56 protein-coding genes and 4 tRNA genes (1 of these 60 running past the window's edge) are annotated in these 57,671 nt (G+C 47.4%); 19 read left to right on the plus strand and 41 right to left on the minus strand.

Features of this window, described 5'->3' with window-relative positions; genetic code table 11:
* The 5 genes from BS19_RS13370 to BS19_RS13390 all read right to left on the minus strand — a co-directional run.
* Nucleotides 1-496 (minus strand): GTP-binding protein (locus BS19_RS13370; protein ID WP_038175879.1); only part of this gene is annotated, 496 nt, incomplete at its 3' end.
* Nucleotides 497-632: 136 nt separating this feature from the next.
* A tRNA-Thr gene (locus BS19_RS13375) sits at nucleotides 633-708 on the minus strand.
* A gap of 13 nt (nucleotides 709-721) precedes the next feature.
* Nucleotides 722-796, minus strand: a tRNA-Gly gene (locus BS19_RS13380).
* 35 nt (nucleotides 797-831) lie between these two features.
* Nucleotides 832-916, minus strand: a tRNA-Tyr gene (locus BS19_RS13385).
* A gap of 34 nt (nucleotides 917-950) precedes the next feature.
* Nucleotides 951-1,026 (minus strand) — tRNA-Thr (locus BS19_RS13390).
* A gap of 205 nt (nucleotides 1,027-1,231) precedes the next feature.
* Between BS19_RS13390 and coaA the strand changes: the two genes are divergently transcribed.
* A complete protein-coding gene (gene coaA, locus BS19_RS13395) occupies nucleotides 1,232-2,155 on the plus strand; it encodes a type I pantothenate kinase (RefSeq protein WP_038175880.1) in 924 nt (307 codons plus the stop codon).
* Nucleotides 2,156-2,286: 131 nt separating this feature from the next.
* On the opposite strand, the gene BS19_RS13400 is transcribed toward coaA, so the two are convergent.
* Nucleotides 2,287-2,712, minus strand: coding sequence for a DUF805 domain-containing protein (locus tag BS19_RS13400; protein WP_038175881.1), 426 nt, complete (start codon nucleotides 2,710-2,712; stop codon nucleotides 2,287-2,289).
* A gap of 38 nt (nucleotides 2,713-2,750) precedes the next feature.
* Nucleotides 2,751-3,098, minus strand: coding sequence for a 5-carboxymethyl-2-hydroxymuconate Delta-isomerase (locus BS19_RS13405; RefSeq protein WP_038175883.1), 348 nt, complete (start codon nucleotides 3,096-3,098; stop codon nucleotides 2,751-2,753).
* Between the two features lie 271 nt (nucleotides 3,099-3,369).
* Here BS19_RS13405 and tpiA point away from each other — a divergent pair, with 271 nt between their 5' ends.
* Together tpiA and BS19_RS13415 are read left to right on the plus strand one after the other, a co-directional pair.
* The gene (gene tpiA, locus BS19_RS13410; RefSeq protein WP_038175885.1) at nucleotides 3,370-4,140 is read left to right on the plus strand and encodes a triose-phosphate isomerase; all 771 of its coding nucleotides are present in this window, start codon (nucleotides 3,370-3,372) and stop codon (nucleotides 4,138-4,140) included.
* Nucleotides 4,141-4,323: 183 nt separating this feature from the next.
* The gene (locus BS19_RS13415; protein ID WP_157631176.1) at nucleotides 4,324-5,664 is read left to right on the plus strand and encodes an MATE family efflux transporter; all 1,341 of its coding nucleotides are present in this window, start codon (nucleotides 4,324-4,326) and stop codon (nucleotides 5,662-5,664) included.
* Nucleotides 5,665-5,710: 46 nt separating this feature from the next.
* On the opposite strand, the gene rraA is transcribed toward BS19_RS13415, so the two are convergent.
* From rraA to efp, 3 genes are all read right to left on the minus strand, one after another.
* Nucleotides 5,711-6,235: a ribonuclease E activity regulator RraA gene (gene rraA / locus BS19_RS13420; RefSeq protein ID WP_038175889.1), complete on the minus strand. Its 525-nt coding sequence runs from the start codon at nucleotides 6,233-6,235 to the stop codon at nucleotides 5,711-5,713.
* 76 nt (nucleotides 6,236-6,311) lie between these two features.
* Complete coding sequence (locus tag BS19_RS13425; protein WP_038175891.1) at nucleotides 6,312-7,229, minus strand: 1,4-dihydroxy-2-naphthoate polyprenyltransferase; 918 nt, start codon at nucleotides 7,227-7,229, stop codon at nucleotides 6,312-6,314.
* Between the two features lie 116 nt (nucleotides 7,230-7,345).
* Complete coding sequence (efp, locus tag BS19_RS13430) at nucleotides 7,346-7,912, minus strand: elongation factor P (RefSeq protein WP_038175892.1); 567 nt, start codon at nucleotides 7,910-7,912, stop codon at nucleotides 7,346-7,348.
* A gap of 33 nt (nucleotides 7,913-7,945) precedes the next feature.
* Here efp and epmB point away from each other — a divergent pair, with 33 nt between their 5' ends.
* The 3 genes from epmB to BS19_RS13445 all read left to right on the plus strand — a co-directional run bounded on the left by epmB (nucleotide 7,946) and on the right by BS19_RS13445 (nucleotide 11,079).
* Nucleotides 7,946-8,968, plus strand: coding sequence for an EF-P beta-lysylation protein EpmB (epmB, locus tag BS19_RS13435; protein ID WP_038175893.1), 1,023 nt, complete (start codon nucleotides 7,946-7,948; stop codon nucleotides 8,966-8,968).
* A 121-nt stretch (nucleotides 8,969-9,089) separates the two neighbouring features.
* Nucleotides 9,090-9,584, plus strand: a complete 495-nt coding sequence (locus tag BS19_RS13440) for an MgtC/SapB family protein (RefSeq protein ID WP_038175894.1) — start codon at nucleotides 9,090-9,092, stop codon at nucleotides 9,582-9,584.
* Nucleotides 9,585-9,753: 169 nt separating this feature from the next.
* Nucleotides 9,754-11,079: an anaerobic C4-dicarboxylate transporter gene (locus BS19_RS13445; protein WP_038175895.1), complete on the plus strand. Its 1,326-nt coding sequence runs from the start codon at nucleotides 9,754-9,756 to the stop codon at nucleotides 11,077-11,079.
* Between the two features lie 75 nt (nucleotides 11,080-11,154).
* Here the strand turns inward: BS19_RS13445 and pfkA are convergent, their stop codons facing one another.
* The 3 genes from pfkA to BS19_RS13460 all read right to left on the minus strand — a co-directional run bounded on the left by pfkA (nucleotide 11,155) and on the right by BS19_RS13460 (nucleotide 13,908).
* On the minus strand, nucleotides 11,155-12,117 hold the full coding sequence (gene pfkA / locus BS19_RS13450; protein WP_038175897.1) for a 6-phosphofructokinase: 963 nt from the start codon (nucleotides 12,115-12,117) through the stop codon (nucleotides 11,155-11,157).
* 269 nt (nucleotides 12,118-12,386) lie between these two features.
* A complete protein-coding gene (gene fieF, locus BS19_RS13455) occupies nucleotides 12,387-13,295 on the minus strand; it encodes a CDF family cation-efflux transporter FieF (RefSeq protein WP_038175899.1) in 909 nt (302 codons plus the stop codon).
* A gap of 112 nt (nucleotides 13,296-13,407) precedes the next feature.
* Nucleotides 13,408-13,908, minus strand: coding sequence for a CpxP family protein (locus tag BS19_RS13460; RefSeq protein WP_038175901.1), 501 nt, complete (start codon nucleotides 13,906-13,908; stop codon nucleotides 13,408-13,410).
* Nucleotides 13,909-14,091: 183 nt separating this feature from the next.
* Between BS19_RS13460 and BS19_RS13465 the strand changes: the two genes are divergently transcribed.
* The 3 genes from BS19_RS13465 to BS19_RS13475 all read left to right on the plus strand — a co-directional run bounded on the left by BS19_RS13465 (nucleotide 14,092) and on the right by BS19_RS13475 (nucleotide 16,738).
* Complete coding sequence (locus BS19_RS13465; RefSeq protein WP_038175902.1) at nucleotides 14,092-14,787, plus strand: response regulator; 696 nt, start codon at nucleotides 14,092-14,094, stop codon at nucleotides 14,785-14,787.
* Complete coding sequence (cpxA, locus tag BS19_RS13470; RefSeq protein ID WP_038175903.1) at nucleotides 14,787-16,172, plus strand: envelope stress sensor histidine kinase CpxA; 1,386 nt, start codon at nucleotides 14,787-14,789, stop codon at nucleotides 16,170-16,172. Before BS19_RS13465 ends, cpxA begins: the two co-directional genes overlap by 1 nt.
* An 89-nt stretch (nucleotides 16,173-16,261) precedes the next feature.
* Nucleotides 16,262-16,738, plus strand: coding sequence for a tRNA (cytidine(34)-2'-O)-methyltransferase (locus tag BS19_RS13475; protein ID WP_038175904.1), 477 nt, complete (start codon nucleotides 16,262-16,264; stop codon nucleotides 16,736-16,738).
* Between the two features lie 118 nt (nucleotides 16,739-16,856).
* Here BS19_RS13475 and trpS read toward each other — a convergent pair whose 3' ends face one another.
* From trpS to pilM, 12 genes are all read right to left on the minus strand, one after another.
* Nucleotides 16,857-17,873 (minus strand): tryptophan--tRNA ligase, encoded by a 1,017-nt coding sequence (gene trpS / locus BS19_RS13480; protein WP_038175905.1) that lies wholly within the window; start codon nucleotides 17,871-17,873, stop codon nucleotides 16,857-16,859.
* Nucleotides 17,874-17,985: 112 nt separating this feature from the next.
* Complete coding sequence (locus BS19_RS13485; protein WP_038175906.1) at nucleotides 17,986-18,666, minus strand: phosphoglycolate phosphatase; 681 nt, start codon at nucleotides 18,664-18,666, stop codon at nucleotides 17,986-17,988.
* A gap of 4 nt (nucleotides 18,667-18,670) precedes the next feature.
* A complete protein-coding gene (gene rpe / locus BS19_RS13490; RefSeq protein ID WP_038175907.1) occupies nucleotides 18,671-19,342 on the minus strand; it encodes a ribulose-phosphate 3-epimerase in 672 nt (223 codons plus the stop codon).
* A gap of 123 nt (nucleotides 19,343-19,465) precedes the next feature.
* Nucleotides 19,466-20,293 carry a Dam family site-specific DNA-(adenine-N6)-methyltransferase gene (locus tag BS19_RS13495; protein ID WP_038175910.1) on the minus strand — a complete coding sequence of 276 codons (828 nt, stop codon included), beginning with the start codon at nucleotides 20,291-20,293 and terminating at the stop codon, nucleotides 19,466-19,468.
* Between the two features lie 102 nt (nucleotides 20,294-20,395).
* Nucleotides 20,396-21,877, minus strand: coding sequence for an SPOR domain-containing protein (locus tag BS19_RS13500; protein ID WP_038175911.1), 1,482 nt, complete (start codon nucleotides 21,875-21,877; stop codon nucleotides 20,396-20,398).
* A gap of 86 nt (nucleotides 21,878-21,963) precedes the next feature.
* A complete protein-coding gene (gene aroB, locus BS19_RS13505; RefSeq protein ID WP_038175912.1) occupies nucleotides 21,964-23,052 on the minus strand; it encodes a 3-dehydroquinate synthase in 1,089 nt (362 codons plus the stop codon).
* 25 nt (nucleotides 23,053-23,077) lie between these two features.
* Nucleotides 23,078-23,596, minus strand: coding sequence for a shikimate kinase AroK (aroK, locus tag BS19_RS13510; RefSeq protein WP_038175914.1), 519 nt, complete (start codon nucleotides 23,594-23,596; stop codon nucleotides 23,078-23,080).
* A 176-nt stretch (nucleotides 23,597-23,772) separates the two neighbouring features.
* Entirely contained in the window at nucleotides 23,773-25,083 is a 1,311-nt protein-coding gene (locus BS19_RS13515; RefSeq protein ID WP_051686537.1) for a type IV pilus secretin PilQ, read from the minus strand.
* Nucleotides 25,083-25,475 carry a pilus assembly protein PilP gene (locus BS19_RS13520; protein WP_038175916.1) on the minus strand — a complete coding sequence of 131 codons (393 nt, stop codon included), beginning with the start codon at nucleotides 25,473-25,475 and terminating at the stop codon, nucleotides 25,083-25,085. Before BS19_RS13520 ends, BS19_RS13515 begins: the two co-directional genes overlap by 1 nt.
* Nucleotides 25,468-26,025, minus strand: coding sequence for a type 4a pilus biogenesis protein PilO (locus BS19_RS13525; protein ID WP_038175917.1), 558 nt, complete (start codon nucleotides 26,023-26,025; stop codon nucleotides 25,468-25,470). The genes BS19_RS13520 and BS19_RS13525 overlap by 8 nt, the downstream gene beginning before the upstream one ends.
* The gene (locus BS19_RS13530) at nucleotides 26,022-26,567 is read right to left on the minus strand and encodes a PilN domain-containing protein (RefSeq protein WP_038175918.1); all 546 of its coding nucleotides are present in this window, start codon (nucleotides 26,565-26,567) and stop codon (nucleotides 26,022-26,024) included. Before BS19_RS13530 ends, BS19_RS13525 begins: the two co-directional genes overlap by 4 nt.
* On the minus strand, nucleotides 26,551-27,498 hold the full coding sequence (gene pilM, locus BS19_RS13535) for a type IV pilus assembly protein PilM (RefSeq protein WP_038175919.1): 948 nt from the start codon (nucleotides 27,496-27,498) through the stop codon (nucleotides 26,551-26,553). Before pilM ends, BS19_RS13530 begins: the two co-directional genes overlap by 17 nt.
* Before the next feature lie 130 nt (nucleotides 27,499-27,628).
* Here pilM and BS19_RS13540 point away from each other — a divergent pair, with 130 nt between their 5' ends.
* Nucleotides 27,629-30,145: a penicillin-binding protein 1A gene (locus tag BS19_RS13540; RefSeq protein WP_038175920.1), complete on the plus strand. Its 2,517-nt coding sequence runs from the start codon at nucleotides 27,629-27,631 to the stop codon at nucleotides 30,143-30,145.
* A 42-nt stretch (nucleotides 30,146-30,187) separates the two neighbouring features.
* Here the strand turns inward: BS19_RS13540 and oxyR are convergent, their stop codons facing one another.
* Nucleotides 30,188-31,087: a DNA-binding transcriptional regulator OxyR gene (gene oxyR, locus BS19_RS13545; protein ID WP_038175922.1), complete on the minus strand. Its 900-nt coding sequence runs from the start codon at nucleotides 31,085-31,087 to the stop codon at nucleotides 30,188-30,190.
* 165 nt (nucleotides 31,088-31,252) lie between these two features.
* Here oxyR and BS19_RS13550 point away from each other — a divergent pair, with 165 nt between their 5' ends.
* Complete coding sequence (locus tag BS19_RS13550; protein ID WP_038175924.1) at nucleotides 31,253-31,981, plus strand: glutathione peroxidase; 729 nt, start codon at nucleotides 31,253-31,255, stop codon at nucleotides 31,979-31,981.
* A gap of 66 nt (nucleotides 31,982-32,047) precedes the next feature.
* Here BS19_RS13550 and BS19_RS13555 read toward each other — a convergent pair whose 3' ends face one another.
* Nucleotides 32,048-32,395 (minus strand): RidA family protein, encoded by a 348-nt coding sequence (locus BS19_RS13555; RefSeq protein WP_038175926.1) that lies wholly within the window; start codon nucleotides 32,393-32,395, stop codon nucleotides 32,048-32,050.
* Nucleotides 32,396-32,460: 65 nt separating this feature from the next.
* On the opposite strand from BS19_RS13555, the gene BS19_RS19840 reads away from it, so the two are divergent.
* Nucleotides 32,461-32,712: a DUF3624 domain-containing protein gene (locus tag BS19_RS19840; protein ID WP_084185994.1), complete on the plus strand. Its 252-nt coding sequence runs from the start codon at nucleotides 32,461-32,463 to the stop codon at nucleotides 32,710-32,712.
* Between the two features lie 185 nt (nucleotides 32,713-32,897).
* Here the strand turns inward: BS19_RS19840 and argH are convergent, their stop codons facing one another.
* From argH to argC, 4 genes are all read right to left on the minus strand, one after another.
* The gene (argH, locus tag BS19_RS13560; RefSeq protein ID WP_038175928.1) at nucleotides 32,898-34,772 is read right to left on the minus strand and encodes an argininosuccinate lyase; all 1,875 of its coding nucleotides are present in this window, start codon (nucleotides 34,770-34,772) and stop codon (nucleotides 32,898-32,900) included.
* A 249-nt stretch (nucleotides 34,773-35,021) separates the two neighbouring features.
* Nucleotides 35,022-36,236: an argininosuccinate synthase gene (locus BS19_RS13565; protein ID WP_038175929.1), complete on the minus strand. Its 1,215-nt coding sequence runs from the start codon at nucleotides 36,234-36,236 to the stop codon at nucleotides 35,022-35,024.
* A 117-nt stretch (nucleotides 36,237-36,353) separates the two neighbouring features.
* Nucleotides 36,354-37,145 carry an acetylglutamate kinase gene (gene argB, locus BS19_RS13570; protein ID WP_038175930.1) on the minus strand — a complete coding sequence of 264 codons (792 nt, stop codon included), beginning with the start codon at nucleotides 37,143-37,145 and terminating at the stop codon, nucleotides 36,354-36,356.
* Between the two features lie 24 nt (nucleotides 37,146-37,169).
* On the minus strand, nucleotides 37,170-38,174 hold the full coding sequence (gene argC / locus BS19_RS13575; RefSeq protein WP_038175931.1) for an N-acetyl-gamma-glutamyl-phosphate reductase: 1,005 nt from the start codon (nucleotides 38,172-38,174) through the stop codon (nucleotides 37,170-37,172).
* Between the two features lie 153 nt (nucleotides 38,175-38,327).
* On the opposite strand from argC, the gene argE reads away from it, so the two are divergent.
* The 3 genes from argE to BS19_RS13590 all read left to right on the plus strand — a co-directional run bounded on the left by argE (nucleotide 38,328) and on the right by BS19_RS13590 (nucleotide 43,384).
* Nucleotides 38,328-39,464, plus strand: a complete 1,137-nt coding sequence (gene argE, locus BS19_RS13580; RefSeq protein WP_038175932.1) for an acetylornithine deacetylase — start codon at nucleotides 38,328-38,330, stop codon at nucleotides 39,462-39,464.
* A gap of 326 nt (nucleotides 39,465-39,790) precedes the next feature.
* Nucleotides 39,791-42,424, plus strand: a complete 2,634-nt coding sequence (gene ppc, locus BS19_RS13585) for a phosphoenolpyruvate carboxylase (protein WP_038175933.1) — start codon at nucleotides 39,791-39,793, stop codon at nucleotides 42,422-42,424.
* Between the two features lie 420 nt (nucleotides 42,425-42,844).
* A complete protein-coding gene (locus BS19_RS13590; protein ID WP_038175934.1) occupies nucleotides 42,845-43,384 on the plus strand; it encodes a PadR family transcriptional regulator in 540 nt (179 codons plus the stop codon).
* A 99-nt stretch (nucleotides 43,385-43,483) separates the two neighbouring features.
* Here BS19_RS13590 and cysE read toward each other — a convergent pair whose 3' ends face one another.
* The 5 genes from cysE to epmA form a co-directional block, all read right to left on the minus strand.
* A complete protein-coding gene (cysE, locus tag BS19_RS13595; RefSeq protein ID WP_038175936.1) occupies nucleotides 43,484-44,305 on the minus strand; it encodes a serine O-acetyltransferase in 822 nt (273 codons plus the stop codon).
* A 50-nt stretch (nucleotides 44,306-44,355) separates the two neighbouring features.
* Nucleotides 44,356-45,387: an NAD(P)H-dependent glycerol-3-phosphate dehydrogenase gene (gene gpsA / locus BS19_RS13600; protein ID WP_038175937.1), complete on the minus strand. Its 1,032-nt coding sequence runs from the start codon at nucleotides 45,385-45,387 to the stop codon at nucleotides 44,356-44,358.
* A 179-nt stretch (nucleotides 45,388-45,566) separates the two neighbouring features.
* Nucleotides 45,567-46,034, minus strand: coding sequence for a protein-export chaperone SecB (gene secB / locus BS19_RS13605; protein WP_038175939.1), 468 nt, complete (start codon nucleotides 46,032-46,034; stop codon nucleotides 45,567-45,569).
* Between the two features lie 158 nt (nucleotides 46,035-46,192).
* A complete protein-coding gene (locus tag BS19_RS13610; protein WP_038175940.1) occupies nucleotides 46,193-46,627 on the minus strand; it encodes a rhodanese-like domain-containing protein in 435 nt (144 codons plus the stop codon).
* A 125-nt stretch (nucleotides 46,628-46,752) separates the two neighbouring features.
* Entirely contained in the window at nucleotides 46,753-47,724 is a 972-nt protein-coding gene (gene epmA / locus BS19_RS13615) for an elongation factor P--(R)-beta-lysine ligase (protein ID WP_038175967.1), read from the minus strand.
* Between the two features lie 416 nt (nucleotides 47,725-48,140).
* On the opposite strand from epmA, the gene frdA reads away from it, so the two are divergent.
* From frdA to frdD, 4 genes are read left to right on the plus strand one after another with little or no spacing between them, the layout of a single operon-like run.
* The gene (gene frdA, locus BS19_RS13620; RefSeq protein WP_038175941.1) at nucleotides 48,141-49,949 is read left to right on the plus strand and encodes a fumarate reductase (quinol) flavoprotein subunit; all 1,809 of its coding nucleotides are present in this window, start codon (nucleotides 48,141-48,143) and stop codon (nucleotides 49,947-49,949) included.
* Nucleotides 49,949-50,707 carry a succinate dehydrogenase/fumarate reductase iron-sulfur subunit gene (locus BS19_RS13625; RefSeq protein ID WP_038175942.1) on the plus strand — a complete coding sequence of 253 codons (759 nt, stop codon included), beginning with the start codon at nucleotides 49,949-49,951 and terminating at the stop codon, nucleotides 50,705-50,707. Before frdA ends, BS19_RS13625 begins: the two co-directional genes overlap by 1 nt.
* 2 nt (nucleotides 50,708-50,709) lie before the next feature.
* On the plus strand, nucleotides 50,710-51,093 hold the full coding sequence (frdC, locus tag BS19_RS13630; RefSeq protein ID WP_038175943.1) for a fumarate reductase subunit FrdC: 384 nt from the start codon (nucleotides 50,710-50,712) through the stop codon (nucleotides 51,091-51,093).
* Between the two features lie 12 nt (nucleotides 51,094-51,105).
* The gene (gene frdD / locus BS19_RS13635; protein ID WP_038175944.1) at nucleotides 51,106-51,483 is read left to right on the plus strand and encodes a fumarate reductase subunit FrdD; all 378 of its coding nucleotides are present in this window, start codon (nucleotides 51,106-51,108) and stop codon (nucleotides 51,481-51,483) included.
* A 67-nt stretch (nucleotides 51,484-51,550) separates the two neighbouring features.
* Here the strand turns inward: frdD and hslU are convergent, their stop codons facing one another.
* The 5 genes from hslU to priA all read right to left on the minus strand — a co-directional run.
* Complete coding sequence (gene hslU / locus BS19_RS13640) at nucleotides 51,551-52,885, minus strand: ATP-dependent protease ATPase subunit HslU (protein ID WP_038175947.1); 1,335 nt, start codon at nucleotides 52,883-52,885, stop codon at nucleotides 51,551-51,553.
* A 39-nt stretch (nucleotides 52,886-52,924) separates the two neighbouring features.
* Complete coding sequence (hslV, locus tag BS19_RS13645) at nucleotides 52,925-53,467, minus strand: ATP-dependent protease subunit HslV (RefSeq protein WP_038175948.1); 543 nt, start codon at nucleotides 53,465-53,467, stop codon at nucleotides 52,925-52,927.
* Between the two features lie 129 nt (nucleotides 53,468-53,596).
* A complete protein-coding gene (locus BS19_RS13650) occupies nucleotides 53,597-54,145 on the minus strand; it encodes an SPOR domain-containing protein (RefSeq protein ID WP_038175949.1) in 549 nt (182 codons plus the stop codon).
* Nucleotides 54,146-54,263: 118 nt separating this feature from the next.
* Nucleotides 54,264-55,271 (minus strand): DNA-binding transcriptional regulator CytR, encoded by a 1,008-nt coding sequence (gene cytR / locus BS19_RS13655; RefSeq protein WP_038175950.1) that lies wholly within the window; start codon nucleotides 55,269-55,271, stop codon nucleotides 54,264-54,266.
* Between the two features lie 354 nt (nucleotides 55,272-55,625).
* Nucleotides 55,626-57,671: the 3' portion of a primosomal protein N' gene (gene priA / locus BS19_RS13660; protein WP_038175952.1), read on the minus strand. 156 nt of this gene lie beyond the right edge of the window; 2,046 of the gene's 2,202 nt are visible here — the last part of the coding sequence; the start codon falls outside the window, past its right edge; it ends in the stop codon at nucleotides 55,626-55,628.

Consider the following 57,671-nt stretch of genomic DNA (forward strand, 5'->3'; position numbering starts at 1 on the left):
CACCTGGGAAGTCGTACTCAGAAAGAAGTTCACGAACTTCCATTTCTACTAGTTCTAGTAGCTCTTCATCGTCAACCATGTCACATTTGTTCATGAATACGATGATGTAAGGAATACCAACCTGACGGCCTAGTAGGATGTGCTCACGTGTTTGTGGCATTGGACCATCTGTTGCAGCAACAACTAGGATACCACCGTCCATCTGTGCAGCACCTGTGATCATGTTTTTAACATAATCCGCGTGTCCTGGACAGTCTACGTGTGCGTAGTGACGTGCTGGAGTGTCGTACTCTACGTGAGAAGTAGCGATTGTGATACCGCGCTCACGCTCTTCTGGAGCGTTATCGATTGATGCGAAGTCTTTCGCAACACCGCCGTACACTTTTGCAAGTGTAGTACAGATAGCAGCAGTTAGAGTTGTTTTACCGTGGTCAACGTGGCCGATAGTACCAACGTTTACGTGCGGTTTCGTACGTTCAAATTTTTCTTTAGACATGAGTTGTCCCTCTAGGTACGGATTTAGGTGGCTTTGATGACCACGCAACCAAAAAGTATTGGTGATAAACTTAATCTTAAACACTAAACGTAGTTTAGTTAAAAGAAAGTATCAAAAGGAAAACGTTGCTTAGAGCTGGTGCTGATAGGCAGACTCGAACTGCCGACCTCATCCTTACCAAGGATGCGCTCTACCACCTGAGCTATATCAGCACTCAAAATAGAGTGGAGCGGGCAGCGGGAATCGAACCCGCATCATCAGCTTGGAAGGCTGAGGTAATAGCCATTATACGATGCCCGCAACACGTAACTCTGTGAGCTATTTCCTTAAGAATATGGTGGAGGGGGACGGATTCGAACCATCGAAGGCAGTGCCAGCAGATTTACAGTCTGATCCCTTTGGCCACTCGGGAACCCCTCCAAATTTTTACTCCATTTTTCTCATCTAGGAAAAATGGTGCCGACTACCGGAATCGAACTGGTGACCTACTGATTACAAGTCAGTTGCTCTACCTACTGAGCTAAGTCGGCATAAGTGGTGCGCATTCTATTGAATGATTTTCTGGCTTGCAATAGCTAAATTAAAAAAAAATCTCTTTTTCGCTTGTTTCGCGTTTTTTGTTGAAAATTCACCCAATTTGTCAGCAAAAAATCACTTATGTCGACAATGTCATTTGCAATCGTGGTCGGTTGTTGTATTTTCGCTGCTCGAACGCGTTTTCAAGTTAGGATGACTATGACCCCGTATCTCTCTTTTAATCGTCAACAGTGGGCTGAATTGCGCAATTCAGTGCCGATGACGTTATCCGAGGACGATCTCACTGAGCTTCAGGGGGTCAACGAAAGCCTGACCATGGATGAGGCGACCGAAATCTATCTGCCTCTAGCTCGATTGCTTAACCTGTATGTCACCGCAAGGCAGAGCCGTAATACGGTATTAAATAACTTCCTCAGCAACCAAGAGTCAGCACCACCGTTTATCATCGGTATCGCCGGCAGTGTTGCGGTGGGAAAAAGCACCACGGCACGTTTACTCCGAGCCCTTTTGGCCCGTTGGGATGATCATCCTAATGTCCAACTAGTCACTACCGACGGTTTTCTCTACCCGAAGAAAACGCTTGATGAACGCGGCATTATGCATCGTAAAGGCTTTCCTGAGTCTTACGATATCAAACGCTTGGTCAACTTTGTCTCAGATGTCAAAGCTGGCAAACCAAACTTGCAAGTTCCTGTCTACTCACACATTACCTATGACATTACCAATGAAGTCAAAGTGGTTGATAGGCCGGATGTTCTGATCATTGAAGGGCTGAACGTGCTGCAAAGCGGTATGGACTACCCTCACGATCCACATCGAGTCTTTGTTTCTGACTTTTTAGATTTTTCTTTATATGTCGATGCCGATAGTGATGTGATTGAGCAGTGGTACGTCGATCGGTTTTTAAAGTTTCGTCAAGGCGCGTTCACTAAGCCGGGCTCATACTTTAGTCACTACACCCAACTGTCAGAGCAGCAAGCCATCGACAAGGCACACGAGATTTGGCAATCGATCAATGGCGTCAACCTCGGCCATAACATTCTTCCGACCAAAGAACGGGCTCAGTTGATCCTAAAAAAAGCCCAAGACCACAAAGTCGAAGAGATTCTACTGCGTAAATAGCGATAAAAATTAAAGGGTTGGCACATAGTGGCAACCCTTCTCTGCTTTATGTACAGCAATAGCATTTCGGCTCTTTATATCACCAGCACCTGTCAGGGCGAAATCTGCCCTTAGAGCAAAGCGTTACCACGTTATTTGGGCTCTACTCCATAATCGTTATCACCGTCAGTGCCTTTTAATAAGCCACATTCAACCAAAATCCATAAACCACAAATGATAGCAGCAAATGAACTCATAGTTTGCAGTGTCGTCGGTGGTGCGGCTTGTGCGGCTTCCCCCACTGGCATGGCCATGCGGCCAATAACCAAGGGAATATTGAGTAATAACCACCAACTGGATTTGCCTCTGTCATGCCAACGTTTGGCGGTAATCGCCAAATCGGGAATTAACACTAGCAAAAGAAAAATCGGCAAAATCAGATGGGCAATCGAAGGGAAAATGGTGTTCACACCAAGGGCAAAGCCAACAATAATGACATAATAAGCAATATTCCAAGTCCAGTAGGTTTTACGCCCTATCCGACCTTGAAAGGAAAACAGCAATTCTTTTATCGACATCCTAAAAACCTTTACAATACAAAACGCTACAGCGAGCGCTAGTTAATCACTTTCTGAAAACTTTCTTTATCCATATCACGAATATTCACTGTCAAACTACGTACCTGACTGGCTTGCTGCTGTAGGACATCCATAAGCTGACGAGACAATTCTCGTTTTTGCTCAGCATTGCGACCATCTAACAACTCAAAGCTGATATGAATAAAGTCGACACTGTCGCCTTCGTCACCAATGAGCCAATTGTGGCAGCGCAATGCGCGTGATTTCACCGACCCGACATCAAACAGACCAGATTGCAAAGCCACTTGATGTAAGTCTGCTAACAACCCTTGCACATTGACACGTTGATCAACAGAGTTGGAGTATTCCATGACTAGATTGGGCATAGTATTCCTCAAATGTAAGAGAGTTTCACGGTACAAGACAATAACTCTTCACTATTAACAACTTTTATCACTAATGCCGAGGCACTTTGACCTAATCTGCATGATGGATCACTGATAGCGATCGGATTCAAACTATATATGCGCCGTGACTGCTCCAACCAATCGATGATATCCGGGTAAGACATGACGGTAATCATGATCTAAGCGATTTTATCTGTTATATTCTTACGAAGATTTTTTACATTAATTGATTAAATACGGAGATATTCCTATGCGTCGTCCTGTAGTGATGGGTAACTGGAAACTTAATGGCAGCAAAGCAATGGTTACTGAGCTGCTGACTGGTCTTAACGCTGAACTTGAAGGCGTAGAAGGTGTTGACGTAGCCGTAGCGCCACCAGCACTTTATATTGACCTTGCTGAGCGTCTAATCGCTGAAGGCGGTAACAAGCTAATCCTTGGTGCACAAAACACAGACCTAAACAACAGCGGTGCGTTCACTGGCGACATGTCTCCAGAAATGCTAAAAGATTTCGGTGCGACTCACATCATTATCGGTCACTCTGAGCGTCGTGAATACCACAACGAATCTGACGAGTTCATCGCGAAGAAATTCAACTTCCTGAAAGAAAACGGTTTAACGCCTGTTTTCTGTATCGGTGAGTCTGACGCGCAAAACGAAGCGGGCGAAACAGAAGCCGTTTGTGCTCGTCAAATTAACGCAGTGATCGACGCATACGGCGTTGAAGCGCTAAACGGTGCTATCATCGCTTATGAACCAATCTGGGCTATCGGTACTGGTAAAGCAGCGACTGCTGAAGATGCACAACGTATTCACGCTTCAATCCGCGCAATGATCGCAGCAAAAGATGCCGCAGTCGCTGAGCAAGTGATCATCCAGTACGGTGGTTCGGTTAAGCCAGAAAATGCACAAGCTTACTTCTCACAACCAGACATCGACGGTGCTCTAGTTGGCGGCGCAGCTCTAGACGCGAAGAGCTTCGCAGCAATTGCTAAAGCAGCGGCAGCAGCTAAAGCATAATTTTTCTTCTTATTTGATGCCGTAGAGTGGTTAACGGCTCTCAAGGGCTGTGCCCGATTGTCGCGTAGCGACGGCATCAATTAATTGAAAAACTTATATAAGGTCAGCTTCGGCTGGCCTTTTTTGTGTCTGAGACGGCAATACAGTATCCTAGCGCTTTCCGCCTTAACATTAGTCGCACTCATGCAGGATAAGCACGGCCTCTTAACAGGCTCCATTCCCCTCGTACTCCGTCAAATGACCGTACCGATGACCTTCGGTATGGTCGCGATCTTAATGTTTAACTTAGTCGATACCTTCTTCATCTCATTGCTGGGCACTGAGGCTCTGGCCGCCATCAGTTACACCTTTCCGGTCACCTTTGGCGTCAACTGCATTACGATGGGAATCGGCATGGGGCTATCGACCAACATTGGCCGTCTCCTCGGTCAAGGTCAGGACCAAGACGCGGCGCGTTTCTCATCGCACGGGTTGTTGCTCGCCGTAGTATTGGTGACAATTGCCTCATCTATCGGCATTGTCACGATTAAGCCGCTGTTTTTAGCTCTTGGTGCCGACGCTCAATTACTGCCTCTGATCGAACAATATATGCACATTTGGTATCTGACCATTCCGCTGTTAGTGATCCCTATGGCTGGCAATAGTGCGATTCGTGCGACTGGCGATACCAAAACACCCGCAAAAATCATGATGCTCGCCGGGCTGATTAACGGTGTACTCGATCCACTGCTTATCTTTGGTTATGGTCCGTTTCCTGAACTCGGCATCCAAGGCGCGGCGATTGCTAGTGCGTTTAGTTGGCTAGGCGCGCTGTGTGGTTCTCTATACGTGTTGGCAAAGCGCGAAAAACTGCTGGCATTACCTAAAACCACCCGTTTACTTGCTGATTGGCAACAAATATTAAAGATTGGCACCCCTGCCGCGCTTTCAAATGCACTAACACCACTATCAGGGGCGATCTTAATGATGATGCTGTCGGCACATGGCACCGCTGCGGTAGCGGCCTATGGTGCGGCGCAGCGTGTTGAGTCGCTGCTTATTTTGGTCTTGATGTCGTTAACATCCGCGCTCACGCCTTTTATTGCTCAGAACATGGGTGCCAATAGCCCAGCTCGTAGCTTCGCAGGTTTATTTCTTAGCATGCGTTTCTCGATGGTGTTTCAACTGGGCATTTTCGTCATGATGGTGCCACTGAGCGTTCCGCTCGCGGCGCTGTTCTCGCAAGAGCAAGCGGTCAGCGATCTACTCTGGCACTATCTATTAGTCGTGCCATTTAGTTACGGTTTTCAGGGGATTATGATGATGTTGGTGTCGGGTCTCAACGCACTCCATCAGCCTCTCAAGGCGTTTCAATGGAGCTTTATGCGACTATTTCTGTTTACCTTGCCGTGTGCATGGCTAGGAAGTCAGTGGTATGACATTGAAGGGCTGTTTATCGGCATTGCCATCGGCAATATTTTCGGAGGTGTGGCTGGTTATCTCTACGCGCTCAAACTTAGGCAACTTTACTTGCACCCTGAATAAACAAAAAACACCGACGCGAGTGTCGGTGCTTTTCTAACAACACTAATTAATCGACAACGACTAATTCATCTTGCGCTTCCAGTTCAAGATCAACATCCAGCGGCTCTTGGGAGAGAATGACGCCAGTATTATCGGCATACAAATAATCTTCTGGTAGGAAGGTCACCCCACCAAAGTTAACTGGAATATCAAATTCGCCAATACCTTGTGCGGTGGCACCGACAGGAATCGACGCGATCGCCTGAATACCGATGCTCATATCTTCTAACTCGTCGACTTCACGGACACAACCGTAGACGACAATACCTTCCCAGTCGTTCTCTTCGGCGAGCGAGGCAATTTCGGCATCGACCAGTGCACGGCGCAACGAGCCGCCGCCATCAATAAGTAATACGCGGCCTAAGCCATCTTGCTCAAGAAGTTGACGAATTAAGCCATTGTCTTCAAAACACTTCACTGTCGTGACTTGACCTGCGAACGATGCACATCCTCCAAAGTTGCTGAACATGGGTTCAACCACATCGACTTGCTCCATGTATATGTCGCATAAAGCAGAGGTATTGTATTCCATAGTATTGTTTCCCGTACCGGTCGTTATCTAGATCGAGTATATAGAGTGATTAAGTCATTGCAATGACATGCATCATTTAACTGACTAGAGTTTGAGCTATAACCACTCCAGCAAACAATAAGTTAGTCACCATCGAACATTTCACTACTACCGGCATCATCGGCGCAATTTGCGCGGGCTTTTCCGCCAACCATACGGCTCTGCCATGTTTATAAGTGACCAGCAAACTGAATAAAAAGGGCAAACTGACCCAAAGTGGGCTTGGCTGATTAATCAGGTAAATAGCAAAAGCCAATACCGCGCCTGATAACAACACAAAGTGGTACTGTTTAGCGCGCTTTTGACCCAAACGAACCGCGACGGTTTTTTTGCCGCACTGTTGGTCATTTTCAATGTCGCGCATATTGTTGATATTGAGTACCGCCACCGCCAATAAACCACAGCCGATCGCCGGCAGGATCAGTTGAAGGTCGACAATGCCGGTATGGAGAAAATAGGTGCCTGCCACGCCGAGCAAACCAAAAAAGATAAACACCGAGATGTCACCAAGGCCAACATACCCATAAGGTTTGTTACCTACGGTATAGGCAATCGCGGCAATAATGGCTAAAACCCCTAAACCGATAAACGCCAAAATGCTTTGCAGGCTTTCCAGGGCATAGATGACTAACGCTAAACCAGAGATAACGGTTAATACGACATTGATTGCCATGGCGTACTTCATGTCTTGTTGCGTCACTGCGCCTGACTGAATTGCACGCAATGGTCCCAAGCGCTGATCGTTATCAGTACCTTGCACCGCATCACCGTAATCGTTGGCAAGATTCGACAAGATCTGTAATAACGTCGCCGTCAAAAATGCCAGCAGTGACACCAGCAATGAAAAATGATGAGTGGAGTACGCTAACACGCTGCCAGTTAAAATAGAAACCAACGCCAAAGGCAAGGTTTTTGGTCGGGCGGCGTCAAGCCAAATTCTAAGAGACTGTTTCATAGCTACCAGTTTAGAGGCATAAGACTAAGAGTGAATTGTGGCACATCAAAGCTCAAGCTTAAAAACAAAAAAGGCCACCGAAGTGACCTTTTTATAAATCTTGGGCTAAGCGTCGATTACTTCACGCGGCCAACGTACTCACCAGAGCGAGTATCTACTTTGATCACTTCACCGATAGAGATGAAAAGTGGAACACGTACTACCGCACCCGTTGATAGTGTTGCAGGTTTACCACCAGTGCCTTGAGTATCGCCCTTAAGACCTGGATCAGTTTCCGTCACTTCAAGTTCAACGAAATTGGGTGGTGTGACTACAATTGGGTTGCCGTTCCACAGGGTTAGCATACAAGTATTGTTTTCTACCAACCATTTCGCGCTCTCGCCAACCGCTTTTGTATCCGCCGCAATTTGCTCGAATGTTTCATTGTTCATAAAGTGGTAGAATTCGCCGTCGTTATATAGATAATCTAGGTCGATATCCATTACGTCGGCAACTTCACAAGTTTCGCCAGACTTAAAGGTTTTCTCTAGCACTTTACCAGACAGAAGTTTACGAATTTTGACACGGTTGAACGCTTGGCCCTTACCTGGTTTTACGTATTCATTTTCTAGAATTACGCAAGGCTCGTTATCCAGCATTAGTTTCAAACCGCCTTTAAATTCATTGGTGCTAACAGTCGCCATTTTGTCCTCTTTAAAATCTTAGAGCTTAATTGAATGCCGCACATCATAACCCGAAAAGCCGAATCTGTTGAGCAAAACTGGCTCAAACAGCTAGCGAATGGGATCTCTGATCCTGAAGCGCTGCTCAAACAGCTTGAGATCGATCCCAGCCCATGGCGGGAAGGATTTCAAGCGCGCCAGCTTTTTGCCCTGCGAGTGCCACAAAATTTTGTCGATCGAATGGAGAAAGGCAATCCCTTTGATCCATTGTTACGTCAGGTACTACCGCTTAGTGAGGAGTTTGACGTTCATCCGGGCTACTCCAATGATCCGCTCGAGGAGCAAAACAACGCCATTCCAGGTTTACTGCATAAGTACCACAACCGCGCGTTAATGATAGTAAAAGGAGGCTGTGCGATTAATTGCCGTTATTGCTTCCGCCGTCACTTTCCGTATCAAGACAATAAAGGCTCTAAATCGGTCTGGTTACAAGCTCTCGATTACCTAGGCGCGCACCCAGAAATTGATGAAGTCATTCTTTCAGGCGGCGACCCACTGATGGCCAAAGATCAAGAGTTGGCTTGGCTCATCGCGCAAATTGCGGATATTAAGCATATTAAACGTCTGCGTATCCACTCGCGCTTACCTGTTGTTATCCCTGCTCGAATCACTCCTTCGCTCATCGATATGCTCAGTCACTCTCATCTAAAAGTGGTCTTAGTGACACACATCAACCACGCCAACGAGATCAATCAAGCGCTGCGAGATGGATTAAGTCAACTCAAGCACGTTGGTGTGACCCTACTCAATCAAGGCGTGATGCTAAAAGGGGTCAATGACAGTGTTGAGGCGCAACTGGCGCTCAGTCATGCCTTATTCGATGCTGATGTCATGCCCTACTACATGCATGTACTCGATAAAGTGCAAGGAGCGGCGCACTTCTTCATTTCTGACCAAGAGGCGAAAAACATCATGACCGGTGTACTTGAGCAAACCTCGGGCTACTTAGTGCCAAAACTCACCCGAGAAATTGGCGGTCGGGCCAGCAAAACACCGCTTGATCTCCATCTCGAATAGCGCCAACGCCGTCATCAAGTAGGCCCTTACCAACAGCGAGTAATATTTACCGTTAAGGTAAAAAAAATTTGTTCGCTCACAAAGGGCTTTGTATGCATACTCCGCGTTTTTGGAGGTCACTATGCAAGCAACTTGGACTCATTATCTTGATCTCGGCCCATTCAGTTGGCTGGCACTTTTTTGTTGTGCACTCAACGGTATTTTGATTGGTGTCGAGCGACAAACTCGTGGTAAACCTGTTGGGATCCGTACCTCGATCTTAATTATTTCTGGTACCTACTTATTCATGTCGATGGCGGTCTCTCTGTCACCTAACACCCTAGATCAAGCTCGAGTGCTCGGTCAGATCATTACTGGTGTCGGGTTTCTTGGCGCGGGTGTGATGATGACACTTGATGGAAAAATTCACGGTGTGACCTCGGCGGCAATTATCTGGATGTTAGCAGCTCTCGGTATGATGATTGGTCTGGGCTACATGCAACAATCCGTGATCATTACTCTATTGTCACTGAGCGTGCTATTGGGTGTCGATAAAGCAGAAAGTCGAATAAAAGCGCTACGTCGAGGTGTACATCAAAAATTCCAGAGCCGTAAAATATCTCGCCACCAGCCTTAAAACGAATAAAAAGTAAGGCGTATCAGTATTTTAGTGCCAACTTTTGATTCCCGACAAGGAATCGGCGGATAGTAAACTTTACGCCTCAATAAGTATATTACCTCACATTTCGCCCTACCCCTTTGGAGTAGCATTATTGCAAATTCAAATAATAGTGTAGGAAAGGATTATGTTTTATATTCATATGCTCCTGCTGTTGACGATTATCTTCATCGGTATTCGTCATGGCGGCATCGCATTTGGTTTGCTCGGCGGCCTAGGGGTTTCAATTCTCGCCTTTGTGTTTGGTGTTGCGCCTGGATCTCCACCAATCAGTGTTATGCTGATCATTCTCGCCGTTGTCGCGGCATCGGCAACATTAGAAGCCACTGGTGGTCTAAAACTATTGGTTCGCTTTGCCGAACGCTTGCTACGCAAACACCCAAACCAGATTGTTTTCTTAGGCCCGCTTTGTACCTATTCATTGACCGTGTTAGTCGGTACAGGTCACTCAGTCTATCCGCTCCTACCCGTGATTTACGATGTCGCCTACAAAAAAGGCATCCGTCCAGAGCGTCCAATGGCGATGGCGACTGTTGCCTCTCAAATGGGTATTACTGCTAGCCCAATCGCCGCGGCCGCAGCGGTAGTGATGGCAACAGCCGCGGATAATCAACTTGATATTAGTTTAGGCAATGTCCTATTGGTGACGATTCCAGCGACTTTAATTGGTGTTCTGGTCGGTTGTACTTGGAGCCTTAAACGCGGCAAAGATCTAGCGCAAGATAGTCAGTTTGCCGAGCGCTGCCAAGATCCAGAATTTAAAGCCCAGCTTATCGATAGCGATCAAGTCGAGGGACAAGAGAGTGAAGTGAGTAGCCAAGCGAAAAAAGGCTTAACCATCTTCCTCGCCGGTATTGTTACGGTTATTTTTGTCGCGATGTTTGGTAAAGATCTCTCACTGCTGCCACAGGGTGTCAAGATGTCGGTCGCGATTCAATTCTTGATGCTTTCCGTTGGTGCGTTGATTCTCCTCACCACTAAGGTTGAGCCAAAAAAAATCGTCCACAGTAATGTGTTTATTGCGGGTATGACCGCCGTTGTGATCATCTTTGGTATTGCCTGGATGAGTGACACGATTATTAGCTTCCACAAACCCTACTTGATTAGTTTGGTCAGTGATATTGTTGCAGCACATCCATGGACCTTTGCTATCGCAATGTTTGTCGTGTCGGTTTTTCTGAAGAGCCAAGCGGCCGTACTGACCATCATGTTGCCACTGGGTTTTACGATGGGCATTCCAGCGCCAGTACTGATCGGTGTACTACCAGCGTGTTACGCCTATTTCTTCTTCCCCTTCTACCCAAGTGACCTGGCGGCAATCACTTTTGACCGCTCTGGGACAACGCAGATTGGTAAGTATGTGCTTAACCACAGTTTCTTATTACCCGGCTTTATTGGCGTCGTTACCGCCACCATCATTGGCTACCTACTTTCAACCATGTTAGTCAACTAACAAGCTCGCCGTCAGCAACAAAAAAGCCAGTTGGTTCCCCAACTGGCTTTTTTAGATTCAAGCTTTAATGCTGAATTAGAATAGCTCTTCAGCTACCTTATATAGGTCTTCACGTACCGGACGCTTCATGTTCTCAATCGCATCGATGATATCGTGGTGAACAAGCTGCTCTTTCTGAATACCGACACAACGACCGCCATGACCTTCCATCAATAGATGAACAGCGTAGTTACCCATGCGAGACGCAAGTACACGGTCAAACGCAGTTGGACGACCACCACGTTGAATGTGGCCAAGAACCGTCGCGCGAGTTTCACGACCTGTTGCCGTTTCAATCTCTTTTGCCAGTTCGTTAGCATCCATCATCAGCTCAGTCAGGGCGATAATCGCGTGCTTTTTGCCTTTCGCAATACCGTCTTGGATGTTACCGATTAACTTCTCTTTATCGAGACCCGTTTCTGGTGTGATGATGTACTCACAACCACCCGCAATAGCAGACATCAGAGTCAGATCACCACAGTGACGGCCCATGATCTCAACAATAGAAATGCGTTGGTGAGAAGATGACGTATCACGCAGACGGTCAATCGCATCAATCACGGTATTCAATGCCGTCAGGTACCCGATCGTGTAATCGGTACCCGCTATATCATTATCGATAGTGCCTGGCAGACCAATACATGGGTAACCCATTTCTGTCAGCTTTTTTGCCCCCATGTAAGAGCCATCACCACCAATAACGACCAGTGCTTCAATGCCGTGCTTCTGGAGGTTATCAATCGCTTTTTGACGCACTTCCACTTCTTTAAATTCAGGAAAACGCGCTGAACCTAGGAAAGTACCGCCTTTGTTGATCACATCAGACACACTTGAACGGTCTAGCTTTTCGATACGGTTTTCGTATAAGCCCAAGTAACCATCAAATACACCGAAAACTTCTAATCCTTCAGAAAGTGCGGTACGAACTACGCCACGAACTGCTGCGTTCATGCCTGGAGCGTCACCACCACTTGTCAAAACACCGATCTTCTTAATCATGCTCACCCTCGATATTTGGGAATCTTATTTCAATTTTTACGTCGGTTGCTTTCATACAAGCCACCAACAAAATTCCTTTAATTGTGTAATATGTTACCTTTCCCCGAAAGGAATACTACTTTTATTTGTAGTAATTTATGTAACTTTTCTACTTATGTAAGAGTATTACAGCTTTGCTGATTTACTTAATTGATACATATCAGGAACAGCGTTAAAAGTGTTTACGCTGAAAAGATAGCCAATAAGTCACGATTTGTCGCGATTCTATATTACCAATCTTGCGCCTTTTGCTTTTTCTCTGCACCGAGAACCACTGAATACGGATCCTGATGAATGAGTACATCTGAATCGGGGAAGAGTTCAAGCAGTTTGTCTTCCACTTCATCAGATATTCGATGCGCCTCAAGCAATGGCATTTGATCTTCTAATTCTAAATGCAACTGAATAAAACGGGTTGGTCCCGATATGCGCGTTCTGAGTTGGTGTACCCCAAGAACCCCTTCGACTTGCAAGCTGGTTTCGCGGATAGCACGCAGTTCACTGTCAGGCAATTTACGATCCAATAAGGTTTGAGTTGCTTCTCGCACCATCTGAATAGCGCTGTAGAGGATAAAGATACCAATCCCCACCGCAAATAGTGCATCGGCTTGCGTCACCCCAAACCAACTTAGGCCGAGCGCCAACATAATGGCCGCATTCATATATAAGTCAGATTGGTAGTGCAGCGAGTCAGCGGCAATGGCCTGACTGCCAGTTTTCTTCACCACATGCTTTTGGAATGAGACCAAACCGAAGGTCACTACCATCGCAAATAGGCTAACATACACGCCGTATTCTGGCGATTGCAGCTCATGCGGTCTAAAGAATCGGTCGATACCATTAAGAATAAGAAACACCGCTGAACCCGAGATGAACATGGCTTGAGCTAAAGCAGCCAGCGACTCGGCCTTACCATGACCAAACGTATGTTCACGATCTGCCGGTTGTAATGAATAACGCACCACCACCACATTGACCAACGACGCGGCAATATCAAGCATTGAATCGATTAAAGAGGCCAACAAACTCACCGAACCTGTCGCCCACCAAGCCCCGACTTTGACCACCAACAAAAGCGTCGCGACGATCGTGGCGGTCCACGCTGCCATCGTGACTAAACGTGCATATTCTTGTTTCATAGCGCTTTGATTAGTAAACGAACATTGACTGAGTATAACCTGTCATTGAGCGAATAAAAATGGCGACCTCAAGGCCGCCATCAATGGTTTGTCTGCAACAGGGTAACAACGATTAACTATTCAAGCGTTGCTGCATTTTTTCACTGCACTGCGCTGAACGCTGTTGTTGCAGCTCAACGAATTGGGATTTTTGCTCTGGCGTTAAAATGCTCAGCATCTGATGTTGCTTCTCTAGCATCTTCACTTTACGTTCGGTCTGCTGCTCAACCATTTGCTTGGCGAGCTCATTGGCTGCGGCTTGATCAAAGTTGTCAGCCAAGATCAGTTGTTGCACTTGCGCTTGGTGAGCCTGTCTTTGTGCTTGGCGCGCCTCAGCGTTTTGTTTAAATTCAGCCTTCATCGCCTGCTTTCCTTCACTGCGCATCTGCTTAAGCTGGTCTTGCTGCGCATTGGTCAAATCGAGCTGACGCATGATGCCTCGATCAACACCTGAGCCGCATTGTTCAGGGCCACCTCGCTGATGATCTTTGCCACCAAAAGCCCATGCGCTTGCGGTGCCTAATGTTAATGGAACAACAACAGCGGCCAATACTAGTTTTTTTGTCATTTTCATCATCGTACCCTTTTCACTTATCAATCGACTTGCTGCCTTCACAGCGCTTAAGCTTAGAATACGATCTGCTGAGTAAAGTAACGTTTAGCGAGCGTAAAGAATCGTAAAGAGCGACATTAGGCCTAAATCAAACCGATAAATCGCAGTACTATGTAAACTGTCCAAACCACAGAGAATCTTGCTATGCCACACATCCTACTTATTGATGACGATACCGAGCTGACGGCACTACTCAAAGAAGTGCTCTCATTTGAAGGCTTTGACGTATCTGAAGCCAATAATGGCGAGCAAGGACTCGATCAGCTCAGTGCCGATATTGATTTGGTACTACTTGATGTCATGATGCCGAAACTCAATGGTATGGAAACCTTAAAACGATTACGCGAAACGTGGCAAACGCCGGTCTTAATGCTGACGGCAAAAGGGGAAGAGATCGACCGAGTCATTGGCCTTGAACTGGGGGCGGATGACTACCTACCGAAGCCCTTTAGCGATAGAGAACTGCTAGCACGCATTCGCGCAATCTTACGTCGCACTCAGTACAGTGCAGAAAACAAAGCCAACAAAGCGCCCGACTGCATTGAATATCAAGACATTCAAGTGTATCCCGGTAAACAAGAAGCCTACTGCCAAGGACAACTGATCGAGCTGACCACCACCGAATTTGCGTTGTTAAGCCACTTTATTCAACACCCTGGCCAAACGGTCACTAAGCAAACATTGAGTTTAGATGTATTGGGCAAGCGCCTAGCCGCGTTTGATCGCGCCATCGACATGCATGTTTCTAATTTACGCAAAAAGCTGCCAGAACGTGCAGATGGAAAATCGCGCATTAAAACCTTACGTGGACGTGGCTACCTATTGATCGAGGAGGATTGATGCGGCTACCTAAAATCACCAGTCTTTACGGGCGTATTTTTGCCATTTTCTGGCTGACGATGTTGTTGGTGTTGATTGCGGTACTCTCTTTGCCTCACCTAGACCCACGTAAAGCGCGCGACATTCCCGCCGATGACCTAGAGCGCTTAATCGAAGTCAAGACGAATACCGAACAGCGTTATGCTAATGAAACTAACCTCGGCCGAATTTTGTTTAAGCTTGAAGGTTCAAAGCGTGGTGGACGCGATGACAGGCCACGCTTTTTCGTCACCGATCTCGACGGCAATATTATGACCACTCAAGAGCGAAAAGATTTTCGCTATCGCGCCCTACAAAACTTTATTACCAGTATCGACCTAACTGGCACACCACAGCAAAAGCTCTATGGTCACTACATGATCGCCGGGCCGCTGCCCATTCAGCTCGCCCAACAAGATCTATTGCTTTATGTCGGAATGAAATGGAATCAACCTCCGCCGTTTTTACTGCGCATGTTTGATAAGCCTCTACAACTGTTGTTTGCCGTCATGCTGGTGAGCACACCTTTGCTATTGTGGCTTGCTTGGGCACTCAGTCAGCCAGCACGTAAGCTAGAGCGCGCCGCCAAACGCGTGGCGCAAGGTGAATTCGTTGTCGATCCTAGCCTTGAAAAAGGCACCAGTGAATTTCGCCAAGCGGGCGCCAGCTTCAACCAAATGGTCGAAGCGGTCAATCAAATGATCTCTGGCCAACAACGTCTGCTGTCTGACATCTCTCATGAGCTGCGATCTCCTTTGACTCGATTGCGGATGGCCAATGCGCTTGCGACCCGCAAACAAGGCCAAAGCCCCGAACTAAGCCGAATTGATACTGAAGCGCAGCGGCTAGAACAAATGATCAGCGAGTTACTGGAGCTGTCGCGGATGCAAGTCGATAGCCATTTAACCCGTGAACAGCAACCGATGACCAGCCTGTGGGAAGCTATTTTGTCAGATGCACAATTTGAAGCGCAGCAAATGAACAAAACATTCAGCTACAATGCCATTCCCGAAGAGATGATCTCGGGCAACCCTAAACTGTTGATGAGTGCGCTAGACAACGTAGTCCGTAATGCTATCTGCTATGGAAAAAGCCGGATTGACGTTGAGTTTACGGCTGCGGCGCAACAGCTCGTCATTAGTGTCGATGACGACGGTGAGGGCGTTCCTGAACAAGAACTGGAAGCCATCTTTCGCCCTTTTTATCGCGTTTCAACCGCGCGTGATCGTCATAGTGGTGGGACTGGCCTTGGCCTCGCCATTACCGAAAGTGCCATCAGGCAACACAGCGGCAGCATTGTCGCCAAGCACAGTGCGTTGGGTGGGTTGCGTATTGAGATTGGTCTACCGCTAAGCACTGTGAGTTAATGCCGCAGAAAAGTTCACTCGATACTTGGCGGCGATCCCTCGCCGCCTTATACTTTGCTTCCTTAACTCACGTCATAAAGAATCGCATCATGTTTGATATCGCTTTATATGAGCCAGAAATCGCCCCTAACACTGGTAACATCATTCGCCTGAGTGCCAACTGTGGTGCCAACCTTCACTTGATTGAACCATTAGGGTTTGATTTAGAAGAGAAAAAAGTGCGCCGTGCTGGCCTTGATTACCATGACCTTGCGCGCGTTACTCGCCATAAAGACTATCAAGCGTTTATTGATTACCTTGAGGCTGAACGCAAGCAATACCGCATTTTCGCCTGCACCACCAAAACGACAGGTCATCATGTCGATGCCGACTTCCAACCAGGCGATGTCCTGCTTTTCGGCCCAGAGACCCGCGGTCTTCCTGCCGAACTGATAGAGAGTATGCCGATGGCGCAACGTATCCGTATTCCAATGATGCCAGATGCGCGTAGCTTAAACTTGTCTAACGCCGTCGCGATTATTGCTTTTGAAGCCTGGCGCCAGATGGGCTTTGAAGGCGCGCAGTAGGGGGAAATATTAAAGGGTTGGCACTACATAGTGACAACCCTTTTCTTTTTATAACAAACAAGCCTGACAACAACTTTCGAGCGTTGCTCTGCTAGCCTTCGAAAGGCGGAGCCCCTCTCTATGGGCGAGCAACAAAGCCGACAGCTTGGTACGCTTGCTTCAATGTTTCAGCAGCGCGAGCCGATGCTTTCTCTGCACCTTGCTTCATCACCTGATCCATATAAGCGCGATCTGCGCGAATACGACGATATTCAGCTTGAATTGGCTCAAGCATCGCGACCAGCGCTTCACCAACATCTTTCTTGAATGGGCCGTACATTTCCACGCCTTGATATTGCGCTTCGATCTGTTCAAAGCTCAATCCGCTAGCGGCAGAGTAAAGACTCATTAGGTTCGAGATACCCGCTTTGTTGTCCCAATCCGCCGCAATACGTGGTGGCGTTTCGGTATCAGTTTGCGCCTTGTTGATCTTCTTCAAGATAGACTTAGGCTCTTCGAGTAAGGTGATGACATTCTTGCGGTTATCATCAGACTTCGACATCTTCTTAGTCGCATCCTGCAAGCTCATCACGCGGGCATTGACCGTTGGAATGTAAGGCTCTGGTACGGTAAAGATTGGGCTTTCAGGCGAATAGATGTTGTTAAAACGCGTCGCAATATCACGTGCTAACTCTAAGTGCTGCTTCTGGTCATTGCCAACGGGGACTTGGTGGGCACCGTAAAGCAGAATATCTGCCGCCATTAATACCGGGTAGCCAAATAGGCCAGCATTAACGTCATTGGCATAACGAGCAGATTTGTCTTTAAACTGAGTCATACGGCTCAGCTCACCCATTTGGGTATAACAGTTAAGAAGCCAACCAAGTTGAGCATGCTCAGGGACGTGTGACTGAACAAATAGCGTGCTCTTTTTCGGGTCAACACCAACAGCGAGGCAGATTGCGAGTGCGTCTAGCGTCGCTTCATGCAAAGACTTAGGATCTTGACGAACCGTAATCGCATGAAGGTCAACAACGCAATACTGGCAATCATAATCGTCTTGCATCTGTTGCCATTGACGTAGAGCACCCAAGTAGTTACCGATACTTAGTTCACCTGACGGTTGAACACCACTCAATACAATGGGTTTGCTCATTAGAATGATTCCTTTGACTTCTTAAGATAAATAATGAAAAACCGTGCAGCGACGTGTGCACGGTTTTCCAGTGTACTCATTAACGAGTATTTTGGAAGACCTTTTGTCGCGCTTATGCGTAAACCGCTACCGCTTCAACAAGATCTGCGATGCTGTCGGCGACAAAGTCTGGCTTGGCGTTTGCGATTGGCTCACCATGGTTGTAACCATAAGTTAAACCAAACGAGTGACAACCCGCATTTTTTGCCGCTTTAATATCGTTGCTCGAATCACCCACCATCAGCATTTCACTTGGCTGGCAGTTGTGTTTCTCGAGCAACCAGTTTAGCGCCATTGGGTTGGGTTTCTTTTCCGGGAAGGTATCGCCACCGATCACATCGACAAAATATTTGTCGATGTCGTGTTTGGCTAATACGTCTGGAACAAACTTAGACGGCTTGTTGGTCACTAAGGCCATGGTAAAACCAGCCTGGTCAAGTGCGGCTAATGTCTCTTTAACATGTGGATAAAGGTGGCTAAGTTTATGACCACTCTTATCGTAGTAATCATCAAACAGCTCTCGCGCTTTAACCAGTAGCTCAGGTGCTAGACTTGGGTCTACCGTTAAGCTTCGACTTAGCGAGCGGCCAATCAATACATCGGCACCATTACCCACGTAATCACGCACTTGTGTTTCAGTTACTGCAGGGAAGCCAAGCGCTTGCACAGCTTGATCAGCAGCAACCGCCAAATCAGGTACGCTATCAAGCAGCGTACCGTCTAAATCGAAAGCGATCAGTTTAATATTGCTCATTAAATTACTTTACCTGCGCTAATTGTTCGCGCATTTGATCAATGACTTGTTGATAATCAGGTTGATTAAAAATCGCCGAACCGGCAACGAACATATCCGCTCCTGCTTCAGCAATCTCTTTAATGTTGTCCACTTTAACCCCACCATCGATTTCCAAACGAATATCGCGGCCCGACTCATCAATCATTTTACGTACTGCACGCAGCTTATCTAACGTTTTCGGAATAAATGACTGGCCACCAAAGCCTGGGTTAACCGACATCAGTAGAATCATATCCACTTTATCCATGATGAACTCGAGATGCGACAGCGGAGTCGCAGGGTTTAACACCACACCCGCTTTACAGCCGTTCTCTTTGATCAGTTGCAAGGTACGGTCAACGTGTTCAGACGCTTCGATATGGAAAGTGATCATCGATGCACCAGCTTTGGCAAAATCAGGCACAAGACGGTCAACCGGTTTCACCATCAGGTGTACATCGATAGGTGCGGTAATGCCGTAATCGCGCAAGGCTTGACAGATTGGCGCGCCGAAAGTCAGGTTGGGTACGTAGTGGTTGTCCATTACGTCAAAGTGAACCACATCCGCCCCTGCTGCGAGAACTTTTTCAACATCCTCGCCAAGGCGAGCCATATCAGCAGACAGAATCGATGGAGCGATAAGGAAATCTTTCATACCTGACCTCTAGTATTAATTGGCATCATTGCACACAAAAGAGAAACTCCGCGAACAGAGTATTTTGCGCGCAATTCTACCTAAGCTAGCGGTAAGAATATAGCCAAGCGTGAGGAAATGTGATTATTTGCTGTCCGAGGGCTTAAACAACGCCAACAACTCATCGACTTTATTGCGTCCAGCGCCGTTACGACTGATGGTTCGCTTAACCTTCACCACATTCAGGCTCGCACCATGATAAAGGCGACGAGTTAACGTCGTATCATGATTTGAAATCAACACCGGAATACCTCGTTGCTGCGCCGCTTTTTCTGCGACATCTGCCAGCGCGGCCTGATCATCGAGGCTAAAACCATTGCCCGCATACGACGTGAAGTTTGCGGTGGTTGAAAGCGGTGCATAAGGAGGATCGCAATACACCACACAGCCTTTGCGCGCTCGCTTGAACGTCTCGTGGTAACCCTCACAAACAAACGTCGCTTTCTTGGCTTTTTCTGCAAAGAACTCAAGTTCAGCTTCGGGGAAATACGGCTTCTTATATGATCCAAACGGGACGTTAAAACCGCCTTTTTTGTTGTAACGACACAAGCCATTAAAACCAAAGCGATTCATATACAGAAATGCCAATGAACGGTACAACACGTCATCGGTGGAATTGAACTGCGCACGAACATCCAGATAAGCTTCTTTGCGGTTGTTCTCGGCACAGAACCAACGTTTGGATTCTGAGATGTATGTCTGCGGATCTTGCTTGAGCAAGTTGTAGAGATTGATTAAATCTGGGTTGATATCAGCCAGCAAGTAGTGTTCGTAGTCAGTATTAAGAAACACAGAACCTGCGCCTACGAACGGTTCCACCAGCTTACGTGCTTCAGGCAAGTGACGCTGAATATCTTCAACAAGTCCGTATTTTCCACCCGCCCACTTCAGGAAGGCCCGCTGCTTCTTCATCGACTGCTCTATTTTTCAACCACAAATTAAGGCTGCGGAATGTAACATATTTTACAACTAAACTCAGGCAATTTTGCCGCTTAATCAGCGGATTTCGCCAACTTATTCGACTCGGTCGATTTCACGTTGAACCTGACTGAGTGATTTTGCCCAAGGCTCAAGCTGTCGCAACTCACTCGACAAACCTTGTACCGCATCGCGCGCCACTTGAATGGTCGGATAATTATCATAAGTGATGATATACCAGTCAATATTATTGCGTACGGTTGGGTAGATAAACACTTGATTGGTGAGCTGGTACTGGTCGATGAAGGATTGCACTTCTTCAAGCGACTGGACGGCAGCCAACTGCAAGGTATAACTGCGCGGCGAGAAGCTCTTTAGTTCATCTTTGGTAAACGAAAACTTGATGACGGTTTCACTTGCTGGCGTTGTCTGCTGCGTAACAGGTTCAGCCTGTGGCACAGCGGTTTGTGGCGTTTGCGACTGCTCAACCACTTGATCAATGCCACGAGTATCGGCTTGTTGCGCTTTCCCCTCAAGTAAGGCATCGACGACATCAGACGTAATCACGACTCGCTGCTGATCGTTGTCAGCACTACCCACACTGTCAACCTGTTCGGTGACATCCGGTGGAAGCGCCAGCGAATCATCGTCAGCACCGGCTAACATCGGATCAATCACGGGCTCAGGTTGGATAGTCGCTGTTGGTTGATTGTCTTGTGAGCTCAGTTCCGGCAAGGTAGGAATCACCGTTTGTTCGATGTTTTGCGTCATTTGTTGCGCTTTCTCATCCGGTGATGGTTGTGACATCATCCACCAATAACCACCGCCAATCGCGAGTAGCAACACAACAACTAACAGTGCAATATTGACGGGAGAGCCGACAATCGAGCGGATAATAATCCTTTTTTCCACTTTTTGATCCCCTAAAGCCATGATGTCGCCCGGATGGCGGGCAACGCTACGGTATGCATTACGCACCCGTTTCTCCATGTCATCTTCGACAAAACGAATCACCAAATGTTCAAAAAACCGATCCGCTTCTTGTTGGCTAAGTGGTTCAATTTCAAGATCGATGGGTTTGTGTTCTTGACCATAACTTAAGCGAGTTAACAGTGCTTCCAAACTATTGGATTGAGCGAACAACAACACATTAACCGTCCAGCGTGGGTTGAGCTGCGCTTCTAACACTAGCATCCACAGTTCAGAGATAAACGACTCTGTCAGCAAATGCGCATCATCAATCGTAATCAACACATCACAACTTTCCCCCTCCATGACGCGGGAAAAAGAGTCGACTAATGAGTCTGCTGGGTTAAATAATGGTTCTGAAATCAACTGCGAGAGAAGAGTCACACGACGTTGCGTTTCGTCTTGATTGGGATAACACATCAACAAAGCTTGGTTCTTGTCTTGCGCCCACGCTTCTAAATAGTGTTGCGCTAGCCAGGTTTTCCCTGCACCAGCAGCGCCACCAATCGTGACAAGATTTGAACCAAAATTGGTCAGCAGTCGCAACCGTTCCAGCAGCTCTACCTGAGATTCCAATTCCAATACGCGAGGGTCATGCGCCGAGCTCATTGAGTTATCCTAATGACAATGCGGTAATACCAAACAAAACCCGGCATCAAAAAACGTCGGCCGTTTGGTACTACAGACAACAAGAATTACAGGGTACGGCCAAAGTCGATAGCTTGCTCTATAACCGACTCTGATACCCCTTTTACCACCTCTGCACTGCCAATACCGGTAGGCAATACCAGTCGTAGCTCACCTGATAACACTTTCTTATCGCGCATCATATGCTTGATGAAGTCAGCAAACGACATCTGCTCAGGTGTATGGACAGGCAACTGTGCTCTTTTCAGTATAGAGACAATTCGTTCAACTTGCTGCTCAGTGATAAGCCCTTGAAGCTGCGCAGTTTTTGCTGCCATCACCGTGCCAGAAGCCACCGCCTCACCATGCAGCCAATTACCATAACCTAACTCAGCTTCAATCGCATGACCAAATGTATGACCTAGGTTCAGCAATGCACGAATACCCGACTCTTTTTCGTCTTGTGCCACCACTTCGGCCTTAATTTGACAACAGCGTGCGATAGCATAAGTCAGCGCCTGCTCATCCAATTGATAGAGCTTGTCGAGATTCTCTTCCAACCAAACAAAAAACGCACTGTCATAAATAATGCCGTATTTGATCACCTCGGCGATACCAGACGCAAACTCACGCTTTGGTAAGGTTTTAAGGCAATCGGTATCAATCACCACCGCTTGCGGTTGATAAAACGCACCGATCATGTTTTTACCCAGCTTATGATTAACCGCCGTTTTGCCACCGACCGATGAATCAACCTGCGACAGTAAAGTCGTCGGGATCTGAATAAAGTCGACACCGCGCTGATAACAGGCCGCAGAGAAGCCAACCAAGTCACCAATCACACCACCACCGAGCGCAATCACAACCACATCACGGGCATAATTACCTTCCAACAGGTAACTCATTACCATATTGAATGTCTCTAGGGTTTTGTATTGCTCACCATCGGGCAGTTCGAGTACAGAAGCTTGGCAGCCTAATTGCTCTAGAAGGGCAAGGATTTTGTCAGCATACAGCGGAGCAACCGTGACATTAGAAATCACGACCACTTTCTGTTTTGCTGCAAGGAAAGAAAGGTGGGCCGGATCATTAAATAATCCGGCACCAATTGAGATTGGATAGCTACGCTCATCTAAGCTGACCGTAATCCGTTCCATGGGTATTCTCCAGTTGCTAAAAGTCTTAACGTTCTTCTAGCATTTTTACGATCTGGTTGGCTACCACTTTTGCACTTTGATCGTCTGTACGTACGGTGTAATCCGCGATTTCTTCGTAAAGAGGATTACGCTCTTTAGCCAGAGACTCTAACACTTCACGTGGTTTGTCTGTTTGTAGCAGTGGACGCTTCTTATCGCGATTGGTACGAGCAAGTTGTTTTTCAATCGTTGTTTCTAAGTAGACAACGATGCCGCGTGCAGATAGACGATTGCGGTTTTCTTTGCTCATGATCGAACCCCCACCCGTTGCAAGGACAATGCCTTGTTCTTCGGTTAGGTCGTTAATCACTTTTTCCTCGCGATCACGGAAGCCTTCTTCACCCTCGACGTCAAATACCCAAGCGATATCTGCGCCAGTGCGCTCTTCAATTACGGTATCAGAATCAACAAACTCCATATGAAGCTGTTGAGCCAAGTGTCTACCGATTGTGCTTTTGCCGGCACCCATAGGGCCAACAAGGAAAATATTGCGTTTCTCAGCCATGTTTAGCAGTAATTTACAACGTTAATTCAATGACATCGCCACAAGAAAAGCCAATATAACATTAGCAATGTAGATGCTTGTGGCACCGATTCCTCACAGATAATTCGTGATAAGACCCGAAATTATCTAGATAAGGTGCGACTAATGCAAATTTATTTTCGTTCAAGATCGATTTCTTACTCAATGATGACGTTCGGAGTCACAAAAATCACCAGTTCACGTTTGCCTATTTTCTGGTAAGTTCGGCGAAATAAGCCACCAAGCAGCGGTAAGTCACCCAATAATGGCACCTTGTCGACACTATCAAATACACTGTGTTGAAAAATCCCTCCCAGCACGATAGTTTCGCCATTCTTCACTAATACTTGTGTTCCGATGCGTTGCGTATCGATCGCCACGGCTTCTCCAGTGCCAGTATTCACCACTTCACCCGGCCTATCTTGAGTGACATTTAAATCGAGCAGCACATGATCCCCTGGCGTGATCTGCGGCGTCACTTTTAAACTCAAGACGGCTTTCTTAAACGCCACATTCGTTGCACCACTGGAGGATGACTCAAGGTAGGGAATTTCGGTTCCTTGTTCAATATACGCCGGCTTTTTATTGGTAGTCATTAAGCTCGGACTCGAAATCACTTCCGCTTTCGATTCGCGCTGCATTGCCGACAGTTCGAGATCCAGTAAGGTATCTGACCCCAACTTCGCCACTTGAAAAGCAATCGATGAAGCATTCACTGCCTGCGCGGCCAGATTGATGTTTAACATCTGATCGATAGTGGCCGAGTCAAGACGAATGCCTTCAATGCTGCCACCGACCTCTGCTCGATGGCCAACATGACTCAAGCCCCAACGAACGCCTAACTCTTCAAGATTGCCTTGATTGATGGTCACAATGCGTGCTTCGATTTGCACTTGCTTGATCGGCACATCAAGCAGCGCCACCATTTTTCGGGTTGCGGCAATCTGCTCTGGATAGTCTCGAATCAGCAAGACATTGGTCCGCTCATCGACCCCTAACGCCCCATGTTCTGATAAAAGGTTAAATCCACTCGACCCTAGCAACACCTGCATCAATTGATCGGCACTGGCATAGTTCACGGCGATCAACTCTGAGTTTAACTTGCTGCCGGCATCAACAGAAAGTTGCTTGGAACCAATCAGCATAACGCCATTTTGCTCATGTTGAGTAAGCCCTTTGACCTCCACCACCGTATCAAGCGCTTGTTGCCAAGTGACCTCAGTCAAACTCAGCGTAAGCTGACCACTGACCGAGTCATCGATGGCAATATTGATATTCTGACTCTGTGCGATAACGCGTAAAGCATCCCGAACTGAGATATCTTGAAAGTTGAATGACAACTTAGCCTGATTATTCGTTATTTCAGCCGCACTTAACTGGCTTACCCACCCAGTGTTCAATAATAAGCACAAACTTGCCAACACGCCGCTGAGCCTTGCTGCTCGACGGTTATCAATAATAGAACGCATTAGTTAAACTCCAGCTTGAATCGTGAATGAGCATGACACCCAAGGCGACTGTCGATTGTGTGTTCGAGCTCGACTTGACGCTCACTGATTGCCACGATCCTGTGTCCCGATTCCAGTCGCTGATTTTTCTGAGCCGTCACCAGCACGCCCGCCGGCGTTTTTAGCAGCGCCGTATAATCACCGTGAGTTTCGAGAACGCCGGCAAGAGTGAATGGCAATGACGTTGCGCGTGGTTGATCGAGCAGCTGACACGGCGACGTTTTAGCGTCTGCCTGAGGTAAGGCAAAAGGATCACGAGTCGGCGTAGTAGCGGCAACGTGGGTTGATTGAGAGCTAACTTGGCTATTGACTGACCACGCACACAGCCACAAGCACACAAGAAGTCTAGTCATTGGCTGTCACCGTCGCATGAGCCTGATAAAACAACGCCTGAGCGCTGAAGCTGATTTGCCCACTGATGTCATCTCGTCGCTGCCACTCGGCATTATCCAAACGCAATAAGGGAGAGCTCTCTGCCACTGCTTGGCAAAACGCCCTAATATCGTGGTACCGGCCCAGCAGCCTAAGTTCAACGCCATCACTGGCCGGATTTGCAGCCAATTCAAGCACCTCTACGCTAAGTTGGTAACGCTGCGCGCTCTGATTGAGCTCAGCGATGGCCATTGAAAAGTGTGACGCGCTCAGCGCTAAATCCGGTGTAAATAATTGAGAGGCATCGCTCTCACTGGTCTCTGTCCGTGCAAACACCAACAATCGGGCCTGTTTATGCTCCGCCGCGAGGATAAGACTCTGCTCACTCTTTTTCGCCGCAATGAACTGTTGGTATTGCGGCAAATGCCATAACCAAGCGATGGGCACATTAATCGCTAACAAAACCACCACGATAAACCCCAGCTGCCGCCCAATCGGCCATGCAACCAACGACTCAAGTTCAATATTCATCGCCTAACAACGCTGTTGAGCAAAACAAAAGAGATCACAAATCGCTGCATGGCTTGCTCATCCGCCACTGAATGGAGTTGTACTTGGTCAATATCTTGCGCTGCAGTGAGGCGCTGTAACAACTCAGTTAATGAACCGTGCCGTACAGTGTTGCCCGTCATCGTGACACGTTCTCCGCGTAGACTGAGCGATTCAAGATGAACGTCGGCAGGAACGACTTCGGCGACACGACGCATTAACCGAGCGGCTTGAGTGCGCTTACCCGCAAACTTCGCTTGCTGCTCAGAATGGGCGAATTGCAACTGGGCCGCTGTTTGCCGCTCGATAGCGAGAGTCAGTTGTTGGTCTAACAGCGTTACTTGCGAAGTTAACTGCTGATTGGCGTGTTGCAACAGCTGAATGTGGCGCTCAAGGTACTCATCAATCAGCCATTGAATACCCACCACCATCAATGCGGCCACGACGAGCATGAGAGAGAAACGACGTTGATGACGGGTAATGAGTTGCTGGCGCCAAGGAAGTAAATTAATCGACTCGGGCATGCTGACGCTCCTGCCACTGACTGGCGCGAAGCGCTAATCCTACTGCCAATGCATAACCGTTACTTGCTTCACTGGTGCTCAGATATTGAAACAGTCTCAAGGGATTAAATGGCTCAACCTTAATCCCAAGCTCACCGCTCAGCTTGGCCGCTAAATCGGGACAATGGTCTGCTTCGCTGCTAAGCCAAATGCCCTTAACCTCGATTTGGTGCAGTGAAGTGAGTCGCTGCATAGCGCTGCGCAATGTCTCACGCAGTGAGTTAACCACTTCTTGTCCATCATTAAGCTGGGTCTCTAAACGCCAAGACTTGGCGTAAACCTCTCCACTTGGCAGTCCAATCGAAAAGCGGCACTGCGCTATAGCGATATCGACTAACAACCAGTCGTAGGCGTGCTGAGATTGTGCCACTTGATGCCAGCATTGATTGAGCGCATAGCTAGCCACATCAGCAACAATCGGTTTAAAATTGGCCTGAGCAATGGCATTACTCAATTCGAGCAAAGGTGCTCTCTTCGTTGCATGAACTCGATAATGCACGCCACCTTGCGTTGTAACATGGTCGCTAACCGAGTAATCAAGACACAGTTGATCGGCCGCGAATGCACATTGACTGGCAAAAGTCTGATATATCGCCAGCTCCCGTTCGGCTCGACTAAACTCGCTATCTATCTGTAATACTTTAGTTATTACTTGATTGTCAGGTATCGCAAATGCCACTTTGTGACTAAATAATGGTAAAGACTTCCTTAGTTCTTTGAGTTTCTTTACAATTTTCTGATAATTTAACCTGTGGTTATCAGCGAGAATGCCCACTTCAATGGGCAAGGTGCGATAAGCCACAAGCGCAAACGCATCCTTGGATGGCTTTATCACTACCGCTTTGATACTGTGGCGGCCGATATCTAGGCCTGTAACCAATGAAATACCCATGTAGCTGGCTCCGTACTATGCTCATTGGTTAAAAATGCGCGCAAACGCACTTAAACCCATTAGGCGAAAATTTTTGGCCTAAAGTACAAGGGTTTGCATACAGTTAACCCCATTAATCAGGGAATATCCGGTGAAGTTCATAAAGCGACTGTTCTTATTCACATTGATTTGCATAATTCTTGGCGTCGGCACCATCTTCGGCTTCTATTTTTATGTCAAACCAGAGCTACCCGATGTAGCCACTCTTAAAGACGTGCAACTGCAAACGCCAATGCAGGTGTTTAGCCAAGACGGCAAGCTGATCTCTCAGTTTGGCGAAAAGCGTCGCATCCCAGTCGCCTACGATGATATTCCCCGCCACCTTACTGAAGCCTTGATCGCGACCGAGGATAGTCGCTTTTACGATCACCCAGGCATCGACCCGATTGGTATTACCCGGGCGGCGGTAGTGGTTGCACTATCAGGTTCAGCGAAACAGGGCGCCAGTACCATTACTCAGCAATTGGCCCGCAACTTCTTCCTCTCGAACGAGAAGAAGATTATGCGTAAAATCAAAGAGATTTTTATTGCTATCCATATCGAGCAGCTGTTAAGCAAGCAAGAGATCATGGAACTGTACGTAAATAAAATCTTCTTGGGTTATCGCTCATATGGCTTTGGCGCTGCCGCGCAAACCTACTTCGGTAAAGAGCTTCAACAATTAACGCTCAGCGAGCTAGCGACCTTGGCGGGAATGCCCAAAGCGCCATCGACCATGAATCCGATCTATTCACTTGAGCGCGCGACCAATCGCCGTAACGTGGTTTTACGTCGCATGCTTGATGAGCAATACATTACTCAGCAAGAGTACGACCAAGCGCGAAATGAAGAGATTGTTGCTCGCTATCACGGTGCAGAGATTGAACTAAGCGCACCTTACGTAGCAGAGCTGGCACGTGCTTGGATGGTAGCGCACTATGGCGAAGAGGCTTACACCTCGGGTATGAGTATCTACACGACGGTTGATTCAAAACTTCAGGCCGCGGCCAATGAATCGGCCATCAATAATCTGTTGACTTACGATCAACGCCACGGCTATCGCGGCGCAGAGAAGGTGTTGTGGTCGGCAAATCAAGCCGCTTTTGATGGCGAAAAAATTGAACAGACCCTAGACAACGTACCGACCTACGGTCAATTGACACCGGCAATTGTTGTTGATGTGCAAGACAAACAAGCGACGGTTTGGGTTAAAGATCAAGGTCAGCAAACTCTTGGCTGGGATGGAATTAAGTGGGCACGTAAGTTCCTCACCGATGACCGTCAAGGCAAAGCGCCAACCAACGCTAAAGAGGTGCTCAACAGTGGTGAGCAAATCTGGGTGCGTCAAGTTGAAATCGATTCAGACGACCAACAGCCAGGTCACGCTTGGCATCTTAGTCAAGTGCCGAATGCTAACACTGCCTTTATTGCGATGAACCCTGAAAATGGCGCGGTTCTGTCGTTGGTCGGCGGCTTTAACTTCATCCATAACAAATTTAACCGTGCGACTCAGTCGGTTCGCCAAGTCGGTTCTAGTATCAAACCATTCATTTACTCCGCGGCAATCGATAAAGGCTTAACACTGGCCACGCTGATCAATGATGCACCGATTAACCAATGGGATAAAAGCCAAGGTACGGCATGGCGTCCAAAGAATTCGCCACCGACTTATGTCGGCCCTACCCGCTTACGTCTGGGCCTTGCCCAGTCGAAGAACGTGATGGCAGTTCGTGTGCTGCGTGAAGTCGGTTTGGATCAAACCCGTGAATACCTGACACGCTTTGGTTTTGATATCGACCAACTGCCTCGCTCAGAGACCATCGCATTAGGGGCGGGAAGCTTAACGCCAATGAAAATGGCTCAAGGTTATTCTGTGTTCGCCAACGGCGGTTACTATGTTGAACCTTTCTATATCAATAAAATAGAAGGCCCTTTTGGTGACTTGGTATTTGAAGCCTCACCGAAAACTATTTGTCAGCATGATTGTGAACAAGCCCCTCAAGCGAGCAACGAATTTGCCGAGCAAGATGTCGACCTTGATAGTGAACAACCGAACTACGCACCGCAAGTGATCACAGAGCAGACCGCTTTCTTAGTCCGCGAGATGATGTACAGCAATATTTGGGGTGGCGGCAACTGGCGTGAAGGCACAGGTTGGAACGGCACAGGCTGGCGCGCTCAACCACTGAAACGTCGCGATATCGGCGGAAAAACCGGTACAACCAATGACTCAAAAGACGCTTGGTATAACGGTTACGGCCCAGGAATGGTCGCGATTGCTTGGGTTGGTTTTGACGATCATAACCGTAATCTCGGGCGGTCCAAACCCAACCCCAACTTAGATAATGACCAAATCTCTGGAGCTGAGGCGGGGGCAAAAACGGCGCAGCCTGCTTGGGTTGACTTCATGCGTATCGCCCTTGATGGGGTACCAGAACGAGATAAAACCATTCCTGATAATATTATCCGCGTACGTATTGACCGGGAATCAGGCTTGCTAACCAATAAGTTTGACTCAAGCTCTATGTTTGAGTACTTCTTAGAGGGCACCGAGCCAACGGAATTCGTCAAAAGTGAAATGACCAACAGCATCTACACCTCTTCGGATGGTGGTGAAGAGCTGTTCTAGGCATAAAAAAGAGGTTGATGATGACATCAACCTCTTTTTGTTTTAATTCTCAAGCTCTGGACTTAAATGCGTTTTGATTGCCGCCGCTAACTGCTCAAAACGGGCACGCAACGGTGAACCGGGGCGATAAGCCAACACAATACTGCGCGATGGTACCGGGTTAACCGCTTTCACGTAGCAAACGCCATCTTTTTGTTTCTCTTTAGGTAATGACAGATCGGGAAGCAAGGTGATCCCTGCTCCAGCGGCAACCATATTGCGCAGTGTTTCTAAACTGGTCGCTTTAAAACGCTCATCATCTTTGGCGCCCGCCGCAAAACAAAAACCCAACGCCTGATCACGTAAACAGTGACCATCACCGAGCGCTAACACCGTGCGACCATTTAAATCGAGCATATCGACCTGATCAAGACTCGCCCACTCATGATCGCTGGGAACAGCAATGCTCAGTGGCTCGTTGTACACCTCGATCTCTTTGAATGGCGCCGTTTCAGCGACAGAAGCCAACACTAAACAATCAAGCTTACCGTCTTCCAACTGACGCACTAACTGCTGCGTCTGCGCTTCATGTAGATAGAGCTCAAGATCTGGAAAACGTTGTTTAAGCATCGGCACAATTTTTGGCAATAGATAAGGCCCCACCGTAGGAATAAAACCAATATGCAGTGGACCAACCATTTCCCCCGCCTGCCCACTGGCCATATCTTTAAACGTTTTGACTTCAGAGAGCACACGTTTGGCTTGATCGACCAATTGCAGGCCAGAATCAGTAAATAACACTCGCCGACTACTGCGCTCAAGCAAAGCGGTACCAATCTCATCTTCTAACTTTCGGATTTGACCACTTAGTGTCGGTTGGCTAACAAAACACGCTTCTGCCGCTTTGCGAAAGTGCTTGTGCTCAGCCAGTGCAACCAAGTATTCAAAGTCGCGGATATTCATTCTCGCCCCACCTCTAAATTAGATAGAAAAAACCTATCGAAACCATAGCATTAAACGATTGTAACTATCAAAGAAATTCTTTAATAATAACCACATCGAAACAGAGTACAATAACTGCAGTTGAAACACTCGTTAGCAACTCACTAGAAATAAAAGGAAACAACTATGTTTGTATCAAAAGAAGGTCAGAACATTCCACAAGTTACTTTCCCAACTCGTCAAGGGGATGCTTGGGTTAACGTCACCACCGACGAGTTGTTTAAAGATAAAACTGTTATCGTATTTAGTTTACCAGGGGCCTTTACACCAACGTGTTCATCAAGCCATTTACCACGCTATAACGAGCTATTCCCGGTGTTCAAAGAGCACGGCGTTGATGCCATTTTGTGTGTCTCGGTCAACGACACTTTCGTGATGAATGCCTGGAAACAAGACCAAGAAGCCGACAACATTACCTTCATTCCTGACGGTAATGGTGAATTTACTGATGGTATGGGCATGCTGGTTGATAAAAATGACTTAGGCTTTGGCAAGCGTTCATGGCGCTACAGCATGTTGGTCAAAAATGGCGTGGTAGAAAAGATGTTTATCGAACCAAATGAGCCTGGCGACCCGTTCAAAGTGTCAGATGCTGACACCATGCTCAACTACATCGCGCCAAATTATAAAACCCAAGAGTCTATCACTGTGTTCACTAAACCTGGCTGTTCATTCTGCGCCAAGGCGAAACAAAGCTTGATTGACCACGGTCTTCAATATGAGGAAGTGGTGTTAGGTAAAGACGCCACCACCGTTAGCTTACGTGCGATCTCTGGTCGCTCAACCGTGCCACAAGTCTTTATCGGTGGTAAACACATCGGCGGTAGCGAAGAGCTAGAAGCCTTCCTCGGTTAACTAGCATAATGATAAGTAGGCTCCTCTCGTCAACAAGAAGGGGCCTACTTTATTACTGCGCCGCGGTTACTTTTGTGCGGCTATCACTGAAATCTCCACCAGCAGAGCCTCGCGGGCCATATCGGCGGTTACACAAGCCCTAGCGGGGGCATAACCCTCAGGTACCCATGCATCCCAAACGGCGTTCATTGCTTGGAAGTCTTGCATATCTTTTAGATAAATCGTCGCTGACAGCATATGCTGTTTGTCACTTCCGGCTTCAAGCAGTAATTCCTCGACTTTGTCTAACATAGTTTGCGTCTGCTCAGTAATCCCTTGAGTTGCATCTGCACACACTTGACCACAAAGATAAATCGTTCCGTTATGTTTTACGATGCGGCTCATACGCGGCTTGATTTGTTGGCGTTCGATCATTTTTATCACTTTCCGGTTAGTTGGGATATGCTATGACCAGTAATGTTACCTAATTAGTCACAGCCATGACATGTAAACCGTGTAAAAATAGCGCTTGGTTTTGGAACAAAATTGGCCGCTGCCAACGCTGTATGGATCAACTGACGGTCTTATCCGTTGCCTGCTGGATCGTTTGGTGGGTGTGGTGTCGCGACAATCCAGAGACGATTGAGTCAATTGCATTGATCTTTGCCGGATTCGCCTTCAATGGATTACTGTTTTTGCACCTGTGGATGCGTTTCGTTATCTTGCCTTGGCGGCGGCGTAACGGAAAGTAAAAAAATATCCAACACATTGAATTACAGGCATAAAAAAAGCCCCAAAGCCAATATATGGTTTGGGGCCTTCTTAGATTCTTCTAAGAAAAAGCAGTGGTACTTTAATAGACCGAGCTTTTTCTCAATAGTTCCCAAAATAATCGATCTTTTTTGATCTTTTATTCGTCACTTTACTATTCAACCAGTTACGCAACATTCACTCGTGCGATGGCTTGCTCAACCAGATTGACTTCTAACGCGACTTCATCGCACGCATGTTGTCGTGGGCACTGTTCACAATCTTTAAGTACTTTCTCTGGCAATAAAGATTTCGAGGTTGGCAAGAAAGATTGCTTCATGAAGAACTCAGGAGTACGCGTTAACACAAACACTTTCTTAATCGCCATCTGACGCGCTTTGTCTACTAAGTAGTGCACAATAGCGCTACCTTGCCCTTGACCTTGCCACCCAGCCTCTACTCCAAGTGAGCGAATTTCGGCCAACCCAGAATCATAAACATAGAGCGAGGCACAACCCGTCACTTCACCATGATGCTCAGCGACCGCAAACGAGCCGATATCGCGCACCAGTTCGCTACGCGAGCGTGGTAAGTTTTCGCCCATGTTGGCCCAGTACGTAACCATGCCTTCGAGCGCTTCGATGTCGGTTAAACGCGCCGGACGGACATTGACCGCCGAAGTATCACGCTTAATTAAACGCCCTTCCGCTTGCTCTACCGCGTACGCAACCTGTTTTGGCGATACACCACCCAGTGCGCTACGCTTTTCAAGACACGACTCTATGGTCAGAATATCGTAGACGTCCGCTTCAATCACCGCGGAAAACTCTTTTAGCTCATCGAGTGAGAGCTCTTCAAGCGCACAACCTTTCGCGATGGCTCCCACGACGGCAACGCCAACAATATGGTGCGCTTCACGAAATGGAATGCCTTTCGCAACAAGGTAATCCGCCAACTCTGTCGCATTCGCATAGCCTTGCTTAGCCGCTTCTAACGTACGCTCACTATTGACTTTAATACCATCGAAACAGAGCGCCGCCATTTCCATACAGTCGTTCCAAGTATCGAGCGCATCAAACAGCCCTTCCTTGTCCTCTTGCATATCTTTGTTGTACGCCAATGGCAATGCTTTTACCGTCATCATCATCGCCGCCATTGCGCCATAAACACGGCCAGTTTTGCCACGAATCAGCTCAAGAGCATCGGGGTTTTTCTTTTGTGGCATCAAAGAGGAACCAGACGTGACAGTATCAGCCAGTTCAATAAAATTCGATTCGCCAGAATTATAGAAAATCATATCTTCAGCAAGACGCGATAGATGCAACATAGAGATAGAAGCTACTGACATGAGCTCCATCACATGGTCACGATCTGAGACCGAGTCGAGCGAGTTACGCGTCGCACGGCGAAAGCCTAAGTTATGCGCCACTTGCTCACGATCAATCGGGTATGCAGTTCCGGCAAGAGCACCTGAACCAAGCGGACAAGTATCTAAACGCTTAATCGCATCATCAAGGCGGCTAAAATCGCGCTCAAACATTTCTACATACGCCAAACACCAGTGAGCAAAAGTGACTGGCTGGGCACGTTGCAAATGGGTATAGCCTGGTAGCACCGTCTCTTGGTGCTGCTTAGCCACTGCAACCATTTGCGCTTGCAAGCGGTCAAGCGCCATCAGTAATTGCTGGCCTTGCTGACGACACCACAGCTTAAGGTCCGTCGCAACCTGATCGTTACGTGAACGGCCGGTGTGGAGTTTCTTGCCGAGGTCGCCGACTTTACTGATCAGTTGTTGCTCAACCCAAGAGTGGATATCCTCGGCATCAGAACGTAAAATCTGATGTGGGTCTTCCATCACTTCAAGCTTCAGCTCATTGAGCGCCAACTCGAGTTTTTGCTGCTCTTCTTCATTAAGAACATTGACCGATAGCAACGCTTTTGACCAAGCAATTGAGCCAACAATATCTTGCTCAGCTAATCGGTAATCGAAGCGCAACGAATCGTTAAATTCTTTGAATCTTGTGTCTGCTGCTTGGGTAAATCTTCCGCCCCATAATGCCATTGCGTCTCTCCTGATTACCTGTGCTCACGATGAATGCGAGGTGTAATATTGCTCTAATTAACTCTGAATCGAATTCAGTATTTTATGATGGTTCAAACTTACGGCAAAACCGAACAAAAATAAAGTATAAATTCATTATTTTTACATATTTATTCACGAAAGATCTTTGTTATAAATAACGATGAACAAAAATAGAAAAAGCCCACTTGAGTATCAAATGGGCTTTTAAGTAAACGGACTAATTAGGCGTTATTTTTTCAAATTGTTTAAGGCACGAATACGGCTTGATAGTGAGTACAGACGGATAAAGCCTTCTGCATGACTCTGGTCATAGACTTCATCTTCACCGAAGGTTGCAAATTGTTCGCAGTACAGGCTGTTGTCTGAACGTTTCTGCGTCACTGTGGCCTGGCCTTTATAAAGTTTCACCACCACTTCACCGTTAACGTCCTGAGCTAACTCTTCTGAGGCAGCAAGGATAGACTTACACAGTGGGGTAAACCAGCGACCATCATAAACAAGGTGAGACGCTTTCACGCCAAGCTCTTCGCGGAACTCAAATGAAGTTTTATCCAGCACGAGCTGCTCGACGGCACGCAGAGCTTCCATCATGATGGTACCGCCCGGAGTTTCGTAACAACCACGAGACTTCATGCCGACCAGACGGTTTTCTACGATATCGATACGGCCAATACCGTGTTTGGCACCTTTTTCATTGAGGTAAACCAAGGCGTTGTATGGCGTCATAGCCTCACCATCAACACCAATCACTTCGCCTTTTTCCACTTTCAAAGTGACGTATTCAGCTTCGTTAGGTGCTTGCTCTGGATCAACTGTCCAAGCCCAGCAATCTTCGTTCGGTGCGTTCCATGTCTGTTCAAGCACACCACCTTCAGTGGAAATGTGCCATGCGTTAGCGTCACGCGAGTAAATTTTAGTCAGTGAGGCACTGCATGGAATATTACGTTCAGCAAGGTAATCCAAGCACTCTTCACGACTTACCAAGTCCCACTCACGCCAAGGTGCAATCACATGTAGATCAGGAGCCAATGCCGCAAAAGCACCTTCAAAACGTACTTGGTCATTACCTTTACCGGTACAACCGTGACACAATGCGTCAGCACCAACTTGACGTGCCACTTCAACCTGCGCTTTGGCAATAATTGGACGCGCCATTGAAGTGCCTAGTAAGTACTTACCTTCGTAGTAAGCGCCAGTTTTAAGCGTTGGGTAGATATAGTCTGCAACCATTTCTTCTTTAAGATCAGCAATGTAACACTCTGATGCCCCTGACGCTTTCGCTTTGGCTTCGATACCTTCTAGCTCTTCTGCACCTTGACCCACATCGGCAACAAATGCCACCACTTCACAATCATAATTCTCTTTTAGCCATGGAATAATCACTGATGTATCCAGACCGCCAGAGTATGCGACAACTACTTTATTTACTTGAACTTTGCTCATTTTCTTTCTCCAATTCCCGGCGCTGCGCTTGGCGGTCAGTGCCACGGGTTACTGCTTATGTCTGTTTATTGGAATCAACGCGTTAGCGCTGACTCTGTATTCGTTAGTTAGTATTCACTACTTAGGTAGAAACTGGGTTCCAATGCTTTTCCCTGCGAACAGGTCAACCAGCTTGTCTGGGTAACGCCAAGTCGCCACTTCAATAGGTCGACCTAAATCGTTAGCCGCTTCGAGTGCCGCGTTCACTTTGACTATCATGCCGTCAGTAATGACATGGCCAGTAATCAAGCTTTGCGCCTGCTTCTCATCAAGGCTTTTGATTAAATGCCCTTTACCGTCCAATACGCCACTGACATCAGAGAGCAGAACCAACTCTGCATCCAATGCGCCAGCAACTGCGACAGCCGCTTGGTCAGCATTCACATTCATCATCTGTCCTTGTGACGTGAGTCCGATAGAGCTAATGATCGGCAGTGCGCCAGTGTCTAGCACCGCTTGCAAAACTGCAGAATCACCTGGCGTTGCTTTGCCAACCGCGCCAAGCTCAGGATCCAACTCTTCAACCTGGCATAAACCACCATCAGCAAGGCTCAAGCCGACCGCATTAAGGCCGTTTTTGATCGCCTGACCTTGCAGTATTTTGTTGGCCGTGCCTGCCAAGGCCCCTGCGATAACAGGAATTTGATCATAAGGCGTGACACGCAAGCCTTGTTTCTTGACCGTTTTCAGCTGCAATTGAGCCATCAGATCGTCCACCAGATAACCGCCACCGTGGACGATCACAATTCGTCGCTGAGCTTGCTTCTGATAGTTGGCAATCGCGCCAAATACCTGGCTTAACGTCTCAGTACACGACAGTGCAGCACCGCCTAATTTGATCACTAATGGTGTCAATTTGTTATCTGTCATCACTTGTTCCTTGCTGCTCTTTAACTACACGAGAGCAGTGAGTTCTGGGAATCCGTAGTGGATGTTTAAACATTGCATCGCTTGACTCGATGCGCCTTTTAGCAAGTTATCAATCGCAGAAACTACGATGATATGCTTGCCCTGAACCTTCCAACCAATATCGCAGAAAGGGGTATTTTCTACATTCTGTAATCTTGGCAGTGCTTGATTGAGTAGGCGCACTGCCGGTTTACCTTGATATGCGTGAATAAAGGCATTCTCGACCTGCTGTTGCGTCACCCCTTGCGCGAGTTTCATGGTGATAGTGGCGAGAATTCCACGCTTAAAATTGCCCAAATGCGGAGTAAAAATCACATCAGTGGCAAGGTGAGTGGCGATCTCTGGTTGATGACGATGACTAAACACACCATATGGCTGCAAACTCACTTCGCAGAAACTGTTGGTCATCGACGCTTTTCTCCCTGCGCCTGTCACACCACTAGTGGCATTAATTACCGGCCACTGAGTACTATCGATTAAGCCTTCGACCAGTAACGGTTTGATCGCCAACTGAGAGGCAGTTGGATAACACCCTGGCACCGCGATCAACTGGCTGTGCTTAATGCCTTGGCTATTCCATTCAGCAAGCCCATATTCGGCTTGGTCAAGCCAAGTTTCATGCTGGTGTTCAAAACCATAAAACTCGCTATAAAAACCTTCTTGCTGGACACGGAAAGCGCCAGAAAGATCGAAAACTTGGCAGCCGTGCTCAAGAAAAATGGGGGCCAGATCGTGACTGACTTCATGCGCCGTCGCCAAGAACACCACATCACATGCGCTGGCAACCGCGTCGACATCTGTCAATGCTTCGACCTGATGCGACACTAAACCCGCTAATCTGCCGTGTAACTCTGAGATTGTTTTACCTGCATCTAAACTATTGGCGGACACATATAAACCTGTTAGCGTAAGTTCAGGGTGTTTGTGCACCATCAGAGCCAGTTCTGCCCCGGTGTAACCGCTTGCGCCTATGATTGTGGTTTTGAGCATCTCAGACATCCATTTTGACCTAAAAACGCCGCTCGAAGAGTGACTATAAATTTAAAATATTTGCCTTTTATTGGTTTTTTATTCAATAAAAGTGATTTAATATGTGTTTTACCTTCTTAACCTAAATCTGTCAACAGGGAATGCAAACTAATTATGCAATTACCAAGTTTTCTTGAGGTCTACCGTGGCCTAATTTCGACCTCGTCTATTAGCTCAACTGACCCAAGTTGGGATGAAGGCAACGCCCAAGTAATTGAAAAGTTGGCAACTTGGTTAAAAGACATCGGCTTTGAAGTCAATCTGACCCAAGTCGAAGCGGGGAAATTTAATCTGATCGCCAAAAAGGGCGCAGGAGAAGGTGGACTATTGCTCGCAGGCCACAGCGATACCGTGCCCTTTGATCAGGGCCGTTGGACTTACGAGCCGCACGATCTTACGCAAGCCAATAACCGTTTTTATGGTTTAGGTACCGCGGATATGAAGGGTTTTTTCGCTTTTATTATCGAAGCAGTAAAGAAAGTTGATTGGACGCAGCAAACCAAGCCGCTCTACATACTGGCGACCTGTGACGAAGAGACCACGATGCTCGGGGCTCGCCATTTCACTGAAAACGCGCCATTTAAACCGGATTACTGCATTATCGGCGAACCGACTAGCTTAGTGCCAATTCGGGGCCATAAAGGTCATGTGGCCAATGCAGTGCGTGTAACGGGTAAGTCGGGCCACTCCTCCGATCCCGCTTTAGGTGTCAATGCGATTGAGATCATGCATGAAGTCCTGTTCGCCTTAATGCAATTGCGTGATAAGTTGATCAAAGAGTACCATCACCCTGGCTTCGCGATTCCTAATCCGACGCTTAATCTCGGCCATATCCATGGCGGTGACAGTGCCAATCGCATTTGCGGTTGCTGCGAGTTGCACTACGATGTTCGCCCACTCCCCGGCATCAGCTTAGACGGGCTGGATAATATGTTACGCGGGGCGCTTAAAGAGGTTGAAGCTAAATGGCCGGGGTGCATTGCAGTTACCCCACTGCATGAACCTATTCCCGGTTATGAGTGCCAACACGACCACCCATTCATTGGTGGTGTCGAGCAAATCTGTGGGGTTGAATCACAAACCGTGAACTACTGCACCGAGGCACCTTTCCTACAACAACTGTGCCCAACACTGGTGTTAGGCCCGGGTTCGATTGAACAAGCCCACCAGCCTGATGAGTTTCTTGCCTTTGAGTTTATTGAACCAACCATCAATGTTTTAGCTAAAGCCATGCATAAATATTGTTTTTAGCCCCGCGCTAGACAATGCACCAAGGCTTGGCACTGTTTGCCAAGCCTTGGTTTTCTCTATAAGCCAAACAAACGCACCACGTGTTAATGTGTGAATTGTCGCTTCGATTAGCCTAACGGTCTAAACGTCACAAGCGGCACGCCTATTCAATTCTGTAATAAAGTTTCAACATAATTAGTCACCGCTACCTCTGTAAGCGAATTACATTCTCTTGCACAATATTTGCAAACTTAGCCTACAGCATTTGACTCTTAACAACATTTTTCGCTAGATTGTCTACTTAGCAAGGAACATTGGATGTAATTTTTTTACAAGGCAGGAAGATAATGAACGAGAAATACTCTGCGCTCAGAAGCAATGTCAGTATGCTGGGACATTTGCTCGGCAACACCATTCAGGACGCTCATGGTGAGGTACTTCTAGAGAAAGTAGAAACCATTCGTAAACTCTCCAAATCGGCACTCGCAGGTAACCAACAAGACCGTGATAGCTTGATTGATGAGATTAAAAGCCTGCCTAATGATCAATTGACTCCCGTTGCTCATGCTTTCAATCAATTTCTTAACCTGACCAACATGGCAGAGCAATATCACACGATTTCTCGCCATTGTGATGCGCACGTATGTGAACCAGACGCGATTAACAGCCTGTTTGCTAAGTTAGGTCAAAACAAGATCAGCAAACTCGATACGGCTCAAGCGGTACGCGATTTAAATATCGAACTGGTGTTAACCGCTCACCCGACAGAGATCACTCGTCGGACCATGATTCACAAACTGGTCAAAATCAACAAGTGCCTTTCTAAACTTGAGCTCGGTGACTTGTCGGCCAAAGAGCGTCATAAGACTGAACGCAGACTGGAACAGTTAATTGCGCAAAGCTGGCACTCCGACACCATTCGTAAGCAACGTCCAACCCCGTTAGATGAAGCCAAGTGGGGCTTTGCCGTTGTAGAAAACTCGCTATGGGAAGCGGTACCTGACTTCTTACGAGAGCTTGATGAACGCCTAGAAGGTTATCTCGGTGAAGGTTTACCGATTGATGCCCGTCCTGTTCACTTTTCATCTTGGATGGGCGGAGACCGTGATGGCAACCCCTTCGTAACGCATACGATTACACGTGAAGTCTTGCTGCTATCACGCTGGAAAGCGGCCGATCTCTACCTCAATGATATTAATGAACTGGTCAGCGAACTGTCGATGACCAAGTGTAATGATGCCCTGCGCCAACTCGCTGGTGACGATCAGCACGAACCTTATCGCGCGATTTTGAAAAAACTACGCTCACTGCTGAGTGAAACCAAAGAGATCCTTGACGCTAAAATCAATGGTCAAAAACTGGCGGTTAAAGCACCATTACAACGTATCGAGCAGTTGTGGGAACCACTGTACGCTTGTTACCAATCACTGCATGAATGCAACATGGGCATTATTGCTGACGGCTCACTACTCGATACTCTACGCCGCATTAAAGCGTTTGGTGTCCATTTAGTCCGTCTTGATATTCGCCAAGAAAGTACTCGCCACTCTGATGCGCTATCAGAACTCACCCGCTACTTAGGCATTGGCGATTACGATCAGTGGAGCGAACAAGATAAGATCGCTTTCTTGACCAATGAACTGGCATCAAAACGCCCGCTACTTCCGCGTGACTGGCAGCCTTCTGAGCCAGTACAAGAAGTGCTCGATACCTGTAAAATTATTGCTGCGCAGCCACGTGAAGCATTTGGTGCTTACGTCATCTCAATGGCGCGCACCGCCTCAGATGTACTTGCCGTGCATCTATTGCTCCAAGAAGCGGGCTGCCCTTACCGCATGGACGTGTGCCCGCTGTTTGAAACCCTCGACGATTTAAACAACGCCGAATCGGTCATCAAGCAGCTCATGGGCATCGATCTCTATCGTGGCTTTATTCAAAACCATCAAATGGTGATGATTGGCTACTCAGATTCGGCCAAAGATGCCGGTGTGATGTCTGCCGGTTGGGCGCAATACCACGCAATGGCGTCATTAGTCAAAGTCGCCGAAGAAGAAGGGGTAGAGCTGACACTTTTCCACGGTCGCGGCGGTACCATTGGTCGCGGCGGTGCACCCGCGCATGCTGCGCTCCTTTCTCAGCCACCAAAAAGCTTGAAAGGCGGACTGCGTGTGACTGAGCAAGGTGAGATGATTCGCTTTAAATTAGGCTTACCGGAAGTCGCGGTGAATAGTTTCAGTTTGTATGCCAGCGCCATTTTGGAAGCCAACCTTCTGCCGCCACCAGAGCCAAAGAAAGAGTGGTGTGATTTGATGAACGTGCTGTCTGAAGTCAGTTGTGAATCTTATCGCAACGTAGTGCGTGGCGAGCCCGATTTCGTGCCTTATTTCCGTCAAGCAACACCTGAGCTTGAACTGGGTAAATTACCTCTTGGCTCAAGACCGGCAAAACGCAACCCCAACGGCGGTGTCGAAAGCCTACGTGCTATTCCATGGATCTTCTCATGGAGCCAAAACCGTTTAGTTCTTCCTGCTTGGCTTGGCGCTGGTGAAGCGATTCAATATTCGATTGATAAAGGCCATCAAGCTTTGCTGGAAGAGATGTGTCGTGAATGGCCATTTTTCTCAACCCGCCTCGGCATGCTGGAAATGGTCTACACCAAGTGCAACATGGAAATCTCTCGTTACTACGACGAACGCCTAGTTGAACCTTCTCTGTTACCACTTGGCGATCGTCTACGCGCGCAACTGCAAAAAGACATCAAAGCGGTATTGAACGTCGAAAACAATGAGAACTTGATGCAAAGTGACCCTTGGGGACAAGAATCGATTCGTTTGCGTAATATCTATGTCGAGCCATTGAACATGCTTCAAGCCGAGTTGCTGTATCGCACGCGTCAAAGTGACGAGTCCTTACCAGAGCTCGAGGAAGCGCTAATGGTAACCATCGCGGGTATCGCCGCGGGTATGCGTAACACAGGTTAAGGCTTGCTTGTCAAAGAAGGTTGATGTTAACGCATCAACCTTCTTTACCTTTCGTAATTAACAAAAAACTCAGCACTAAATGTCAACGGAAAGACAATTAAGACCATTATGCAAAATTAAAAACCACAAAATCATACAAAATTATTATTTTATTAGTTTTTTAGTCTATTCCGTCCATCTATTCTACTTTATGCTTATTATTTAGATATACTACTCGGCCACTGCAGCAAATATAAAATCAACACGTTGCAGCCTGTCGATAATCATAATATCGATCCTAGGTGATAAATACGGCTTTAATAAGGTGACATGACCAACTTTGTTGGTGCCACTTGTACTACTGATAATCAGTGCCTCCAGAAGCACGGCAGTAATAAGTGGTTGAATTTCGTAGTTTATTGACCATTTGGATTAAAAGACATGTCATTACCACACGTTATTTTAACTGTTCTAAGCACCCGCGACGCTACCGGGTACGACATCACTAAAGAATTTTCTGCCACTATCGGCTACTTCTGGAAAGCAAGCCACCAGCAAGTGTACCGTGAGCTCAATAAAATGGCTCAAAACAATCTCGTTAGCTGCGTACTCGAACCTCAAGAAGGCAAGCCTGATCGTAAGGTTTATTCCATTACCGATGCAGGACGCGTTGCGCTCGGTGAATGGTTCGACCAACCAACCGCACACCCAACAGTACGCGATGAGTTTTCGGCAAAATTGATGGCTTGCGCCGTCCAATCATCGACCCCATACCGAGCACAGCTTGGTGAATTGATTGCCGAGTCACGTAAGTTAGTGAGCCACTATCAAGAGATTGAAAACGCTTACTACTCAACGACAGCAACCCTCGATAAGCAGCAGCGTCTTGAGCGTCTTACTTTACGCAGAAACTTGCTACTTCGCCAAGCATGGATTGAATGGGCGGAAGAAGTACTCGCTGAGCTGGACGAACTGGCATAAGCAAGCAATGTTAAAAAGGGTTGACGTGAAAGCGTCAACCCTTTTTTCATACGTTCTGTTTTCGCTTCGAGCGTGCTAACAGCGCAGCATCTTCAGCCATTAAATCCCATCGCCACCGATAAAACTTTGGGAGCGGCCGTTAAACTGCTGATCCATATCGAGAGAAGGTTTATCTGTTGTTGGACGACCGACAATCTTCGCCGGCACACCCGCCACCGTGGTATGTGGTGGGACAGGTTGCAGCACAACCGAGCAAGAGCCGATCTTGGCCCCTTCACCCACTTCGATATTGCCAAGAATTTTCGCCCCAGCACCAATCATTACGCCTTCACGGATTTTAGGGTGACGATCACCGCTCTCTTTACCCGTACCACCAAGAGTCACATCTTGTAGAATCGAGACATCATCCTCGACCACGGCAGTCTCACCAATCACTATGCCAGTGGCATGATCAAGCATGATACCGCGTCCTATTCGCGCGGCCGGATGGATATCAACCTGACAAGCGACCGAAATCTGATTTTGCAGATAAGTGGCCAGTGCAATACGACCTTGTTTCCACAGCCAATTGGCTACGCGGTAACCTTGCAGTGCATGGTAACCTTTTAAATAAAGCAGTGGCATTGAGTACATCGCAACAGCTGGATCTCGGTTAACCGTCGCACAAATATCGCAAGCCGCAGCAGCACTGATCGTCGAGTCAGCATTCAACGCCTCTTCGACGACTTCCCTCACCGCCATCGCAGGCATAGAGGCAGTATTAAGCTTATTGGCGAGAATATAGCTCAGTGCGGAGTTCAAGCTATCATGCTTAATGATGGTCGCATGATAGAAGCTTGCTAACATTGGCTCTTGTTCAGAAAGCTCACGTGCTTCCTTGACTATGGTTTGCCATACCTTCTGTTTTTCACAATGTTTCATGTCGTTTCCTAGCACTGACTCATCCACAGCCAGTGTCGCTATTACTTCTTTTAGGCTTCGGCTTTCTTATCTCGCGCGAGGAGATCACGCGCTGCTAAGTGAGCATCTTTCCCTTGATACAATACTTGATATATTTGGTCAACAATCGGCATCTCGACACCCATACGTTCCGCCAATAGAAAGACCTCTTTGGTATTGCGATACCCTTCTACCACCTGACCGATTTCAGCCTGTGCGCTATCGACATCTTTGCCCTGCCCCAGCGCCAAACCAAAGCGACGGTTACGCGATTGGTTATCGGTACAAGTTAACACTAAGTCACCAAGCCCAGCCATACCCATAAAGGTCTCAGGTTGAGCCCCAAGCGCTGCACCAAGGCGAGTCATTTCTGCCAAGCCTCGAGTAATTAACGCCGTGCGTGCATTAGCGCCAAAGCCAATCCCATCGGACATACCTGCGCCGATCGCAATAACATTCTTCACCGCGCCGCCAAGTTGCATGCCAGTAAAATCGCTATTCGCGTAGACGCGGAATGTTTTACTGCAGTGAATTTTCTCTTGCAGATCAGCGACAAACTGAGCGTCTGGCGAGGCAACAGAAATCGCCGTCGGCATACCCATCGCCAATTCTTTCGCAAACGTCGGCCCAGACAATACCGCTAATGAGTAGCCTTGACCCAAAATGTCATGCGCGACATCTTTAAGTAGGCGGCCGGTTTCTGGCTCGAGTCCTTTGGTTGCCCAACAGATACGAGAATCGTCCGCTAAGAAAGGTTTAACATTGTTGAGGACGATACCAAACACATGACTCGGTACAACAACCAACAGGTCACGGCTGGCTTGCACCGCTTTGCTTAAATCCGATTCTACAATCAGTGACTCGGGAAACTCGATCCCCGGTAGGAACTCATGGTTAGCGCGATCCGCTTCTAGGCGAGCCATATGCTCAGGCTCATGGCCCCAAATTACTACGTTGGCACCATTACGTGCTAATGAGATGGCTAAAGAGGTACCGTACGAACCCGCACCTAGCACTGTCATTGCGATCGCTTTGCCATAGCCATTATTGGTCTTATCTTTCATTGTTCCGCCTGGTTGTCATAAAAGAGACTGGATTCTTATGAGTAATCTCTAGTTCATCAGAGCTAAAGAGCAGCCAAAAACACCCATATCATAAACAAAAAATGCACAGCGCATCATCAATCGGATACTCTGTGCATTTTTACCGAGCCCCTACATTTAAGTAGAAGGTCAATCAGTCATTACGCTTCAGCTTGTTGTTCTTGCTGAGCTTGCTGCTGTAGGTAGTTCATAAACAGAGCATCAAAGTTAACAGGTGCTAGGTTTAGTTGTGGGAACGTACCTTTAACCACTAGGCTTGAAATGGTTTCACGCGCGTAAGGGAACAGAATGTTCGGGCAGAAAGCACCTAGACAATGAGCAAGTTGACCGGCTTCCATCTTATCTGCTGTGAAGATACCACCTTGCTGTACTTCACATAGGAAAGCCGTGTCATCGGCGTTCTTAACGGTAACAGTAAGGCGTAGAATCACCTCGTAAACGCCTTCGCCTAGTTCACGGCTTTGCGTGTCTAGATCCAGTTTAACATCTGGGTTCCACTCTTTTTGGAACATATCAGGCGAGTTAGGTGCTTCGAAAGACACGTCTTTAAGGAAGATGCGTTGAATTGCGAAGTTTTGTGCTTCTTGTTGTGGTGCTGCTTCAGCCATTTTAAAATCCTTTAATCCTGCAATAAATAGTCTGCTTCGAGACTAACCGAGAGAGGCGTTTATGACTAGGTTTCCACTGAATTTCGTGGAACTTCTCACATCTCTCAAAAACAAACGCCGATTTTTCCATCAGCGTTGTAAGTATCGGCGGGTATGAATTACTTCTTACCTTTGACCAATGGCATGTTTGCTTCACTCCAAGCAATCAAACCATTTTTAAGCAGGTTAACGTTTTCGAAGCCTGCTTTAGCAAGTAAGTTAGCACTCTCTTGCGCGGTTTGACCTGACTTACATACTACAATAATTGGGTCTGATTTACGGTTTTCAAGGCTACCGAACTTACCCGCTTTAATATCAGACGGCAAAATGTGAACTGAATCGGTAATGTGACCTTTACGGAACTCATCTTTACTACGGATATCAACCACCAGACCATTTTCACGGTTCATAAGGTGCGTAGTTTGCGCGGCTGTCACCTCTTTGTAAGCGGCGGTTGATGACTTAACGATGCTCATGATAAGGGCGCCGAATAGGCCAACCCAAACCAGAGAAAGAATCATGTTCTCTTGAAAAAATGCGATGTACTCTTGCATGTCCTGTGCTCTTTGATAATAGAGCTGTCCGTTCAAGTAACAGCTCTAGGCTAAAATTCAGAGTGGAAGTATAACGAGGATGAGATAGCGAAGCGAGTCTATTAAAGCATCTGTTGCACATTTCTCTACGCTCGTGGAAACGGAAACGCGGTGACGTGATCGATATGATCACAGCCGATCGCTAACATAATTAAACGATCGATGCCCAATGCAACACCTGCGCAATCAGGTAAGCCCGCATTTAACGCCGCGATTAAGTGGTGATCAATCGGTTGCGGTTGGAGCCCCATCTCAATGCGCTTGGCGTTATCATCTTCAAAACGTTGCAGCTGCTCTTGGGGATTGTCTAGTTCATGAAAGCCATTCGCCAGCTCAATTCCCTTGAAGTACACTTCAAAACGATCGGCGACTCTTGGATCGTGCGGATTGATCTTCGCTAAAGCCGCTTGTGAGGCGGGAAAGTCATAAACGAACGCGGGGGCCGCTTGACCAATTTCGCTTTCAACACCAATACTAAACAGTAGCTGCAACAAGGTATCACGATCTTGCTCTGGCTCAGCAATATCACTCAATCCCAGCTTGGCTGCCACTGCTTTTAACTCTGACATTGGGGCTTCTAGCGGGCACACCCCTAACACATTGATAAAAGCTTGCTGGTAAGTCACACGCTCTGCCACTTCACAATTCAGAACCAGTTGCAGCAGTTGATCCATCTCGTTCATCAGTTGATGATGGTCAAACCCGACCCGATACCACTCCAACATAGTAAACTCAGGGTTGTGATAACGGCCATTTTCTTCATTGCGAAACGCTTTATTGATTTGATAGATACAGCCGCTTCCAGCGGCAAGCAGTCGCTTCATATGAAACTCTGGACTGGTCATAAAGTAGAGTTTGCTACCATCGGCATAACCCGGGCCAACAAATTCAGTCTGAAAGGTATGTAAATGGATATCAGTGACGGTGGCGTGACTCATCGCCGGGGTATCGACTTCTAGCACATGACGCTGAGCGAAAAAGTGGCGAATTTGAGCCACAATACTTGCGCGCTGACGAAGCTGTTTAATAGAAGCGGTCGGTTGCCAATCTGTAGTCATAAACTCATTCTCATCATTCAATCTGGCTGCGAACATAACAACTTTACCCGTCTTTGCCCAGCTGAATAATCTCTGCATGATGTAGACAAAATGAAGCAAGTTTATTTCGTATTACAGCGCAATAAACATTGCTCAGCTGAGACTTTATTCGTCTCAACAATAGCCAGTAACCATGGTTTAACAAACTGAGTTTACTCACCAATAAGCAATTAATTTCCTTACGTGATTGCAGTCACATAACCTATAAATTTTATGCTCTTACATGCATTACCGGAGCAAAAACCCAAATACATCAATTTTTCCGCCATAGTCCTCCTCTACACTAACCCTACCACTTTTGAGGTGTTCTCTAGCAAAGAGGACCCCGTAATCACAATAACAAGCGGAATTCCGCAATCACACACTGGAGGATAACTGTGCAAATTATCACCACAGATATCGCAGTCATCGGCGCAGGCGGCGCTGGTCTTCGTACTGCTATTGCAGCAGCTGAAGCAAACCCTGACTTGGACATCGCACTGATCTCTAAAGTTTATCCCATGCGTTCCCACACGGTCGCTGCAGAGGGTGGCTCAGCCGCAGTTATCAAGGATGAAGATAGCTTAGACAACCACTTCAACGATACCGTTGGCGGTGGCGACTGGCTATGTGAACAGGATGTTGTTGAATACTTTGTCAAAAACGCGACTCGCGAAATGATCCAAATGGAACAGTGGGGTTGCCCATGGAGTCGCAAAGAAAATGGCGAAGTCAACGTACGCCGATTTGGTGGCATGAAAGTCGAACGCACTTGGTTTGCCGCAGATAAAACTGGCTTCCATATGCTCCACACCCTATTCCAGACGTCAATGAAGTACAGCAACATCAACCGTTTTGATGAGTACTTTGTCGTCGATTTGATTGTTGATGAAGGCGAAGTTCAAGGCCTGATCGCTATCCATATGTCGGAAGGCGAACTGGTTACGATTAAAGCAAAATCTGTCGTGCTAGCCACTGGTGGCGCGGGCCGTGTTTACCACTGTAACACCAACGGCGGTATCGTCACGGGTGACGGTATGGCAATGGCTTTCCGCCATGGTGTACCTCTGCGTGATATGGAATTCGTTCAATATCACCCAACGGGTCTTCCTGGCACCGGGATCCTGATGACAGAAGGTTGTCGTGGTGAAGGGGGGATTATTGTCAACAAGAACGGTTACCGTTACCTACAAGACTATGGCATGGGCCCTGAAACGCCCGTCGGTCAACCAAAAAACAAATACATGGAGCTTGGCCCTCGTGACAAAGTGTCACAAGCGTTCTGGCATGAGCAGCAAAAAGGCAACACCATTAAACACCCATTGGGTGATGTTGTGCACCTTGACCTGCGTCACCTTGGTGAAGAGTACTTACAAGAACGTCTGCCGTTCATTTGTGAGCTCGCGAAAGCCTACGTCAATGTCGACCCAGCCAAAGAACCGATCCCAATTCGTCCGACGGTACACTACACCATGGGCGGTATTGAAACCAATGGTGAATGTGAAACGCGCATCAAAGGTTTGTTCGCGGTTGGTGAATGTGCCTCTGTAGGTCTGCACGGTGCCAACCGTCTTGGCTCTAACTCACTCGCTGAGTTCGTTGTTTTTGGCCGTGTTGCAGGCGAACAAGCGGTGCAACGCGCGGCTGAGTTCAAGGGCTGGAATGAAGCGGCGATTGACGCTCAAGTGAAGGCGGTTGAGGAGCGCATTGCCGCATTAATGAATCAACAGGGCGATGAAAACTGGGCCAGCATCCGTACTGAAATGGGACATACCATGGAAGCGGGTTGTGGTATCTATCGCCAAGAAGATTTGATGCAAGCCACTATCGATAAGATTACTGAGCTGAAACAACGTTACAAGCGCATTAGTATCAAAGACAAGGGTAAAGTGTTTAACACTGACCTGCTTTACGCTATCGAAGTTGGCTACGGCTTAGAAGTTGCTGAAGCCATGGTTCACTCTGCGATTCTGCGTAAAGAATCACGTGGTGCTCACCAGCGTTTAGATGATGGCTGTACTGAGCGAGACGACGTTAACTACCTCAAACACTCACTCGCCTTCTACCAACCCGATGCCGCGCCAAGTATCGATTACAGCCATGTGACCATTACTAAGTCACAGCCAAAAGCACGTCTATACGGTGAAGCCGCAGAAAAAGCCGCTGCAGAAGAAGCAGCAGCGAAGAACGCAGAGGAGCAAGCCTAATGTCAGCGAATCGTATTCAAAAAGTCGATATTCTGCGTTATGACCCGCAACAAGATTCAGAGCCGCATTTACAGGCCTTTGAAGTACCTTTTGATCAAACCATGTCTATTCTCGATGCGATTGGTTACATCAAAGATAACCTCGATAAAGACCTCTCTTACCGTTGGTCTTGTCGTATGGCGATCTGTGGCTCTTGTGGTGTGATGGTCAACGGAGTGCCTAAACTCGCGTGTAAGAGTTTCCTGCGTGACTACCCAAATGGGGTCAAAATTGAGCCATTAGCGAACTTCCCAATCGAGAAAGATTTGATCGTCGATATGACGCCATTTATTGAGCGTTTAGAAGCGGTCAAACCTTACATCATTGGTAATGATCGCACACCTGAAGACGGCACCAACCTACAAACGCCTGAGCAAATGGCCAAATATAAGCAGTTCGCTGGCTGTATTAACTGTGGTTTGTGTTACGCCGCCTGTCCGCAGTTTGGTTTGAATCCTGAATTCATCGGCCCAGCGGCACTGACGTTAGCTCACCGTTACAACCTCGACAGCCGAGATAACGGTAAAGCCGAACGTATGACACTTATCAATGGGGAAAATGGTGCTTGGGGCTGTACCTTTGTCGGTTATTGCTCTGAAGTTTGTCCTAAGAGTGTTGATCCTGCGGCGGCGGTTAACCAAGGTAAAGTTGAGTCTTCAATGGACTTTGTTATCGCTATGCTTAAGCCTGACGGCAAACCAGTCAAAGAGGAGGCATAAGGATGAGTAATCGCAAACCTTACGTTCGTGAAATGAAACGCACTTGGTGGAAAGACCATCCGTTTTATCGCTTCTACATGCTGCGTGAAGCTACCGTGCTGCCGCTGATTCTATTCACTATTTTCCTGACTTTTGGTCTAGGTTCATTAGTTAAAGGACCTGAAGCCTGGCAAGCTTGGTTAAGCTTTATGGCCAATCCTTTAGTTGTAGCCATCAATATTGTTGCGCTAGCGGGTAGCTTAATGCATGCACAAACTTTTTTTAGCATGATGCCGCAAGTGATGCCGATTCGCCTCAAAGGTAAATTGGTCGACAAGAAGATCATTGTTCTCACGCAGTGGGCAGCGGTCGCGTTCATTTCACTCATTGTACTTATCGTGGTGTAAGGAGCAGTAACGATGAAACCAAACTATTCTGTGGATAGCGCTCCAAAACGTTCAGACGAGCCAATTTGGTGGGGATTATTTGGCGCAGGTGGCACCTGGTTTGCCATGATCACCCCTGTGACCATTCTGGTACTCGGCCTGTTAGCCCCGCTTGGTATCATAGATGCACAAGCGCTAAGCTATGAGCGCGTTGTCGACTTCGCCACCAGCATTATTGGTGCTTTGTTTATTATCGCCACACTCGCGCTGCCAATGTGGCATGCCATGCACCGTGTTCATCATGGCATGCACGATCTTAAGTTCCACACTGGTATTGTCGGCAAAGTGGCTTGTTATGCGTTTGCTGGCTTAATCTCTGCACTTGCCGTGATTTTTATCATTATGATCTAATCAGCCAAATAAAGTGCAAACACCAAAAAGCCCGCGACTGCGGGCTTTTTTATACTTTGCTCACCAATTACAGAATAAAGCGGCTCAAGTCTTCGTCTTCAATAAACTCATCTAAGCGTGTTTTAACATAGTCGGCATCAATGGTCATTTTCGATCCCGCCTTATCCGTCGCTTCAAACGAGATCTCATCCATCAAGCGCTCCATCACAGTGTGAAGACGACGGGCACCAATGTTCTCGGTGGTCTCATTCACTGTCCAAGCCGCTTCTGCGATCTGAGTAATCCCTTCTTCGGTAAACTCGATATCAACATCTTCGGTCTTCATCAAAGCGATGTATTGCTCGGTTAGCGAGGCTTTCGGCTCCGTCAGGATACGCTTGAAATCTTCACTCGACAGCGCTTCTAGCTCAACACGAATAGGTAAACGGCCTTGCAGCTCTGGAATCAAGTCCGATGGGCGCGCCACTTGGAAAGCGCCAGAAGCAACAAACAAGATGTGATCGGTTTTGACCATACCATGTTTAGTCGATACGGTACTTCCTTCGATAAGCGGCAATAGATCGCGTTGTACGCCTTCACGTGAGACATCTGGGCCCGAGCTTTCGCCACGCTTACAGATTTTGTCAATCTCATCGATAAACACGATGCCGTTATTCTCAACGTTGTAAATGGCCTGATCTTTAAGCTCTTCTTGATTCACTAACTTGGCAGCTTCTTCTTCCGCTAGAGCTTTGAAGGCATCTTTGATTTTCAGCTTGCGCTTCTTCTTGGTGTCACCAGCGAGATTTTGAAACATGCCTTGCAGCTGATTGGTCATCTCTTCCATGCCAGGAGGCGCCATGATTTCAACGCCCATTTGCGGTGCGGCGACATCGATCTCTATCTCTTTGTCATCCAACTTTCCTTCACGTAATTTCTTGCGAAAAATTTGGCGGGTGTTCGATGAGCTCTCTTCTTGCGGTTCATTCTGGCCCCAAGAATCACGAGCTGGTGGTAACAAGGCATCAAGAATACGCTCTTCCGCTTGCTCTTCAGCGCGAAACTTCACTTTTTCCATCGCTTGTTGATGAGTCATCTTGACCGCAACATCGGTTAGATCACGAATGATGGTTTCGACCTCTTTACCCACGTAACCGACTTCGGTGAACTTGGTTGCTTCCACTTTAATGAAAGGCGCATTGGCAAGTTTAGCTAGACGACGGGCGATTTCGGTTTTACCGACCCCCGTTGGACCGATCATCAAAATGTTTTTTGGTGTCACTTCAACTCGTAAGCTTTCTTCAAGTTGCATACGGCGCCAGCGGTTACGCAGTGCAATCGCCACTGAACGTTTTGCATTGTCTTGACCAATGATATGGCGGTTTAGTTCATGCACAATTTCGCGAGGGGTCATTTCAGACATAATTAATTTCCTTAAGGTTTATCGCCACTATCTTTGGTTTTATTCTGCTTTATCTTGCGCAGTTTCTAGTTCTTCAATAGTGTGGTGATGGTTGGTGAAAACACAGATGTCACCGGCAATTTTTAGTGCTTTTTCAGCAATTTCACGGGCATCTAAATCGGTATTTTCTAGCAAAGCTGTGGCTGCCGCTTGTGCAAAGTTGCCACCCGAGCCAATCGCAATCAGATCGTTCTCTGGCTGAACCACATCACCGTTACCAGTAATAATCAACGACGCGGTTTCATCCGCTACGGCCAGCAAAGCTTCAAGCTTACGCAGCGCACGATCGCTACGCCAATCTTTCGCCAGTTCGACCGCGGCTTTGGTCAAATGACCTTGGTGCATTTGTAACTTGCTTTCAAAGCGCTCAAACAAGGTAAAAGCATCGGCAGTACTACCAGCAAAGCCAGCCAGTACTTTATTGTTATAGAGGCGACGCACTTTGCGCGCATTGCCCTTCATTACTGTGTTACCGAGAGATACTTGTCCGTCACCAGCGATGACGACTTTATTATTACGACGTACAGAGACAATGGTAGTCACGAGTAGGGCCTCATAATTATGAATTTTTAGTGTTAGAAACTATATGAGGTTGGCTCGTTAGGAATTCAAGGGAGAAACTCAGGATCGTCAAGAACAAAAAACGAACCTCTCGGTTCGTTTTTATAGGATTTATTGCGTTTCTTTCCAAATCGCACAAGGCTCGATCTTGGCACGCTGGAGTTTGTGCTTATCTCGCTCTGCATCACGCTTAAATTTGTATGGGCCTAATACCACGCGATACCAACTGCTGTCTTCTTTCTTGCGGATTTTACTGTTGATCCCCTGGAACGCGATGTCTAGCTTACGTGCTTCCGCATCTTTGCCATTTTTGTAGGCACCACACTGCATAATGTAGGGAATTTCAGACACGACCTGCTCTTTGGCTTTCACCGCAACTTCGCGGCTTGGCAAAGACTCGACATAATCCCACTTCTCTTCAGGAGGCGGCGGCAGTATCGACTTAGGCTTCGCTTGCGGTTTTGTCTGCGTGGGTTGAGCCACAGGCGTTGGCGGTTCAGGATCCTGACTGAGTAAATACAATCCATAGCCAAACACGCCTAACAGAATTAAGGCAAGCAAACCACTACGCCACGGCTTTCGACGCGGAGCGGCTTTGTTTTTTGCAGGTTTTCGGCTTTGGGTGCCACGACCTCTTTTTACGTAATCTCTATTCGCCACGACTGAACATCAATGTAATTGGTTACAACTGACCGACATGTTAATGCAGATTGCTGCACGATGACAGACTTGAAATGGCAGCGGCGCATCAAAACGCGCCGCTGACTATCGCTGCAACTTATAGCACTCTCGGTGGTGCAGCACTTTCACGTATTACTAATGTGGTTTCCAGCAGACGCGAACCTGCTCGTACATCATGACCACGCAAAATCTCAAGCATCATCAACATCGCTTGACGACCAATTTCGTAGCGTGGCTGAGAGATCGTCGTCAACGGTGGATCGCAAAATTGAGCAAATTGAATGTCATCAAAGCCCACCAATGACAAATCCTGAGGCACACGCAAACCAAGCTTTTTAGCTTGTTGAATCGCCCCAATCGCCATCGCATCGTTATGACAAAATATCGCAGTCGGAGGTTCTGGCAGGGCCAATAGCTGACGAACCGCTAGCGCCCCGGCTTCAAAGGTAAAGTCGCCAAATGCGCGATAGGCAGGGTTCATTGTCAAGCCCGCTCGACGCAGAGCTTGCTGATAGCCTTGATGGCGGAAATGACACAATGCCGCACTCTCTGGTCCAGAAATTTCGGCAATACGTTTATGGCCCATCTGAGTAAGGTAATTAACGGCTTCAAAGGCAGACGTTAAGTTATCAATATGCACGGTAGGCAGCTCAAGCTCAGGCGCATATTCACAAGCCATCACCATCGGCGGTAGATTTTTTTGTTCTGGTTTGCTGACATCGAATGGTAAATCAGTGCCCAGCAACAGCATGCCATCAGCTTGTTTAGTGAAAACCAAGTTAACAAATGAGCTTTCACGTCGTTTCTGTAGACCACTATCACCGAGCAGCACAATATAGCCATGCTCCATCGCGGCATCTTCAATGCCACGAATAATTTCAGTGTAGTAAGGATCACAGATGTCAGGAATGATCGCGATGATCGTTTTTGATTCGTTGCGGCGTAGATTACGTGCCAACGAATTTGGTGAATATCCAGCTTCTAAAACAGCGTCTTCTACTCGTTTTCTCGTCGCTGATGATACTTTTTCCGGATTCATCAGCGCTCGAGAAACCGTCGCTGTTGAAACTCCCGCAAGCTGGGCAACATCCTTCATTGTCGCCATAGTGTACTAACCCTCTTTAAATGTTCCAATCCGGTAGCAGATGCCACCTAAGCCTCTAGTTAAAAATAATCATATTCTCTGTGAGCAGAGTGACACAAATTCGCAGGCTAAAGCCTATCTTGTAATTACCTGCACTAAGCAATCGTTTAACTTGCAAAGTATGAAGTGAAAACAACGCATTGCAGACTACCTAGTGTATTCATTTCATAACACAAAGTTACGGGGGATTTAACAAAAATGGCAGCCAGCCAGTGATTAACATCACAAATAAATGAAAAGTTGGTGAATAGAGAACGCTGTAGTTATGATTCAAGCAAGGCTCTGCCAATAAAATCTCCTTCAGACCACCTTTCACTAACTAAGATCTTGCGGTTCTATATCGAGTGTCCAACGTACTTTTTTCGCATTTGGCAACAGGGCTATTGCTGGTTTCGCACTCGCGAGTAACTTTTGCATCATAGGGCGACTTTGCGTTTGCAACAGCAATTGCCAACGAAACTTGCCAGCTCGCTTAGCCAGTGGGGCGGGCGTTGGCCCAAGCACTTGGCAGTATTGGTCAAACAACGGATGTGCCTCTAACGTATGGCGCACCTGGCGAAGAAACTCTTCAACCAATGCCGATTGATTGGCCTCTGCACGAAATAGAGTTAAAAACGAGAACGGTGGTAGCTGAGCCACTTTGCGCTCTTCAAGTGCGGTTTCAGCAAAGTGACGATAACTTTTGCTCAGCAAGGCTTGCAGCAAGCTGTGCTCTGGGTGGTGAGTTTGTAATACAACCTCGCCAGGCTTACTCGCTCGCCCCGCACGGCCAGCAACTTGAATAAATAATTGAGCAAGTCGCTCAGATGCTCGAAAGTCACTACTGTAGAGCGAACCATCGACATCCAGTAAGGCCACCAGCGTCACATCAGGAAAATGGTGCCCTTTAGCCAGCATCTGAGTTCCAATTAAGATTTGATACTCACCATTGCGAATGGCGGTCAAGGCACTTTCCAAACTTCCCTTACGACGTGTGCTGTCGCGATCAATCCGAATGGTTTTGTACTCAGGAAACAACTCGGATAGCTGATGCTCTAATTGTTCAGTACCAACACCAACGGTCACTAGGTGTGTCGAGCCGCACCCTTGGCATTGGTGAATGATCGGTTGCTGAGAGCCACAGTGATGGCAGCGAATTTCACTGCTGTTTTGGTGATAGGTGTAGTACGCATCACAACGCTTACATTCGGCTATCCAGCCACATTCATGACACATCAATGCCGGAGAGAACCCGCGTCGATTCAAAAACAGCATGACCTGATTGCCTGCATTAAGGTGCTTACGCATTTCAGCAATCAAGGGCGCCGATAAACCACTTTCAAGATAGAGACCTTTAACGTCGAGTACTTTGTTGGTGGTTGGGGTCGCATTTCCGGCGCGCGCAGACAGAACCAGATGATGATACTTTCCCACTAAGGCGTTGTGTAATGTTTCTAGTGCTGGCGTGGCCGATCCTAATACAATTGGAATTTGCTCTTTATTGGCACGCATCACCGCGACATCGCGGGCATGATAACGCAAGCTATCTTGCTGTTTATATGAAGCGTCATGCTCCTCATCAACAATAATGATGCCTAGCTTAGCAAATGGTGTCAGTAGCGCAGAACGCGTGCCAATGACAATCCCTGCGGCATTATCACGCGCGCTCAGCCAAGCATTGAGTCGCTCGGTATCATTTAAACCTGAGTGGATCACTTCAACCGGTACATTAAAGCGGCGTTTAAAGCGATTGATGGTTTGCGGAGTCAATCCGATTTCAGGCACCAGCACTAACGCTTGCGCGCCTTGCTCTAGTACTGGCTTTATCATATTTAAGTAGACTTCGGTTTTACCCGACCCGGTCACCCCTTCCAGTAAATAACAGCCAAACCCTTGCGCGCTGTTTACCGTCGCAATCGCAACGGCCTGCTCAGCATTGAGCTTAGGTTTGTCGACGTTGGCCTCAACATCTTGATGCCAATCGCGAATCACTGGCTTGCTTTCTAACGATGCAATCCAGTCTTTTTCCACTAAGGTTTTTAATACTGACGAGCTGATCTCTTGATCAATAAACTCTTGGTGTGCGACAGATCCGGCTTCAAGCATGTGCATGACCTTCGCCTGCTTCACCGCGCGACCAAATCCCTGCATCAGTTGATCGCGACCACTCGCGGTCAGTTGCCACGAAACCAGCGTGGCAAAATCAGCGGGCTTCCCTTTGCGCAAAGCACTTGGCATCGCATTGAATAAAGTCTCGCCGAGCGGATATTGATAGAACTGGCTGCACCAATGAAGTAAGGCATAAAGCCGTTCAGGCCAAACTGGTTGACTATCAAGCACTTGTTTAATCGGCTTGATTTTTGTCAGCTCAAATTCTGACTC

The organism is Vibrio pacinii DSM 19139, from assembly GCF_000711795.1.
Classification (GTDB): Bacteria; Pseudomonadota; Gammaproteobacteria; order Enterobacterales; family Vibrionaceae; genus Vibrio; species Vibrio pacinii.

Bases quoted from the DNA above. Each gene is read 5' to 3' on its own strand.
- BS19_RS13565 (WP_038175929.1), bottom strand. From the start codon at position 36,236: ATGAGCAAAGTTCAAGTAAATAAAGTAGTTGTCGCATACTCTGGCGGT.
- secB (WP_038175939.1), bottom strand. From the start codon at position 46,034: ATGGCTGAAGCAGCACCACAACAAGAAGCACAAAACTTCGCAATTCAA.
- BS19_RS13500 (WP_038175911.1), bottom strand. From the start codon at position 21,877: ATGAGCTCGGCGCATGACCCTCGCGTATTGGAATTGGAATCTCAGGTA.
- argH (WP_038175928.1), bottom strand. From the start codon at position 34,772: ATGGCATTATGGGGCGGAAGATTTACCCAAGCAGCAGACACAAGATTC.
- pfkA (WP_038175897.1), bottom strand. From the start codon at position 12,117: ATGATTAAGAAGATCGGTGTTTTGACAAGTGGTGGTGACGCTCCAGGC.
- argE (WP_038175932.1), top strand. From the start codon at position 38,328: ATGCAATTACCAAGTTTTCTTGAGGTCTACCGTGGCCTAATTTCGACC.
- BS19_RS13485 (WP_038175906.1), bottom strand. From the start codon at position 18,666: ATGAGCAATATTAAACTGATCGCTTTCGATTTAGACGGTACGCTGCTT.
- efp (WP_038175892.1), bottom strand. From the start codon at position 7,912: ATGGCGACTGTTAGCACCAATGAATTTAAAGGCGGTTTGAAACTAATG.
- BS19_RS13465 (WP_038175902.1), top strand. From the start codon at position 14,092: ATGCCACACATCCTACTTATTGATGACGATACCGAGCTGACGGCACTA.
- BS19_RS13445 (WP_038175895.1), top strand. From the start codon at position 9,754: ATGTTTTATATTCATATGCTCCTGCTGTTGACGATTATCTTCATCGGT.
- cytR (WP_038175950.1), bottom strand. From the start codon at position 55,271: ATGGCGACAATGAAGGATGTTGCCCAGCTTGCGGGAGTTTCAACAGCG.
- BS19_RS13415 (WP_157631176.1), top strand. From the start codon at position 4,324: ATGCAGGATAAGCACGGCCTCTTAACAGGCTCCATTCCCCTCGTACTC.
- trpS (WP_038175905.1), bottom strand. From the start codon at position 17,873: ATGAGCAAACCCATTGTATTGAGTGGTGTTCAACCGTCAGGTGAACTA.
- BS19_RS13475 (WP_038175904.1), top strand. From the start codon at position 16,262: ATGTTTGATATCGCTTTATATGAGCCAGAAATCGCCCCTAACACTGGT.
- epmA (WP_038175967.1), bottom strand. From the start codon at position 47,724: ATGACTACAGATTGGCAACCGACCGCTTCTATTAAACAGCTTCGTCAG.
- rraA (WP_038175889.1), bottom strand. From the start codon at position 6,235: ATGGAATACAATACCTCTGCTTTATGCGACATATACATGGAGCAAGTC.
- BS19_RS13440 (WP_038175894.1), top strand. From the start codon at position 9,090: ATGCAAGCAACTTGGACTCATTATCTTGATCTCGGCCCATTCAGTTGG.
- argB (WP_038175930.1), bottom strand. From the start codon at position 37,145: ATGACAGATAACAAATTGACACCATTAGTGATCAAATTAGGCGGTGCT.
- BS19_RS13520 (WP_038175916.1), bottom strand. From the start codon at position 25,475: ATGACTAGACTTCTTGTGTGCTTGTGGCTGTGTGCGTGGTCAGTCAAT.
- BS19_RS13550 (WP_038175924.1), top strand. From the start codon at position 31,253: ATGTTTGTATCAAAAGAAGGTCAGAACATTCCACAAGTTACTTTCCCA.
- epmB (WP_038175893.1), top strand. From the start codon at position 7,946: ATGCCGCACATCATAACCCGAAAAGCCGAATCTGTTGAGCAAAACTGG.
- cpxA (WP_038175903.1), top strand. From the start codon at position 14,787: ATGCGGCTACCTAAAATCACCAGTCTTTACGGGCGTATTTTTGCCATT.
- gpsA (WP_038175937.1), bottom strand. From the start codon at position 45,387: ATGAAAGATAAGACCAATAATGGCTATGGCAAAGCGATCGCAATGACA.
- BS19_RS13530 (WP_038175918.1), bottom strand. From the start codon at position 26,567: ATGCCCGAGTCGATTAATTTACTTCCTTGGCGCCAGCAACTCATTACC.
- BS19_RS13555 (WP_038175926.1), bottom strand. From the start codon at position 32,395: ATGATCGAACGCCAACAAATCAAGCCGCGTATGAGCCGCATCGTAAAA.
- BS19_RS13515 (WP_051686537.1), bottom strand. From the start codon at position 25,083: ATGCGTTCTATTATTGATAACCGTCGAGCAGCAAGGCTCAGCGGCGTG.
- ppc (WP_038175933.1), top strand. From the start codon at position 39,791: ATGAACGAGAAATACTCTGCGCTCAGAAGCAATGTCAGTATGCTGGGA.
- pilM (WP_038175919.1), bottom strand. From the start codon at position 27,498: ATGGGTATTTCATTGGTTACAGGCCTAGATATCGGCCGCCACAGTATC.
- BS19_RS13525 (WP_038175917.1), bottom strand. From the start codon at position 26,025: ATGAATATTGAACTTGAGTCGTTGGTTGCATGGCCGATTGGGCGGCAG.
- aroB (WP_038175912.1), bottom strand. From the start codon at position 23,052: ATGGAACGGATTACGGTCAGCTTAGATGAGCGTAGCTATCCAATCTCA.
- rpe (WP_038175907.1), bottom strand. From the start codon at position 19,342: ATGAAAGATTTCCTTATCGCTCCATCGATTCTGTCTGCTGATATGGCT.
- oxyR (WP_038175922.1), bottom strand. From the start codon at position 31,087: ATGAATATCCGCGACTTTGAATACTTGGTTGCACTGGCTGAGCACAAG.
- coaA (WP_038175880.1), top strand. From the start codon at position 1,232: ATGACCCCGTATCTCTCTTTTAATCGTCAACAGTGGGCTGAATTGCGC.
- BS19_RS13425 (WP_038175891.1), bottom strand. From the start codon at position 7,229: ATGAAACAGTCTCTTAGAATTTGGCTTGACGCCGCCCGACCAAAAACC.
- tpiA (WP_038175885.1), top strand. From the start codon at position 3,370: ATGCGTCGTCCTGTAGTGATGGGTAACTGGAAACTTAATGGCAGCAAA.
- frdC (WP_038175943.1), top strand. From the start codon at position 50,710: ATGAGTAATCGCAAACCTTACGTTCGTGAAATGAAACGCACTTGGTGG.
- BS19_RS13495 (WP_038175910.1), bottom strand. From the start codon at position 20,293: ATGAAGAAGCAGCGGGCCTTCCTGAAGTGGGCGGGTGGAAAATACGGA.
- BS19_RS13460 (WP_038175901.1), bottom strand. From the start codon at position 13,908: ATGAAAATGACAAAAAAACTAGTATTGGCCGCTGTTGTTGTTCCATTA.
- cysE (WP_038175936.1), bottom strand. From the start codon at position 44,305: ATGAAACATTGTGAAAAACAGAAGGTATGGCAAACCATAGTCAAGGAA.
- hslU (WP_038175947.1), bottom strand. From the start codon at position 52,885: ATGTCTGAAATGACCCCTCGCGAAATTGTGCATGAACTAAACCGCCAT.
- BS19_RS13610 (WP_038175940.1), bottom strand. From the start codon at position 46,627: ATGCAAGAGTACATCGCATTTTTTCAAGAGAACATGATTCTTTCTCTG.
- aroK (WP_038175914.1), bottom strand. From the start codon at position 23,596: ATGGCTGAGAAACGCAATATTTTCCTTGTTGGCCCTATGGGTGCCGGC.
- BS19_RS13405 (WP_038175883.1), bottom strand. From the start codon at position 3,098: ATGCCCAATCTAGTCATGGAATACTCCAACTCTGTTGATCAACGTGTC.
- argC (WP_038175931.1), bottom strand. From the start codon at position 38,174: ATGCTCAAAACCACAATCATAGGCGCAAGCGGTTACACCGGGGCAGAA.
- BS19_RS13400 (WP_038175881.1), bottom strand. From the start codon at position 2,712: ATGTCGATAAAAGAATTGCTGTTTTCCTTTCAAGGTCGGATAGGGCGT.
- BS19_RS13625 (WP_038175942.1), top strand. From the start codon at position 49,949: ATGTCAGCGAATCGTATTCAAAAAGTCGATATTCTGCGTTATGACCCG.
- fieF (WP_038175899.1), bottom strand. From the start codon at position 13,295: ATGAAACAAGAATATGCACGTTTAGTCACGATGGCAGCGTGGACCGCC.
- BS19_RS19840 (WP_084185994.1), top strand. From the start codon at position 32,461: ATGACATGTAAACCGTGTAAAAATAGCGCTTGGTTTTGGAACAAAATT.
- BS19_RS13590 (WP_038175934.1), top strand. From the start codon at position 42,845: ATGTCATTACCACACGTTATTTTAACTGTTCTAAGCACCCGCGACGCT.
- frdD (WP_038175944.1), top strand. From the start codon at position 51,106: ATGAAACCAAACTATTCTGTGGATAGCGCTCCAAAACGTTCAGACGAG.